The sequence below is a fragment of the Brevundimonas lutea genome (genome assembly GCF_003704105.1).
In the GTDB taxonomy this organism is placed as follows: domain Bacteria; phylum Pseudomonadota; class Alphaproteobacteria; order Caulobacterales; family Caulobacteraceae; genus Brevundimonas; species Brevundimonas lutea.
In genome coordinates this window covers 113,816-168,456 of sequence record NZ_QUOQ01000005.1, presented here as the reverse complement: position 1 = coordinate 168,456, position 54,641 = coordinate 113,816, and the positions used below count along the sequence as shown (strand labels likewise).

The following is a 54,641-nucleotide window of genomic DNA, read 5'->3' as shown; positions in this document are numbered from 1 at the left end:
ACGAGGCACTGACCCGGGAGTTCGGTCGCCGCGATCCGTCGCATCCGCTGCTGTTGGCCGGGGACTTCAACATCGCCCCCGGCGAAAACGACGTGTGGAACCACCGGCACATGTCCAAGATCGTCAGCCATACGCCGGTCGAGGTGGAGACGCTGAAGCGGCTTCAGGCCTCCCTGGGTTTCGTCGATGTCGTGCGCGAAGCCATCCCCGAGCCGGAGAAGCTCTTCTCCTGGTGGAGCTATCGGGCGCTCGATTTCCGAAAGTCCAACAGGGGTCTGCGCCTGGATCACCTGTGGGCCTCGCCGGGTCTCCACCCGGCCGTAGCCAAGAAGACCGCCCGCGTTCATGACGACGTGCGCGAATGGGAGCGTCCGTCCGATCACGCGCCCGTCACGGTCGATCTGGCCGTCTGACGCCGCTCAGGGCCGGGTCTGACCCCGACCCCGAATGGCGTATTTGAAGCTGGTCAGCTGTTCGGCGCCGACCGGTCCGCGCGCGTGCAGTCGGTCGGTGGAGATGCCGATTTCGCCGCCGAAGCCGAACTCGCCGCCGTCGGCGAACTGGGTCGAGGCGTTGGCCAGCACGATCCCGGCGTCCACCTGGGCCAGGAACCGCTCGATGGCGGCTTCGTCCGAGGCCAAGATGCATTCTGTGTGACCCGAGCCATAGCGGGCAATGTGGTCCAGGGCCTGATCCATGTCGTCGACCACGCGCACGGCGATCACAGCCGCGAGGAATTCGGTGGCCCAGTCCGCGTCGGTGGCCGGCTTGGCCTGGGGCGCCAGAGCGCAGGTCGCCTCGTCTCCCCGCATCTCGCAATCCAGCGCCGTCAACGCCTCGGCGATCGGCGGCAGAAGGCGCTCGGCCGCCGCGCGATCGACCAGCAGGGTTTCGGCGGCCCCGCACACCGACACGCGGCGCATCTTGGCGTTGACGGCGACGTCGCGGGCGGTGTCGGCGTCGGCGCTCTCGTGGACATAGACGTGATTGACGCCTTCCAGATGGCCCAGCACGGCGACCCGCGCCTCGGTCTGAACCCGCTCGACAAGGGAACGGCCGCCGCGCGGGATCACCAGGTCGATCGACTTATCCAGGCCGGTCAGGATTTCGCCGACGGCCGCGCGATCCCGCGTCGTCACGATCTGCACCGTGTCGGGGCTGAGCCCCGCACTCTCCAGTCCCTCGACCAGGGCCGCGTGGATGGCCAGATTGGAACGCAGGCACTCCGACCCGCCACGCAGGATCACGGCGTTGCCAGCGCGCACGGCCAGGGCGGCGGCGTCGGCGGTGACGTTGGGGCGGCTCTCATAGATGATGGCCAGCACGCCGATCGGGGTGCGGACCCGGGCGATGTCCAGGCCGTTGTCCGGCGTCCAGCGCGCGGTCTCGGCGCCGACGGGATCGGGGATGGCGGCGATCTTCTCCAGCGCGCCGATGACTCCGTCCAGGCGTTTTTCGTCGAGCGCCAGCCGGTCCATCATCGCCGAGGCCATGCCCTTGGCTTTGGCGGCTTCCAAGTCGGCTTCATTGGCCTCCAGCACCTCGGCGGACCGGCGCTTCAGCGCCTCGGCCATGCCGGCGATGGCCTGGGTGCGGGTCTCGGCTGAGGCCAGGGCCAGGGCTCGAGACGCGGCGCGGGTGCGGCGGCCCATGTCCAGCATCTGAGCCTTGAGGTCGGTGTCGGACTGGGTGTGGGCGGGGCTCTCCGGAGCGGTCTGGGTCATGCTCATCTCCTTAAACCTTGCCCCTGGCGGCGAGATTTCAACCCCGTGAGGGGTTCGGGGCCGATCACCTCATCGACAGATCGTCGGCGTGGACCACGACCGGACCACCCGCGTAGCCCAGCGCCGCCTTGAGTTGGCTGGACCTCAGCCCGGCGATCTTGGACACGTCGCCGACATCGTAACGGACCAGCCCGCGGGCGATCTCGGCGCCGGTCTGGTCGAAGATTTCCACCGGATCGCCTTTGCCGAACCCGCCGTCGGCCGAAATCACGCCCGCCGCCAGCAGCGACTTGCCCTTGCCGAGCGCGGTGGCGCAGCCGGCGTCGACCACCAACTGTCCGCGCGTCGCCAGCGAGCCGCCGATCCACTGCTTGTAGGCGGCCTTGACCGTGGTCGAGGCGGCGATGACGGTGCAGCGGCGTCCCTCCTCTAGATGCTGGGCTCCGCGCTTCTTGGCTCGGCCGGCGGCGATCAGGGTGGTGCAGCCCGCCTCGCCGGCGATGCGCGCCGCCATCAACTTGGTGGCCATGCCGCCCGTCCCGACCCCGGCGGCGGCGTTGGCGCCGGTGGCCATGGCCTCGATCTCCGGCGTCAGTTCCTCAATGTGCGGAATATGCTTGGCGTCCGGATCCACGCGGGGGTCGGCGGTATAGACCCCATCCACGTCCGACAGCAGGATCAACAGGTCGGCGCTGATCAGCTGTGCGACGCGCGCGGCCAGCCGGTCGTTGTCGCCATAGCGGATCTGTTCGGTGACGATGGTGTCGTTCTCGTTGACGATGGGCAGAGCGCCCATGTCGAGCAGGGCGCCGACCGTGGCCCGTGCGTTCAGCCAGCGGCGCCTGACCTCGGTGTCGTCGCGGGTCAGCAGGATCTGGGCGGTGACGATGTCATAGGGATCGAACACGGATTCCCAGGCGTGCATCAGCATCGATTGCCCGGCCGCCGCCGAGGCCTGCTTCCGCTCCAGCCCGCCGCCCCGCGCCTTGGCTCCCAGCCGCCGTCGGCCCAGCGCCACCGCGCCCGACGAGACCACCAGCACCTGTTTGCCCTGCGCCTTCCACTGGGCGATGTCGGCGGCCAGACCCTTCAGTCGGACCATGTCGACAGCGTTGGTCTTGCGGTCGACCAGCAGGGCCGAACCAATCTTCAGCACGATGCGGTCGGCGGCGCCGATGACCTTGGCGGCCATCGGCTTGCGAGAAGTCATGGGGTCCATGCCTGGGGAGTCGTCTCCGTGTTGTTGTCATCGATCAGATCGCCCCGGGTGCGGCGCACCTCGGCCCAGGCGGCGCGGAGCAGTTCCTTCACCCCTTCGCCCGAGACCCCGGAGACGAGATAAGGCTTACGTCCGGCGGCCGCTTCCAGTTCCGCCGCCTTATCCGCGCGCGCCTCGTCCGTCAGGGCGTCGATCTTGTTCAGCGCCAGGATTTCGGCCTTTTCGCCCAGACCCTCGCCATAGGCTTCCAACTCGTTGCGGATGGTGCGCCAGGCCGCCACGACATCGTCCTGGGTCCCGTCGATCAGGTGGATCAGGCTGGCCGAGCGCTCGACATGGCCGAGGAACCGGGTGCCCAGGCCCGCGCCCTCGGACGCCCCCTCGATCAGGCCGGGGATATCGGCGATGACGAACCGCTCGGTCGAGGACAGGTCCACCACCCCCAGGTTCGGCGCCAGGGTGGTGAAGGGATAGTCGGCGATCTTGGGCCGCGCGGCCGAGGCCGCGGCAAGGAAGGTCGACTTGCCGGCGTTGGGCAGCCCCGCCAGGCCGATGTCAGCGATCAGCTTGAGACGTAGCCAGATCCACTTTTCCTGACCTTCCTGGCCGGGATTGGCGTGTTTCGGGGCCTGATTTACCGGACCCTTGAAGCGGGTGTTTCCCCAGCCGCCGTTGCCGCCCGAGAGCAGCAGTTCACGCTTGCCCACCGTGTCCATGTCGAGGATCACGGTCTCCTTGTCCTCATCCAGCACCTGGGTACCGACGGGAACCTTGAGCAGCACGTCCTCGCCCTTGCCGCCGTGCATGTTGCGGCCCTGGCCGTGGTGGCCGGTCTGGGCCTTGAAATGCTGCTGGTAGCGATAGTCGATCAGGGTGTTCAGCCCCTCGACCGCCTCGATCCAGACGTCGCCGCCCCGGCCGCCGTCGCCGCCGTCGGGACCGCCGTTGGGAATGAATTTCTCGCGCCGGAACGAGACGGCGCCGCCGCCGCCGTTGCCCGAGCGAATGTAGATCTTGGCCTGGTCGAGGAATTTCATCGCCGCCTTATGCCGCAGCGCGGCCCCGCGAGCGAGGGGCCTCAGAAGTAGGCGATTAACCGCCCCAGGGTCACCACGCCGAGCCAGAAGACCAGCGACAGGGCCGCCATGACCTTGAGCGTGGGAGACGCAGCGTCGCCGCGCCCGACCCGGTGGAAGGCCAGGGCGTTCAGTCCCGCGAGGACGATCACGATCAGCTTGGCGCCGAACAGCCGGGACCCGGCCAGGGCGACGGCATCGGCCGCGAACAGCACCGCGCCGCTCGCGACCATGACGACGAACCCGATCAGGGCGACCGGTACGCTGGCTCTCTGCAGCGCCAGACGGTCAATGCCGCGCCCGTAGCCCAGGACCCGAAGGTCAAGCAGACCGATCGCCCCGACCACCATGATGGCGCCGATGACATGGGCGGTGTTGGCGATCGGATAGGCCCAGGCCGACCCTCCGGCCCAGTCGGCCAGGGGCGAGGCGGCGACGGTCTCGGCGAAACCCGGGATCAGCGCAGTTCGACCGTCTTGCCGTCGGCGATGATCCGTTCGGCGCGCAGCTCGCGCGTGCCGTCGCGGTGCGGATAGGCATGGACGGTGACCGTCTGTCCCACGGCGATGTCGGCCTCGGCCAGGCCGCGCGCGCTCATCCGCGACACCGGCGCCAGCACCACGTCCCAGCGCTGGCCCTCGACCTCGATCACGATTGAGCCGTGGGGGCTGCCCCAATGGCTGTCGACCACGGCGGCGGTCGGTCGCATCGGGTTGTCGGCGTCATAGGAACTCCAGCCGTGGTGGGCGTAGGCGGCCGTGGCGGCCGCCATGACAGCGGCGGCGGGAGCGGCGAACAACAGACGGCGGGACATGGCGACCTCCAGGACGTTCGGACCGTAAACCGGAGCGCCAGTTTACCGGTTCCCGGCCGCCTGCGGACGTGACGTGGCGTCGCGGTCAGTAGGGCGCCAGCAGGTCCAGCAGGCTGGTCTGACGCAGCTGAGCCAGAACCTGGGCGGAAGCCTGGATCGAGATCTGCGACAGCTCCAGCTCCGTGACCGCCTCGGCCATATCGACATCGGTCTTCTTGCCGATCAGCTGCTGCATGGCGACACGCTGGTTGTCGAGCGAGGCTAGGTTGTCGTCGACCTGGGTCTGGATGGCGCCCGAGCGGGCGGCGAAGCCAACGACGCCGGTGTGGGCGTCCTTCAGTCGGGTCAGCTGGCCTTCCAGGAACGCACGGACGTCCTCGGTCATGACACCGTCGATGGGCCCCTGGGCGCCCTCGTGGAACAGCTGGATGTCGCGCAGGATCGCGAACAGCGGCTCGCCCACCTCGTCGGCCAGGAAGCCCGTCTCGACCGTTGTCGATTCGTCCAGGCGCGAGGCGGTCCGCAGCGTGTCGTTGACGAACACCGAGGCGGCGTCCGGGGCATCGGCGAGATCGGCCATGGACTTGGCCGTCACCGGCGGCTGATCGGTTACCGCGCCGCCGAACAGCGGGCGTCCGTTATGCTCCAGGTTCAGGCCGCTGCGTGCGGTGGCGAACTGTCCTTCCAGCGCCTGCATCAGCCCCTCGACCCGGCCCGACGCCAGGGCCTCGGCGATGGCCTGGCGCGCGCCGTCGGCGCCCTCGGCCACCCGGTCGAAGGCCAGGGCCTGGGTGGTCAGGCGCGAGGCCACGGCCTCGCCGGCCGAGATGAAGCCGTCGATACGGTTCTGGGCCGACTTCAGGGCGGTCAGGGTCTCCGACCCCCGACCGAACCCGGCCAGATCGGTGGCGATCTTCTCGGTCGAGACCTTCTTCTGCGCCTCCAGTCCGCGCGCCTGGGCGGCCATCAGGTTGAGCAGGGCGGATTCATAGTTTCCGGCGGTCGAGACGCGGGTCATCAGGTCATCCCCAGAAGCGTGTCGTACATTTCGCTGGCGGCCTGGATCAGCCGCGCGGAGGCGTTGAAGGCCTGCTGATAGGTGGTCAGCAGCACCAGTTCCTCGTCCAGATTGACGCCCTCATAGGCGCTCTGGCGGGCCCGGGCCTCCTGCGACAGGGCCCCGGCGGCGTCGGCGCGGGTCTTGGCGGCCGAAGCGCGGGCGCCGATATCTCCGGACAGGTCGGAGGCGTAGCGGCTGAGGCTCATCGACGCGCCGGCCGAGCTGGAAGTCCCGTCGAAGCTGACGGTGGTGGTTGCGGCGTCGGCCAACAGTCGCGCGCCCCGGCCGTCGCCGCTGGACAAGGCCGAAGAGCCGGGCGCGGCGCCAAGGTTCAGCTGGGCCAGGGCCAGCCGGCCCGGATTGCTGCGGATGTCGGTGCGAATGGAGAAGTCGTCGGCGCGGCTGGCCCGCACTCCGCCGCCCAGGCCGAACAGCTCGGTCATCGACACGCCCGACTGGGCCTGGACCGTGGTGTCGTCCAGCACCGAAAGGGTCGCCGGCGGCGAGCCCGAGCCGGCGAAACTCAGGGCTCCCTGGGCGTCCAGACTGAAGGTCCCGTAGCGGCCCAGGCCCGTGGCCGGATTGTTCAGGGCCGTGACCAGATCGGCCATCGAGCCCCCGGCGGGCACGGCGAAGCCGATGTCGCGCATCCGGCCGCCGCCCTCGGCGCCCAGGCGGAAGGTGATGGTCTCGCCCGCCCCGAAGCCATGCGGGCTGGCCGGCGTCAGGCCGGTGTCATAGGTCGCCGGCCGGCCCGACGCGATCATGTCGTTCAGCCCGAACCAGTGCGAGAAGCCCTTGTCGTTCTTGCGCGCCGGATCGGCCGGATCGTCGGCGATGGCCACGCCGTTGGAGCCCGTGGCGGTGATCGACAGGCGTCCGTCGGTGAAGCTGGCCGTGGCCTGGCCGCCCAGCTGGGCGTTCAGCGTGGCCAGGAAGGTCGCGGGGTCCGCGGCCACGCCGTTGACGGTCATGGTGCCGCCCGAGAACACCACCTCAGCCCGGGTCTGGATCGCCCCGGCCGCATTGGTGACGGCGATGGTGGTCGTGCCCTGGAAGCCGGCCAAGGCGGCCTCGAACCCCTGACCCATGTTGCGGCCGGCCAAGGTGGTGGGGGCGGGCACCGAGGAATTCTGGTTGTGAGCGCGGTTCAGCTCGTCGGCCACCCGGGCCATGAGCTCACCCAGCCGTTCCGCCGCCGCCGGCGCCTCGACGTCGCGCAGTTCCAGCAGCCCCTTGATTTCGCCGCTGATGAGATTGTCGGTCAGGGACCGCTTCTGGCCGCCCGGCTCGGTGACGAAGACATCGGCGAAGGCGGTCTCGCCATTGACCGATCCCGCGCGCGTGTACTCCAGGGTGGCATGGCCGGCGCCGGCCAGCAGCACGCCGGTGCCGGTGCGGATGCTGACACCGCCCTGAGGGCGCTGGGCGACATTGATGTCCATCAGCGACGACAGCTGGTCGATCAGCTGGGTCTGGGCGCCCAGGGTTCCCGTGGCGTCGCCGCCATTGATGGTGGCCCGGGCGATCTCGACGTTCAGCGCCTCGATCTGGCTGAGCAGCATGTTGCCCTGTTCAACGGCGGTCTTGATGCGGCTGTCGGCGTCCTCGCGCACGGACTGGATCTGGCCGGCGATGCGGGCGGATTCGTCGAACAGGCTCTGGGCCCGCTGCAGCGCGTCGCTGCGCAGGGGGGTCGAGCCGGCGTCTTCGGCGGAGGCGGCGAAGGCGGAGAACAGGCCGTCGATGCGGCTGAAGAAGCCTGAGTCGCCACCGGGATCGCCGAACAGAGACTGGATTCGATCGTACAGTTCATAGCGCACGCCCTGGCGCGCCGCGTCGGCGTCGGCCTGCAGGCTGGCGGCCTGGAGAAAGCGGTCGGTGGCCAACCGGACCCGGCCAATCTCGACGCCCGAGCCGACGCCGCCGGTGCTCATCGCCACCTGATCGGCGACCTTGCGGACATAGCCGGGGGTGTTGACGTTGGCGACGTTGTCCGAGCTGACGCGGATCTGCGCCTGGGCCGTCATCAGGCCGGAGTTGGCGATATTGATGATGCTGTTCAGCGACACGGGACGACGTCTCCTTCACGCGGGGATCCGACGGCGCCCGGCAGAAGCTGCTCACGCACGGGCGAGATTTGCCCGGCGCGGCGCGCTGTCTGGAATGCCAAGTCGCTGATTCGCATGATCTTCCCTTGGATAGGTCTTCTGACCCCCGCTCCCTGGCGCAAATGGCGGGCCATCTCCGGCCGCACCGTCGAAGCCTTAGATCCAGGGCGGCAAAAGGCGACCGTCGGCGCGGCAAGTTTGGCCCTCGGGGGATGAACGGCGAGACCGAAGCTGCTGCTTTTCCATTCGAAAACATGGGCTTGGCTAAATCGAGCGGTGTGGCCCAGCGGTTGCTTCCCACCAACCGAATGTTTCCGGCGCAGCAGGCGCTCCCGATTTCCTTTCAGTGCGAGCCTGCCCCGCCCCATGTCCGCCGCCGCTTTCCTGTCCGCCCTCGTCGCCGCTCCCCAGCGGTCGGGCGCCGCCGCGTCCGGCGTTGGTCAGGGCAAGGGCGCGCCGACGTTCAGCGGCCTGCTCGCGACGGCCGAGACCCTCGTTACGCCCGGGCCCGACACAGGTGTCTCCACTTCCAAGGCAGCAAAGACGAGCCCCTTAGCCCGGCCCGCACCAGCAGTGCCCGAGACCGAAGCGACCGACCCTGCTTCGTCGATCCCGGCCGACAACCTGACGCCGCCAGTGAGCGCGCCCGCGGGACCGGCCGTTGGGCCGATGGATTTCAGCGCAGGCGCCTTGACGTTTGAAGCCAGGAAACCTTCGGACGCCGTCTCGGCGATCGCAGCTCCGACGCAGGATCAGATGTCTTCGGCGGCAGTCGCGCCTGGATCGAACGCTGCGGCCATCCCGCACCGATCTGTGACGGGCTCCACATCCGGGAAGCCCACCGACCCCGGCGGCGCCTCGTCCTTGACCCTGCCTGTCCAAGGCCAACTCGCCGCAAGCCCCGCCGCCGCCAGCGACGGGTCGCGCGCTACCTCTTCTGCTGCGGCGCCGCACGCTTCGGACCCGCTTCCGATCGTCAACACCACCGCCACCCTCGCCGGACCCCCCAAGGACTCTGCCCGGAATGGCGCAACGGGCAAGGCGAGCTCCGGATCGGGCTCCCCGGGACCGACCGCGCCCGCCGCGACGTCCGCGCCGACAGAAGCCGGCGCGCCGCCCAGCCGCTCCGCCGAGCGTCCCATGCCTCTATCCTCGGCTACCCTCGCGTCCTCAGAAGGACCGGCTGGCGCGGCTGCGCCGGCCACCGCCCAGCCGCTGGCCAACGCCGCAGCGGCCGCGTCCGTCCAGCGCGGCGAGACCAATCCGACCGTGTCGACCGGGATCGTCGCCGCTCGCGGCAGCGGCAGCGGCGTCAGCCACGCGGTCGCCGACCCGTCCGGTCTCACCGACACCCCTGCTGACGCCTCCTCCAAGGACGGAGATGCGGTGAAGCTCTCCGCGTCGGGATTCCACACAACCGCTGAGCCTGGTGCTCACGGCGGTCGTGCGGAGGCGCGCACGGGATCGAGCGCAACGCCTGCATTCGCCCCGTCGTCGGGCGCGGCAGCCGGCGCCGACACGGCCGGCCCGTCCACAAGCTCGCCCAGCGCGGGCTCGACGTCGGCGGCGCCAGCGTCCTCCGCCCTGCACGCATCAGCCGCCCAGCCCCCGCCGGTCTTCGATCCCGGCGCCGTCGAGACCCCCGACGTGCCCGCTCCGGTGATGCATGACATGGCCGAGGGCGTCACCGACGCGCCCCAGCTGGATCGCGCCGTCGCGTCATCGGCAAGCGGCGGCCACGGCCTTTCCTTCCTGTCGCGCGCCTCCGTCGAGACCACGGCGCTGCTGGCCGCGCGGATGCTCAATCGCCTGGACCAGAAGGTGACGCGCTTTGACATGGCCCTGACGCCCGAAGGGCTGGGTCAGGTCGAGGTGTCTATGGACATCGAGGCCGACGGCCAGCTGACGGCGCGCCTGGCCTTCGACAATCCGGCGGCCGCCGCGGAGATGCGCGGTCGCGTCGATGAGCTGCGTCGCCAGCTGGAGCAGGCCGGATTCACCCTGGGCGACGACGCCCTGGAATTTTCCAGTCCGGATCAGGGCGGATCCAACGCCTCGCTGTTCGATGACGGCCGGCGCTCCGGCGCGGGACGCGCTTTCCGCGCCGGCGACCGGCTGGCGCTCGACGCCGATCAGCCGCCCCCGGTCTGGATGTCCCTCAAAACGGCGCCCGACGGCGTCGATGTGAAGGTCTGAACCATGGTTGACGCCATTTCCACAGCCGACTCGTCGGGGCGCATCAACGCCGGCGGCGCGATGCTGGCCTCGAACTTCGAGACCTTCCTGACGCTGCTGACAGCCCAGCTCAAGAATCAGGATCCGCTGTCGCCGCTGGATTCCAATGAGTTCACCGCCCAGCTGACCCAGATGGCCGGGGTCGAGCAGCAGCTGCTGACCAACGATCTCTTGACCAGCCTCCTGGCCCAGAATGGCGGCGCCAGCTTGTCCGACGCCACAAACTACATCGGCAAGGAGGCCACCGCAGCCTGGTCGGCCGTCAAGTTCGAGGACGGCCAGGCGACCTGGAGCTACGAACTGGCCAAGGACGCCACCTCGGCCAAGGTCGAAATTCTGGACGCCACCGGCAAGGTGGTTTTCACCGGCGAGGCCGAAGACCTGACCACCGGGGTCCACGACTTCTCCTGGGACGGTCAGACGACCGGCGGCGGCCAGGCCCAGGACGGCTCCGTCTACACCATGAAGATCACGGCCACGGGTCCCAACGGGACCGGCGTCGACTCCCAGGTCCTGACCCGCGGCCGCGTCACCGGCGTCGAGATGTACGACGGCGAACCCTACCTCACCGTTGGCGGGGCCATCCTGCCGCTTTCCTCCGTCATCGCGCTTGAAGAATTCGAGCCGGATACCGGCGGGCTCAGCCTGCCCGGCGCAGGGGCGATCTCAAGGGTCGCCTCCGCCCTGAACCCGCTCAACCTCTTCTGATCAAGGACACCAGACCATGAGCATCAACAGCGCACTGCTGGCCGGGGTCTCCGGCCTGACCGCGAATTCCGCCGCCCTGGCGGCGATTTCCCAGAACATCGCGAACGTGAATACGGTCGGCTACAAGCGCAGCCAGGCTGAGTTCCAGACCGTGATCAACGGTCAGAACTCGGGCGCCGGCTATTCCGCCGGCGGCGTGACCGCTTCGGCCCGTCACTATGTCTCCGACAATGGCCAACTCCAGCGGACCACCTCCTCGACCGATCTGGGCATTTCGGGCCGCGGCTTCTTCGTGGTCACCGACAAGGCCGAGGGGGTCGAGATCACCGACACCCGCCTTTTCACTCGCGCCGGCGCCTTCCGCGTCGACGAGATGGGCTATCTGAAGAACTCTGCGGGCCTGTATCTGCAGGGCTGGCCAGCAGACGGCGACGGCAATGTCGCCACCGACCCCTCGGACCTCAGCCGCCTGCAGTCGATAAACGTCGGCACTGTCGGCGGCACGGCCGAGCCGACCACCCGCGTCGGCATCAACGCCAATCTCCGCTCGGGCCAGGCGGTCAATCCCGACATCGCCACCTACGACCCGGCCACCAACAACATGGCCATGTGGACCCCCGACGGCACGGGCGGCATCAAGCCCGACTTCCTGATGTCGGTGCCGGTGTCGGACTCCAAGGGCGGCCAACGTTCGGTGTCGATGGCCTTCCTCAAGGGCGAGAACCCCAACGAATGGCACGTCGAGATTTACGGCGCTCCCGGCGACCTGGAAGGCGGCGACATGATCCGCTCGGGTCGCGTTGTCTTCACCCAGGACGGACGCCTCGACGCGGCCGCCACCGCCGCTCTCCCGGACGCCCTGTTCACCGACCCGGCCGACGCCGTGCTGACGCTGGGTGCTTCGGGGTCGGCGGCGGCGCCCGGCGTCGACGCCATCTGGGCCACCGATCTTGGCATCGCCTCCCAGACCATCCAGTTCGACCTGATGACCGCGGCCGGCGGCCTGACCCAGTACGACAGCCAGTCGGTGGTTCAGGCGGTCACCACCAACGGCACCCCGTTCGGCAATCTGTCGAACATCGAGATCGACGAGGAGGGCTATGTCTCGGCCATCTTCGATAACGGCGTGACCCGCCGGATCGGTCAGGTCGCCCTGGCCACCTTCCCCAGCCCGGATAGCCTCAAGCCGGTCAACGGCAACGCCTATGCGGTCAGCCAGGGGTCAGGCACCTACAACCTCAAAGCCCCCGGCTCGGGCGGCGCGGGCCTGATCGGTGCGTCTCAGCTGGAAGCGTCCACCGTGGACCTTTCGGCCGAATTCACCGGCCTGATCACCACCCAGCGGGCCTATTCCGCTTCATCCAAGATCATCACCACCGCCGACGAAATGTTGGAAGAATTGATCCGCATCAAGCGGTGACGATGACTCGGGGGATCATTAACACTTCTCGCTAACCCATGGATCGTTGCTCGAAAATTGGCGTCGAACGTTGGTTCGGGAAGGCTCGCGTTAGAGTCTTCCTAACCACGGCGCTTAAGCGGCCTTTAGCGGCCGATCGGTATGGTCACGCTCACGATGGTGGTGGTGACAGAGGCTTAAGCCCATGCTGACCGAGCGACGCCTTAACAGCAAAGGCGAACAATACGTGGTGGGACCGAACGGGACTCCGCTGACCTTGGCGGACCTGCCTCCGCCCAATACCGACCGCTGGGTGATCCGGCGCAAGGCCGAGGTGGTGGCCGCCGTGCGCGGCGGACTGCTGGAGCTGGATGAGGCGCTAGCGCGCTATCGCCTTACGGCCGAGGAGTTCGTGGCCTGGCAGGCGGCGATCGACAAATGGGGCATGCAGGGCCTCCGGACCACGCGCATTCAGCACTATCGCGCCTGATCCCGATCGACCGAAGACGATCAGGGCCGTTCCGGCGACGGGGCGGCCCTTCTTCGTGCGCGGCGCTCAGGCCAGCGCCCGCACAGCCTCCAGGTCATCGAAATTGTCGACCGACAGCGGCGCGGCCTCGATCACCGCGGCGTCGATGATCATGCCCAGTTCCAGCGCTCTCAGCTGCTCCAGTTTCTCGCGCCGCTCCAGCGCGCTCGGCGGCGCCGCGCAGAACCGCTCCAGCGCTGCGCGACGGTAGCCGTAGACACCGACATGCCGCCAGACCGGTCCCTCGCCGTAGAGGGTCGAGCGAGTGAAATAGAGGGCCCTTCCGGAACGGCCGTCGGCGGCGAGCGCCAGAACAGCCTTAACCACGTCCGGATTGGTGCGATCGGCGAACGAAGCTTCCTTAGCCACCAGGGTTGCGATGTCGCAGTCGGGCCGCGCCGCCAGGGTTTCGGCGCAAAGGCGCGCGATGGCCGGATCGGCCAGGGGCATATCCCCCTGCAGGTTGATCACCGCATCATGACGCCGCTCCGGGTCAACGGCGTGGAGGGCCGCACGCACCCTGTCAGACCCGGATGGCAGGGCGGGATCGGTCAGCACCGCCCGGCCGCCGTGGGCCTCGACCACCTCGACGATCTCGGCGTCGCCGGCGGCGACCAGGACAGGCAGTTCGGAGCGCTCCGCCTGCTGGAAGGCGCGCACGATCATCGGAAGCCCGCCGATGTCGGCCAGAGGCTTTCCGGGCAGTCGGGTCGCGGCCATGCGCGCCGGGATGACGATCAGCGGGTTCATCGTTGCGATCCGGGCGCTAGCGTGTAAGACAGCCGCACGCAAGGCGAGGCCCCGGTCGCGCCTGTTCGACTGTGGCTGAATACGGGACCGACGACGCGCATGAGCGGCGACCTCAAGTGGAACAAGATTCTCGGCGCGGGCCTGGCCACCGCCTTCACCATCCTGGTGGTGCAGCAAGCCTCCGGCTTCATCTACTCCAGCCATGAGCCGGAGAAGATGGGCTATTTCATCGACGCCCCTGAGGAAGCGGCGGGCGGCGCGGCCGAGCCCGAGTTGCCGCCGGATTGGGGCACGGTGCTGCCGATCGCCGACGTCGCTGCCGGCGAGCGCGCCTTCGCCCGTTGCGCGGCCTGCCACACGATCAATCAGGGCGGCGCGGCCGGTATCGGCCCGAACCTGTACGGCGTCGTCGGCGGACCGGTGATGCACGCGGCCGGCTTCGCCTATTCGCCCGCCATGACAGAGCATGCGGCGGCGCGCCCGACCTGGGATTATGATCACCTCGACGAATTCATCACCGCTCCCGCGCGCGTCGTGCCGGGCACCAAGATGTCTTTCGCGGGCCTGCGCAACACCGAGGAGCGCGTGGCGCTGATCGCCTATCTGCGTTCACAGGGGTCCGGCGGTTACGCCATTCCGGCTCCCGACCCGTCGCGCCAGCCGGGCGCCGCGGCCGGAGCCGAGGGCGAGGCGGCCACGACGGAGGGCGAGGCTCCGGTCCCGGCCGATCCCGCCGCCGTCGACGGCGCGCCCGTCACCGGCGCCGCCGGCCAGCCGACCACGACCGCCACCACGCCGGGTCAGCCTTCGGAAGAAAGCTCGCCCCAGGCCGGCGCCACCGGCGGCTGACATTTAGTCGATCAGGCCGGCGATTCCATCGCGCCAGTCGGCGTGGTGCGGTCGCCAGGCCAGTTCGGCCTTGGCGAGCGCGTTCGAGACACGCTTGGAATCCAGATAGAAACGGCGCATGCCGTCCGACACTTCGGCGTCGGTCCAGTCGATCTCCGTTGGCCGCGACAGGCCCAGGCGCTCGGCCGTCCAGGCCATGACGACATCCGCAGCCTCGGGCGTGTCGTCGGTGAGATTGTAGATGGCGCCCGGCCGAGGTCGCCTCATCGAGGCCAACAGGCCATCCACGGCATCCTCGACATGGATGCGGTTGAACACCTGCCCGGGCTTACGGATCAGGCGCGCGTCGCCACGCTTCAGCTTGTCGATCGGCGAGCGTGCGGGACCATAGATGGCCGGCAGACGGAAGACCTGCACCGTCAGTCCCATGCCTTGCCCGGCGTCCAGCCATTCCCGCTCCGCCTTGACCCGTCGCGCGCCCTCCAGGCTGGCGGCGTTTAGCGCATCTCCCTCGAAAGCCCAGCCCCCGGCGCGATCGCCATAGACGGCGGTCGAGGACACATAGCCGATCCAGTCGGGATAGGCGCCGGACGCGGACAGGGCCGGAAGGAGAGCCCGTGCGCCGGGACAACCCCCCGCTTCCGGCGGCGCGGTGACGAGGATGGCTGCGGCTTCGGCGACAGCGTCGCGCAAGGTCTCGGCGTCACCGGGATCGATGGCTTTGGCGCCACGCGCTTCCATCTCGCCGCGACGCTGTTGGTCCCGAGAAGTGGCGGAGACGGCCCGGCCCTGTGCGATCAGGCGGCGCAGCAAGGCCTCGCCCAGATATCCGGCGCCGAAGATCAGCACCCGTCCGCCCTTGCCCTCCTCGCTCATCCGCTCAGACGACGCGCAGCCGCTCGGGCGGGGGCGGCGGGGTCAAGGCCTCGGCCCGGGCCGAGTTCCAGGCCGAAACGCACGGCACCTTGGCCAGGTCGGCGCGGTCGGCGTAGCGGCGGGCGATCTGGGTCACCTCGTCAAGCAGCCCATCCTCAAGCGTGATCGGACTGAGGCCCAGGTCCTTGAAGCCCTGGTTCTCGACGACCAGTTCATTCTCGTCCGCCTCTTGGCGCGGGTTGGCGACGAATTCGACGGCGGCGCCGGTCATGTCGGCGACCTTCTGGGCCAGGTCGCGCACACGGCGGCTCTCGGTCATCTGGTTGAGAATGCGGACCCGCTCTCCCCGGGCCGGCGGATTGCCCAGCGCCAGGGCCACGCAACGCACCGTATCCTGAATGTGGATGAAGGCTCGGGTCTGGCCGCCGGTGCCGTGCACGGTCAGCGGATAGCCCACCGCCGCCTGCATCAGGAAACGGTTCAGCACCGTGCCGTAGTCACCGTCGTAATCGAAGCGGTTGATCAGGCGCTCATCCTGCCGGGTCTCGTCGGTCTGGGTGCCCCACACGATGCCCTGATGCAGGTCGGTTATCCGGAGGCCGTCGTTCTTGGCGTAGAACTGGAACAGCAGGGCATCCTGCGTCTTGGTCATGTGATAGATCGAGCCCGGGTTCGGCGGGAACAGGATCTCTTGCTCCACGGGCCCGTTCGCGGTCTGGACCGTGACCGGCAGATAACCCTCGGGGATGGTCAGGCCGGCGGTCGCATAGCCGTAGACGCCCATGGTGCCCAGATGCGCCAGGTGGATGTCCAGGCCGCTCTCGACCATGGCCGCCAGCACATGATTGGTGGCGTTCAGATTGTTGTCGACGGTGTAGAGCTTGTGCCGGGCCGACTTCATCGAATAGGGCGCGGCCCGCTGTTCGGCGAAATGGACGATGGCGTCCGGCCGTTCGCGCTTCAGCAGCTCAACGAACCGGTCGAAATCCTTGCCGAGGGTAATGGTCTCGATCCCGATCGTCTTGCCCGACACCTCTCGCCAGGCCGCGACCCGCTCCCCCAGCGGCCGAATCGGAGTGAGGCTCTGGACCTCGAGTTCGTTGTCGATGTTCCGCCGGCTGAGGTTGTCGACGATGGTCACGTCCCAGCCTTCGGCCGAGAGATGCAGCGCCGTCGGCCAGCCGCAGAAGCCGTCGCCGCCCAGAACCAGAACGCGTTTCGTCATCGGGAACTCCTTCAGGCCCGAACGCCTAGCCCAGCCGGCGGCTCCGCGAAAGGCTACAGAAGGTCGCTCACCGCCTTGCGAGCTGCCTCTCCCAGGTCGGGCCGTTTCAGCGCCAAGGCGACATTGGCCCTCAGCAGCCCGATCTTGTCGCCGCAGTCATGGGTGACGCCTTCGTACTCCACCGCCGTGAAGTCCTGCTCCGTCATTAGCCGCGCCATGGCGTCGGTCAGCTGGATCTCGCCGCCCGCGCCCTTGCCCTGGTCCGCCAGCAAGTCGAACAGGCGCGGTTGCAGGATGTAGCGGCCCGAAATCGACAGGTTGGACGGCGCCGTCCCCTGGGCCGGCTTTTCGACCATGCCCTTCATGGCGATGCGGCGGCCGGAGCTGTCGCCCTCGGGATCGACGATGCCGTATTTGTGGGTTTCGCTCTCGGCCACCCGTTCGACGCCGATGACATTGCCGCCGGTCTCGTTAAACACCGCGACGAGCTGTTTCAGCGCGCCCGGTTCGGCGTCGACGATGACGTCGGGCAGGATCACCGCGAAAGGCTCGTCTCCCACCACGTCGCGGGCGCACCATACGGCGTGGCCCAGGCCCTTGGGCGCCATCTGGCGCACGAAGCTCATCTCGCCGGGTTTGGGCAGTTCGGCCAGCAGCTGGTCGAGGATCTCGGTCTTGCCCTTGGCCTCCAGCTGGGCCTCCAGCTCCACCTGGTGGTCGAAATAGTCCTCGATGGCCTGTTTGAACCGGCCGGTGACGAAGACGATGTGCTCGATCCCCGCCGCGCGCGCCTCCTCGACGATATAGCTGAGGATCGGTCGGTCGACGACGTTCAGCAGTTCCTTGGGCGTGGTCTTGGTGCCGGGCAGCACCCGGGTGCCGAGGCCCGCCACGGGCAGCACGGCCTTGCGCAGGCGAGGAGAGGTCTGGGTCATGGGATCCTGATATCAGCCGGTCGCCATCAACGCACGACGGACGGGTCGGTGGCCAAGGAAAAGGGCGGGCCCATCTCTGGACCCGCCCTATCCGTATCAGTGTGAACTGAGCTTCGGACTTAGAAGTCCATGTCGCCCATGCCGCCCATGCCGCCGCCGGGCATGCCGCCGCCGCCGCCCGAGGACTTCTTCGGAGCGTCGGCCACGGCCGCTTCGGTGGTGATCAGGATGCCGGCCACGGAGGCGGCGTCCTGCAGGGCGGTGCGGACCACCTTGGCGGGGTCGATGACGCCGGCCTGGATCATGTCCACATACTCTTCGGTCTGGGCGTTGAAGCCGTAGGTGGGCGAAGAATTCTCCAGCACCTTGCCGACCACGATCGAGCCTTCCACGCCGGCGTTCTCGACGATCTGCCGGATCGGGGCCTGGATGGCGCGACGGATGATGGCGATGCCGGCGGTCTGGTCGGCGTTGTCGCCGGTCAGGCCCTCGAGGGCCTTGGTCGCCTTCAGCAGGGCGATACCGCCGCCCGGGACGATGCCTTCTTCCACCGCGGCGCGGGTGGCGTTCAGGGCGTCGTCGACCCGGTCCTTCTTCTCCTTGACCTCAACCTCGGTCGAGCCGCCGACGCGGATGACCGCGACGCCGCCGGCCAGCTTGGCCAGACGCTCCTGCAGCTTCTCCTTGTCGTAGTCCGAGGTGGTGTCCTCGATCTGCTTCTTGATCTGGGAGACGCGGCCCTCGATGGCGTCCTTCTCACCAGAGCCGTCCACGATGGTGGTGTCGTCCTTGGTGATGGTGACCTTCTTGGCCTTGCCGAGCATGTCGATCGTGACGTTCTCGAGCTTGATGCCCAGGTCTTCAGAGATGACCTGGCCGCCGGTCAGGACGGCGATGTCCTCTAGCATGGCCTTGCGGCGGTCGCCGAAGCCCGGAGCCTTGACGGCCGCGACGCGCAGGCCGCCGCGCAGCTTGTTGACCACCAGGGTGGCCAGGGCCTCGCCCTCGATGTCCTCGGCGATGATGATCAGCGGACGACCCGACTGGACCACGGATTCCAGGATCGGCAGCAGGGCCTGCAGCGACGACAGCTTCTTCTCGTGCAGCAGGATCAGGGGCTCTTCGAGTTCGGCCACCATCTTGTCGGCATTGGTGATGAAGTAGGGCGACAGGTAGCCGCGGTCGAACTGCATGCCTTCGACGACGTCCAGCTCGGTCTCGGCGGTCTTGGCTTCCTCGACGGTGATGACACCCTCGTTGCCGACCTTTTCCATGGCCTTGGCGATCATCTCGCCGACCTCGGTGTCGCCGTTGGCCGAGATGGTGCCGACCTGGGCGATCTCGGAGTTGGCCGAGACCTTCTTGGACGACGCCTTAACGTCGGCGATGACGGCCTGAACGGCCTTGTCGATGCCGCGCTTAAGATCCATCGGGTTCATGCCGGCGGCGACCGACTTGAGGCCTTCCTGGACGATCGACTGGGCCAGCACCGTGGCGGTGGTGGTGCCGTCACCGGCCTTGTCGTTGGTCTTGGAGGCGACCTCGCGGATCATCTGGGCGCCCATGTTCTCGAAGGCGTCTTCCAGCTCGATTTCCTTGGCCACCGAAACGCCGTCCTTGGTCGAGCGCGGAGCGCCGAAGGACTTCTGGATCACGACGTTGCGGCCCTTGGGGCCCAGGGTCACCTTGACGGCGTTGGCGAGGACGTTGACGCCCTTCAGCATCTTGTCGCGCGCGTCGGTGTTGAAGTTTACGATTTTAGCGGCCATTACGGGCAGCTCCTATCTCTATGAATTCGTGGGGTGAAAGTTTCGACGCGGGTGCTTAGGAAAGCACGCCCAGGACGTCGGATTCCTTCATGATGATCAGGTCTTCACCGTCGATCTTGACCTCGGTGCCCGACCATTTGCCGAACAGGATGCGGTCGCCGGCCTTCAGCTCCAGGGCGTTGACCACGCCCTTGTCGTCGCGGGCGCCGGGCCCGACGGAGACGACTTCGCCTTCCTGCGGCTTTTCCTTGGCGGTGTCGGGGATGATGATCCCGCCCTTGGTCTTGGATTCTTCTTCGACGCGCTTGACCAGCACGCGGTCGCCGAGAGGACGAAACGCCATCTGATTGCTCTCCCTGAGGGGTTGGTAGGCTGTGAGTTCGAGGTCCCCGCCGGCGCGACTGTTGGCAGTCGCGGCCGGTGAGTGCCAACGCGCCGTCGAGGTAGGGGGGGGATGTGTCAGGGTCAAGGCCGCGGCCAGATTCACATGAAGCGAAAATGAACGACGGGCTCGAAGGGCGTTCAGACGCGGGCGTCTAAGGTCGATGTCATGCCGGGCGGTCCGTCCGGCGGAAGATGTGAAAGGGCAGACGATGACCAAGTTTAAAACCCTGATCAGTGGTGCGGCCGGCGCCCTGGCCCTGACCCTCGCCGCCGCCCAGCCGGCCGCGGCCCAGGACGACAAGGCCAAAGACGCCCTGATCGGCGCGGCCATCGGCGCCGTGGGCGGCGCCCTGGTCGGCAACGGCGACCGAAACTATGTGCTGGGCGGCGCGGCCGCCGGCGCCGCAGTCGGCTACGCCCAGGCCGCCAACGACGACGACTGCGACTATTACCGCGGCGGCCGTTGCTACCGGAACCAGGGGCACTGGGAGCGGGAGCACGGCATCAACAGCCGCGACCCGCGCTGGGAACAGCGCCGCGACTATCGCGAACATCGCCGCGAAAACCGTCGTGACCGCCGCGATTGGCGCCAGGACCGTCGCTGGTAATTCGAGATCGACGTGAAGACCGAGGCCCGGGAGTTCGCTCCCGGGCCTTCTTCGTGCGCGGCGGTCACAGGGTCACGACCAGCTTGCCCATCGCCCGACGATCGCCCAGGGCCGTGATGGCCTCGCCGGCCTGGTGCAGCGGCCACGTTTCCGAGATGCGCGGGCGGATGCGGCCCTCGGCGTGGAGACGCATCAGTTCGCTGACGTTCTCGGCGTGGGCCTGGGGCTCGCGGGCGATATGGGCGCCCCAGAAGACGCCCATGATCTGCACCGACTTGAGCAGCGCCAGATTGAGCGGGATCGACGGGATCCCGGCCGGAAACCCGACGACCAGATAGCGCCCCTCCCAGCCCAGCGCCCTGAGCGCCGGCTCTGCATAGGCGCCGCCGACCGCGTCGTAGACCACGTCGAAGCCGTCGCCGCCGGACAGGCGCTTGAAGTCCTCCGACAGCGTCTTCTGGGCCGCGCGGTCGAGGTCGCCGGCCGGATAGATCAGACCGTCGTTGGCCCCGAGCTCTCTGGCGAAGGCCAACTTGTCTTCACTGGACACCGCCGCGATCACCCGCGCGCCCGACGCCTTGCCCAGTTCGACCGCCGCCGCCCCGACGCCGCCGGCCGCACCCAGCACCAGCAGGCTCTCGCCCGCCTTCAGCCCCGCACGGTTCTTCAGGGCATAGTAGCTGGTGCCATAGGTCATCAACAAAGCCGCGCCTTCCTCGAAGCTCATGCTGCCAGGCAAGGGCAGGGTCTGATCGGCGCGGATGATCACCTGCTCGGCCAAGGCGCCCCAGCCGGGCACGGCGATAACCCGGTCGCCGACGGCCGGACTCGTCACGCCTTCCCCGACCGCCTCGACCACCCCCGCCAGTTCGGCGCCCGGTGCGAAGGGACGGGGCGGCCGGAACTGATAGCGGTCCTCGATGATCAGGGTGTCGGGATAGTTGATACCCACCGCCTTGACCGCCACGCGCACCTCGCCCCGCCCGGGCTCGGGCGTCGGCAGGTCGGTCAGGGCCAGGGTCTCGGGTCCGCCGGGCGCGGTGGACAGAAGGGCTTTCATCGCAGGCCTCCGTGAATGCGCCCTGAGGCTACAGGGGGTCAGGCGCGGAGCAAGGCCTGTTGCAGGCACGGCGTTCGCGCACCACCTGTCTCTGATCGCCGATCACGGAGCCCGACCATGCCCATTCCCGTCCGCGCCTATGCCGCCGAAGCCTCCGACAAACCCTTGGCGCCCTACGCTTTCGACCGTCGCGACCCCGGCCCCGGCGACGTCGCCATCGACATCCAGTACGCGGGCGTCTGCCACTCCGATCTGCACATCGTCCAGAACGACCTGGGCAACACCACCTATCCCATCGTCCCCGGTCACGAGATCGCGGGCGTGGTCACCGCGGTCGGTTCGGACGTGGAACGTTTCAAGGTGGGGGACCGCGTCGGCGTCGGCTGCATGGTCGACAGCTGTCGCCAGTGCGCGCCGTGTCGTGAGGGCGAGGAGCAGTTCTGCGTGCCGGGCATGACCCAGACCTATGGTTCGCCCGATCCCAAGGGCGGCGCGGTCGGCCAGACGATCACCCAGGGCGGCTATTCGACCGCCATCGTGGTGGACCAGGATTTCGTGGTCCGCATTCCCGACAGCCTGTCCCTGGACGCGGCCGCGCCGCTGTTGTGCGCGGGCATCACCACCTATTCGCCGCTGCGGACCTGGGGGGTTGGGCCCGACTCGAAGGTCGCCGTCATCGGCCTGGGCGGCCTGGGACACATGGCGGTCAAACAGGCCGCGGCGATGGGGGCCGAGGTCACGGTCCTGTCCACCTCGGACCGTAAGAAGGCCGACGCCGAGCGGATGGGCGCCAAACACTTCCTGATCAATTCCGACAAGGACGCCATGAAGGCGGCGGCTGAAAAGTTCGACCTCATCATCAACACCGTCTCGGCCACCCACGAGATCGCCGACCACATCCAGCTGCTGGCCAAGGACGGCACGATGGTGATGCTGGGCCTGACCACCGAAGGCATGCCGGTTTACGCCATGCCTTTGCTGTGGCGCCGTCGCCGGATCGCCGGATCGCTCATCGGCGGCATCCGCGAAACCCAGGAGATGCTGGATTTCTGCGCGGAGCACGACATCGCGTGCGACATCGAACTGATCGCCCCGTCGGAGATCAACACCGCCTATGAGCGGATGAAGAAGTCTGATGTCCGCTATCGCTTCGTGCTGGACATGGCGCGGATTTGACGCACGTCCGCCGGCACGCCGGCCTCGTAGCTTCAGCCAACTGGAACACGCGCCTTCAGCCCCCGTTCATGGACTGGGCGCTTTAATGGCGCGAAGGAGAATTCTGCCATGAAACACGTACTTATGGCGGCAGCGGCGACCTTGGCCCTGGCGGCCTGCGCCACCGCCACGCCCTATCAGCCGGCGGGCTATGACGGTCAGCGCGGCGGCTTCGCTGAGCAGCGCATCGAGTCCAACCGCTTCCGCGTCGGCTTCGCCGGCAACAGCCTGACCTCACGCGAGACGGTGGAGACCTATCTGCTTTTCCGCGCCGCCGAACTGACGGTCCAGAATGGCTATGACTGGTTCGCCATGGTCGACCGCGACACCGATCGCGACACCCGCTTCATCGGCCGCCAGGATCCCTTCGGATCGCGCTATGGCTTCTCTTCGCCCTATTGGGGACCGTCGTGGCGCTATTATCGCGGCGGCTTCTGGGGCCCGTGGCGTGATCCGTTCTATGACGACATCGATGTGCGCCAGTACGACCGGTACGAGGCCAACGCCGAGATCGTGATGGGCAACGGTCCGAAGCCCGCCAACGATCCCGCCGCGTTCGACGCGCGCGAGGTGATGGCCAACCTGGGTCCGCGCATCCAGGGGCCGCCGCCGCGCTGATCGCGCCGATCGAGCCGACAAGACGCCGGACGAGTGATCGTCCGGCGTTTTTTCTTGATCGTCAGAGACCGGGGTCAGGGCTTTCGGGCGCGGGTTCGTCCTCGTCCTTGATCAGGTGCTTCATGATGAAGAACACCTGCCAGATGCCGAAGGCGGCAGAGGCCATCCACAGTCCGCCTCGGAAGGTCATCCAGGCGTCGTTGCCGACCGCGTGGCGCACGATCTCGTTGGTGATCGCCACCGCCGCGAAGAACAGGCCATAGCGGAGGGTTAGACCGCGCCAGCCCTCGTCGGTGATCTGGATGGCCGAGCCCAGCAGATATTTGAATGGATATTTCCGCAGCGGCAGCGAACCCAGCAGAACCGTGGCCAGCAGCGCGTTCTGCACGGTGATCTTGATCTTCAGCAGCTCGTCGTTCTGAAAGATCAGGGTCATGGCCCCGAAGATCAGGGCGAACAGGCCGGCCAGCAAAGGCAGGGGCGCGATGCGCCGTTCGACCGCATAGCCAACGATCAGGGCGATCACCGAGGCTCCGACCAGAACCCAGGTCGCCTGGATCAGCGCCTCCTGGCCATCCAGGCCGCGCCCGATCCGGTTGATCAGATAGGCCAGCATGAAGGCCAGGAGCGCGCCGAAATCGACGGCCTGGCGCACCCATTGGCGCGAATTCGAGCCTGCGGCGACGCTCATGCGGCGGGTCCTTCGGGATCCAGCCCTACCAGGGATCGGGAAAAGGCGCGGGCGTCGAACGGCTGGAGATCCTCGATCCCCTCGCCCACGCCGATCAGCTTGATGGGGGCGTCCGAGGCCTGGGCCACGGGCACCAGCACTCCGCCGCGCGCCGTGCCGTCCAGCTTGGTCATGACGATGCCCGAGACATAGGCGGTGCGGCCGAAAATCTGCTCCTGGGCCAAGGCGTTGCGGCCCACCGTGGCGTCCAGCACCAGCAGCGTCTCGTGCGGCGCGTCCGGGTCGATCTTCTTGAGCACCCGGACGATCTTGAGCAGTTCATCCATCAGGGCCTGCTTGTTCTGCAGCCGCCCGGCGGTGTCGATCAGCACGACGTCATGACCTTCCGCCCGGGCGCGGGTGAAGGCGTCGAAGGCCAGGCCCGCCGGGTCCGCGCCGTCGCGGCGACTCTCGAAATCAGCGCCGGCCCGCTCCGACCAGATTCGCAGCTGATCACGCGCGGCGGCGCGGAAGGTGTCGCAGGCCACCACCATCACCTTGGCGCCCTTGCCCGTCAGATCCGAGGCGATCTTGCCCAACGTCGTGGTTTTGCCCGACCCGTTGACGCCGACGAACAGCACCACGAACGGCCGGGGACCGGACAGGGGATCGAACGTATCCTGGCGCGGCGTCAGCTCGGCGGCCACGGCCTCGGCCAGGGCCTCCTTCACCTCGGTCTCGTCGCTGGTCTTGCCGAAGCGAAGCTGGCGGAACCGCTCGACGATCCGCGCCGATGCGGCGGGCCCGAGATCGCTCTCCAGCAGATGCTCTTCCAACTGGTCGAGCGCGGCTTCGGAGAGCGGCTCCTTGACGAAGGTGGCCACCACCTGATCGGTCATCTGCCGCGACGAGCGTGACAGGCCGTCGCTCAGCCGCTGGAACCAGCCTTTCTTGGGCGTATCGGTCATGATCCGCCTTTAGCGGCGGGAAGCGGCGCGGTCACGGGCTTTGCGCGGGCGGGATCAGAAATCGACCGCCATGCCCTTCTTCTCCCAGTCGCCATAGCGGGTCGGCTCCTGTCCACGCGGGCCGCCCTGTTCCGGCGGCAGCGCCAGCGGCGGCGCGGACAGGCGGCGGGCCTCGGCCTCCTCCAGCGCGCGTCGGGCCGCGGCAGTTATCGGGCGCTCGGGCGTGGCGTTCGGCACGTCCGGATTGGCGTGCGGCGTCTCGGGGAGAGGCGGAGAATCTGTCACAGGCGACCTGACTTTCAGCGGCGCGTTTCTGATCCCAGATAGGGACGAACGTCGTCCTCTGGAACCCGCGACCCGACCATGAACCACCTCAAGACCTTCATCCTCCTGGCCGCCATGACCGCGCTGTTCATGGGTATCGGCTATCTGATCGGGGGCAGCGGCGGCATGCTGATCGCCCTGGTGTTCGCGGGCGGCATGAACCTGTTCAGCTACTGGAACGCCGACAAGATCGTGCTGAAGATGTACAAGGCCCAGCCGGTCGACGAAACCCATCCCGACCCGGTGGTTCGCAACTACGTGCTGGACACCAAGCAGATGGCGGCCGACGCGGGCATGCCAATCCCCAACATCACCATCATCCCCAACGACCAGCCGAACGCCTTCGCCACCGGCCGCAACCCTCAAAACGCGGCGGTCGCGGCGACCTCGGGCCTGCTCAAGATGCTGACCCGCGAGGAGATTCGGGGCGTGATGGCGCATGAGCTGGCGCATGTGAAGAACCGCGACACCCTGACCATGACGGTGACCGCGACCCTGGCCGGCGCCATCGCGGCTCTGGCCAATTTCGCGCTTTTCTTTGGCGACCGCGATCGGCCGGGCGGCATCATTGGGACGATCGCCCTGATGCTGCTGGCCCCAATGGCCGCGGGCCTGGTGCAGATGGCCATCAGCCGCAGCCGCGAATACGAGGCCGATCGGGTCGGCGCCGAGATCGCCAAGGATCCCCACGCCCTGGCCTCGGCGCTGCAGAAGATCGAGGCCTATGCCCACCGCATCCACAACCCGACCGCCGAGCGCAATCCGGCCTCGGGCCAGCTGTTCATCATCAATCCGCTGTCGGGCGAGCGGGCCGACAAGCTGTTCTCGACCCACCCGAACACCGGCAACCGGGTTCGCGCCCTGATGGAGCTGGCGACGAAGATGGGCATGAGCGGCCCGGCTCGGGCTTCTGCCGACGCCCCGCGGTCCGTGCCATCGCGCACCGCCTCGACCGGCGTGCCGACGACACCCCGAGGGCCCTGGGGCTGAGCGCCTTCAGCCTTCGCCGAGCACGCCCATGCGCGGCCGTACGGCGGGCGGCCGTTTCTCGAAGGCGATGAAGGCCACGCACAACCCGGCCCACAGGGCGTGGCTGATGCCGACCAGCAGAGCGAAGGGCAGGCCGGCTACGCCATAGATCAGCACGGTCGTCTCGATCGAACCGAGGGCGTTGCCGATGCTCTGGGAGGCCACGGCGTTCATCAGGATCATGACCGTCGCGATCAGCAGCTGCAGCCCGGCGGCCAGCACACCGCCCATGACCAGAAAGCGCCAGACCACGCCCAGACGGGTGGCGGGCTTGCCGGTCTTGTCATGTTCGCGGCCCAGGATGCGCACGCCCACAGGCACGGCGATCAGGGCGACGACGATGGCCAGAATGCGCCAGTCAACGCCGCCGGCGTGCGGCAGCCAGCGGGTCGGGGGCAGGATCGCCAAGCTGACGAACAGGGGCGGCCACAACGCGCCCGCGAGGCACGCCAGCGGCACGGCGGTCGAGCGGTTGCGGCGCCACATGATCGGCGTGCGGCCGGGCAGTTCGCCCCTGGCCAGCGCGGCGGCGGAGGGGCCCCCGCTCATCGGGTCGGCACCGGCGTGTCGCCGGTATAGTCATAGAAGCCCCGGCCGGATTTCTTGCCCAGCCAGCCGGCCTCGACATATTTCACCAGCAGCGGGCAAGGCCGGTATTTGGAATCCGCCAGACCGTCGTAGAGCATGTTCATGATGGCCAGCACGACGTCCAGCCCCATGAAGTCGGCAAGTTCCAGCGGCCCCATGGGATGGTTGGCCCCCAGCTTCAGCGCCGTGTCGATCGAGGTCACCGTGCCGACCCCCTCGTACAGGGTATAGATCGCCTCATTAATCATCGGCACCAGCACGCGGTTGACGATGAAGGCCGGAAAGTCCTCGGCGTCGGTGGTGGTCTTGCCGAGCGACCGGGCGAAGGCGGCGGCCTGATCGTAGGTTTCCTGCGACGTGGCAATGCCGCGCACGATCTCAACCAACTGCATCACCGGCGCCGGCTTCATGAAATGCATGCCGACGAACCGCTCAGGCCGGTCGGTCACCGACGCCAGGCGCGTAATCGAGATGGAGGAGGTGTTGGAGGCCAGCAACGTGTGGGGAGCCAGGTGAGGGGCCAGGTCGCGATAGACGCCCTTCTTGACCGCCTCGTCCTCGGTCGCCGCCTCGATGATGAGGTCGCAGGCGCCGACGGCGGCCAGGTCTCCGGCGCTAACCCGCGCCCGCGCGGCGGCGCGGTCGGCTGCGGACAATCCACCCTTGGCGACGTGACGGTCCAGGCTCTTGTCCAACGCGGCCAGGGCCCGTTGCGTCTTGGCGCTCTCAACGTCGGTCAACCGGACCTCGCGGCCGCTCAGGGCCACGACATGAGCGATGCCGACGCCCATCTGGCCGGCGCCCACGATGCCCACGGTGCGGATGTCGGTCATGTCGTCCTGGTGGCCGGCGAAAGGGAGGCGCACCTTACGGCCCGCCACGTCCGGCGCAAGCGCAGCCGGGGGTGAGACATGCGAAAGCGCCCGCCGGATGACCGACGGGCGCTGAACTGTGCGTTTCGAGTGACGCTTCGCTTACGGGTTGCGAGCGGTATCCTCGATGGCTTCGCCGGCCGCCTGGGTATCTTCGCCGACACCAGCAACGGTATTGCAGGCGGCGGCGACGAGGGCTGAGGCGGCGGCGACGAGCACGAAAATCTTGCGCATTGGAAACTCCTGCGGCTGAAGCGGCCGGAGCCGCGAGAGGGACGCCGAGTCAACGCTGCGCCACGGCCCCGGTTCCGTAGGGCGTCACTCAGGCGGATTCTTCCGGCGGCAGAGGGAAGGTGAGCCGCGCCAGCGTCCCGCCGCCGGCGCCCGAAACCACTTCCGCGGTTCCCCTCAGTTGCTTGGCGAAGGCGTTCATCAGGGTCAGGCCGACGCCGCTGCGTCCCGGCTCCGGCGCGCCCGGTCCATCGTCCTCGACCTCCAGCACGCAGCCGTCGCCGGTGCGCTTGAACCTGACCTGCAGCACACCGCCGCGCCCGGCGAAGGCGTGCTTCTGCGCATTCGATATCGCCTCGACCGCCCACAGGGCGATGGGCGCCAGTCGGTCGGGATCGATGATCAGGGAGTCGGCTTCCACAGAAGAGGTCACCAGGGGGCCGCGTCCGCTGTCGGCGGCCACCAGTTGCCCGGTCAGTTCGCCGAGGAAGTCGCCCAGGTCCGCCTGCCGGATATCGGCGCTCTGGTAGAGGGTGCGATAGATCAGGGCCAGGGCCGAAATGCGCTGGCGCGTGTCGCCGATCGCCGCTCGCGCCGCCGGGTCGGTCAAGGCGCGCTGCTGGAGGTTCAGCAGCGAGGAAATGATTTGGAGGTTGTTTTTCACCCGGTGGTGGATTTCCCGAAGCAGGGCGTCCTTCTCCGCCAGGGAGGCGGTGAGGGACCGGTCACGCGCTTCGATGTTCTCGGCCAGTTCGTCGAGTGTCTTGCCCAGGACCTGAATTTCTGAAGGCGCGTTCAGGGATTGGACCGGCCGCACGCTGAAGCGACCCTTGGCGTAGATGGCGGCGATCCGCTCGAGATAATCCAGCCAGCGCACCACGATGCGGTCGGAAGCCCACATCACCGCCAGCAGCGCGGCCAACCAGGCTGCCAGCGGCATGGCGAAGACACCGACCGGGTTCAGGCGCGCCCACGACAGCCAGCCGGGATCAGGCGCCGAAAGCACCACATGCACTTCGCTTTCATACAACGGCGCGGACGCCATCACCCGATCACGACCCTCGACATCTTCGACCTCCGCCAGCCGAGCGGCGTCGTCGACGGGTTGAACCGCGCGGGCCATGACCGCCGGATCATCGGAGAAGGCCGCGCGGTCGGTGGCGGTCAGGATGGCCCCGCGCGCGTCCACAAGGGCGACCTCGGACCCTTCCGGCAGGGCGACAGGGTCCAGCCGTGGACGCAGCGAGGAAAGCGGAATGACCGCCGCCATGGCTCCATCGAAGCGACCCAGCGGGCGCTGAACCCTCACCGCGGCCAGCAATGACGGACGATCAGCCAGGTCGTCGGGCGCCTGGGTCAGCACCACGCGCTCGCCCGCAACCAGACGGCGGAACCAGTCCGATTGCCGGTCCTGCTGGCCATCCACCGTCCTGGAGGCGCACACGACGCGGCCGCTGGCGGAATACCGGTAGAGCGCATCCAGCCCCTCTGAACGCTGAGTAAGGCTCTGGAGCCGTGGCGCACATGACAGGCCCACCGTATCCGGCCGAATGCTGTCGAGAAGGATGACCGCAGACTCCAGTCGAGCCCTTGCGGTAGCGGCCGAAAGTTCGGCCGCCAGGGTCAGGTCATCGCGCCGCTCTTCCGCCTCGGCCCGGAAACCGCTGATAGCCTGCACAGCGCCGAGCAGAAGAATCGGCAGCAACGCCACGGCCATGGCGGCCGCCAAACGGAAGCGGATGCCTTTGGGCGCCGACCGACGCCGGCCCAGCACCGTCAGCCTCCGCGCGGGCCGCTCAGCCGGTCCGCGTCCGCCAGGATGGAGCGCATGGCGTCGCCCGCCGCACGCCCGTCACGCTCATAGCCGCCCCGCTCAAGAACGCCGAGCAGAGCCCGGCGAGCCCGGCTGACCCGGCTCTTCACCGTGCCGACGGCGCAGTTGCAGATTTCCGCCGCCTCCTCATAGGCGAAGCCGCCCGCCCCCACGAGGATCAGCGCCTCGCGTTGCTCCTCCGGCAGGGTTGCCAGCGCCAGACGCAGCTCGTCCAGCGCTACCGGCGACTCCGGATCGTCTACGGCGACCAGCGTCCGCTCGGCAGCCTCCTGGTCGAGCTGCGACTGACGCCAGGAGCGGCGCTTTTCCGAATAAAACTGGTTGCGAAGGATCATGAAGGTCCAGGCCTTCATGTTGGTGCCCATCTGATAGCTGGCGCGGGCGTCCCAGGCCTTCATCATGGCGTCCTGCGCCAGATCGTCGGCGGCCGTCGGATCTCCAGCCAGGGTGCGAGCGAAGGCGCGCAGGTGCGGGATCAGGGCGACGAGTTGGGTCTTGAACGCCGCATCGTCGCTCGAGGGCGGCTTGGGGGCCGCGGTTCTGGACTGACTCATTCGCGCTCGCCGCCGCCGTTGACAGGCTTGGAGGATGGGCCGGCATTGCGCAGGATGTCGAGGAATTCGTCGGGCACAGGCTCGTTGATCACCTGATCGAACATGTGGCGCAGCTTGACCCCTATGGCCTGTTGGCGAAGGCGAGCTTCTTCCAGGTCCGCGCCTGACGCCGTGGGCGTCTTCGCGGAGTCTGAGGGTTGAGTCATGGTTTGGGCTGTTCCCGACTGTACGTCGTTGACCGACGTTGACGTGAGTGTTGGCTTAAGCCGCAACCAAACGCGGCGCCAAGGGTCGGGTTCCCGATTTAGCGCGCCAAAGTTGGGGTCTTGCGGAACCGTTGCCGCGAGCCGACGTTTCGGCTCCTTAGCGAAGGCTTCTACCTTAGCCTTTACCTATCGGGGATATCCATGAGTCTTCTGGCCAGGCTGGCGCCGCACCTGCCCTATGTGCGTCGTTACGCTCGTGCGCTTACCGGCGATCAGGGCACTGGCGACAACTATGTGCGCGTCGCGTTGGAAGCTCTCGCCGCGGGAGAGCGGCAGCTTCCCGCCACCATGACGCCGCGCGTCGCGCTCTATCATGTGTTTCACGCCATCTGGGTGTCGACCGGCGCCCAGCTGGAGGACGGCAGCGGTCTGGAGGCGAGCGACGATCCGTCTCAGCGGCTGATGCGCATCGCGCCGCGCTCGCGGCAGGCTTTTCTGCTGACCGCGCTGGAGGGCTTCACGCCGTCCGAAGCCGCCCAGATCCTGGACGCCGATGTCCACTCGATCGAACAGCTGATCGCCTCGGCCCAGCGCGAGATCGACGCCGAACTGGCCACCGATGTGCTGATCATCGAGGACGAGCCGATCATTTCGGCCGATATCGAAAGCCTGGTCCGCGATTTGGGCCATCGGGTCACCTCCGTCGCCACCACCCACGACGAGGCGGTCGACGCCGTCTCGCGCCAGAAGCCGGGCCTGGTCCTGGCCGACATCCAGCTGGCCGACGGCTCGTCGGGCATCGACGCGGTCAAGGACATCTTGAAGAGCGTGGACGTGCCGGTGATCTTCATCACGGCCTTCCCGGAACGGCTGCTGACCGGCGAGCGGCCGGAGCCGACCTTCCTGATCACCAAGCCGTTCCAGCCGGAAACCGTGAAGGCGGCGATCAGCCAGGCGCTGTTCTTCCACCCCAGCCGGGCCAAACAGGCCGCGTGACCCATCCCAAGCGGTGAAGGCGCTTGCCGCGTCTTCACCGCTCGGCCACTCTCCCCTCCGCTTTCAGGGGGCGAGCACATGAGTGAAGCGGGAACCACAACCTCGATCGGCGGATCGGTTGGGCCGGTCCAGACCAAGGACCGCATCTTCAATCTGGACATGCTGCGCGGTTTCGCCGTGCTGGGCATCCTGGCCGTCAACGCGGTCACCTTCGCCTGGCCGGTCGAAGTGATGATGTCCGAGGCGCCCCCGCCGGTCGATCTGGGTCAGGCGGATTGGGTCGGCTTCTGGGCCGTCGACGTCTTCTTCTCCGACAAGATGCGCACCCTGTTCACCCTTCTGTTCGGGGTGTCGGTGTTTCTCGTGGGCGGCGAGACTCGCGATCGCGATCGGGGGTCGGTGCTGACAAGGCGATTGCTGTGGCTGGGCCTGTTCGGCCTGCTGCACGGCATGATCTGGTACGGCGATATCCTGCTGCACTATGCCTATTGCGGTCTGCTGTTCATGCTGTGTCGGTCGTGGTCGGCGAAGCGGCTGCTGAGTTGGGGCGGCGGGCTGACCCTGCTCTGGGGCGTGATCGCGACGCTCGGCTATCTGGCGATCGCCAACGCCCCCGCTGAGCTGGCCGAGCAGATGCGGGCCGGACAACCCGCCAGTGATCCAGAGAGCATCGCCGCCGTGATTCAGGCCTATGGCACTGGCGCATTCGGCTGGTTCACCCAGAATGTCGCCGACTGGGCGATGTTCCAGCTGGCGTTTAGCCCCTTCCTGATCCCGATCACCGTGCCTCTGATGATGCTGGGTCTTGGCCTCTACAAGATCGGCTTCTTCTCCGGAAAGGCGCCGATGGCGCTCTATCTCGCCTTGCTCGTTCTCGGCGGCCTCAACCTCGCGGCCTTCGCCGTGTTCCGTTGGCAGGACATCATGGCGGGGCCTGAGGTCGATCCGACCCGGGGCCTGGCGGCGGCCATGGGCGGGCTCGCCCCGCTGATCAGCCTGTTCTACGCCTCGGCCCTGATCCTGCTGACGCGGTATGGCCTCAAGCCGGTGCTGGGCCTGCTGGCGCCCGTCGGACGGATGGCCTTCACCAACTATCTGACCCAGACCCTGATCATGGCCAGCCTCTACTATCTGCCCTGGGGTCCGTTCTGGTTCGGGCAGCAGGGGCCGGCGGCGATCTGGATGTCGGTCGGGGCCATCTGGCTGCTGCAGATCGTGTGGTCGCCGCTATGGCTGTCGCGCTTCACCATGGGGCCGTTCGAATGGCTGTGGCGGCGGGTGACCTACAAGGGCCCCGTGCCGCTGAGGCGTGTCGCGGTCGCCTGAGCCGCCGCCTTGTCGCGGGCACGGCGATCCCCTAGGTCGGCGCCATGACCGACAGCGCCCCCATCCGCCCCGAGGCCCGCGCCCCGCGAGGCTTCGCCGACCGGCGCGGCCGCGACCTGATGGCCGAGCGCCGCATCGTCGAAGCCGTGGCGCCCGTCTATGAGCGCTGGGGCTTCGAACCACTGGAGACGCCGGCTTTCGAATACGCCGACGCGCTCGGCAAATTCCTGCCCGACGCCGACAGGCCCAACGCCGGCGTCTTCGCCCTTCAGGACGACGACGAGCAGTGGATGGCGCTGCGCTATGACCTGACGGCGCCCCTGGCCCGCTATGCCGCCGAAAACTGGGAGACGCTGCCCAAACCCTTCCGACGCTATGCCTTCGGCCCCGTTTGGCGCAATGAAAAGCCGGGTCCTGGGCGTTTCCGCCAGTTCGTTCAGTGCGATGCCGACACCGTGGGGTCCGATCGGCCCGAGGCCGACGCCGAGATCATCGCCATGGCGGCGGAGGGCCTCGCGGCCGCAGGCCTCGAGCCCGGCCAGGCGATCGTGCGGGTTTCCAGCCGTCAGCTGGTCAATGGGGTGTTGGAGGCGGCGGGTGTCTCCGACCCGAGCCAGACCCTCGCGGTGCTGCGCGCCGTCGACAAGCTGGACCGGCTGGGACTGGAGGGCGTGCGTCTGCTGCTGGGTGAGGGCCGACTGGACGAGTCCGGCGACTTCACCAAGGGCGCGGGACTGTCCGCCCCGGGAGCGCAGGCGGTGCTCGATTTCCTGGCGGTGGGTGCCGAGGGCGGGGACGATGTCCTGGGCGCGCTCGACGCCGTGGTCGGGGCGACCGCCTCGGGCCGCGCCGGGCTGGAGAGCCTGATGCGCATCCAGTCGGCGCTGAAGGCCATGGGCGTGGGCCCCGACCGCGCCGTGATCGATCCCTCGATCGTGCGCGGGCTGGAGTATTACACCGGCGCCGTGTTCGAGGCCGAACTGACCCTCCCTGTAACCGACGACAAGGGCCGGCCGGTCCGCTTCGGGTCGATCGGAGGCGGCGGGCGCTATGACGATCTGGTGGCCCGCTTCACTGGCGAGCGCGTGCCGGCCACCGGCTTTTCCTTCGGCGTGTCGCGCCTCGCGGCGGCGCTGGCGGCCTCGGGTCGGACAGCTTCCGTCGCGCGCGGGCCGGTTGTGGTGATCGCCTTTTCCGAGGATGACATGGCCCACTATTTCGCGGCGGCGGCCGAGCTGCGCGCCGCGGGCGTGCCGGCCGAGGTCTATCTGGGCCGAGCCGGAATGAAGGCCCAGATGAAATACGCCGACCGTCGTGACGCCCCCGCGGTGATCCTGCTGGGCGGCGACGAGATCGCGGCGGGCCAGGTGACGATCAAGGATCTGGACGCCGGGCGGGCCGCGGCTCAGGGCCTGTCCGACAACGCCGCCTGGAAGGCCGAGCGGCCGGGTCAGGTCACCGTTTCGCGCGATCAGATGGCTGGCCTAATTCGCGCCATCCTCTCTGCAGGTTAACGCCGATCACCTTGAATCCGGTGCCTTTTCGCCACGGGACCGATCTTGACTTGGACCGGATTGTGACGTTTTGTCCCCCCACGTGAGGCGCGCGCGTTCCTGAAGGGTCGCCGTCCGTCTCGCAGGCGTTTCGGGGAGGAAACGCCGCTCGAAGAGAGCGAGAAAGCCCGCCGAGGTCAGACCTCGGCGGGCTTTTTGCTGTCTGGCCGGCCGGCTCGCGGACATGAAAAAGGCCGCTCCGGAGAGCGGCCTCTTCAGAACCGTTCGAAACGCGCGGTGTTACCGGCCGGGACGCGGCTTGGGCGCGGGCAGCAGGCCTTCGCGCTGGGCGCGCTTGCGAGCCAGCTTGCGGGCGCGGCGCACGGCCTCGGCCTTCTGGCGAGCGCGCTTCTCCGAGGGCTTCTCGTAATGCACGTGGCGCTTCATTTCACGGAAGCTGCCTTCGCGCTGCATCTTCTTTTTCAGGGCCTTGAGGGCCTGATCGACGTTGTTGTCGCGGACGAAAATCTGAACCAGGTGAAACTCTCCTTTGGCCGCCCGCCGCGTCCTGTGAGGGAGACGGGCAGACAAATGATCTAGGCAAATCGAACGGTTTCCGTCGGACAGGGCCCGCGGATGAGGGCGCGCTGATACACGACGAGGCCCGGCCTGTCCAGCCGAAGGGCCGCGTTCTATAAGGACGTCATGACCGAGCCAAGCCCCGGCGCCGAGGCCCCCGACTGGGCCGACCAGATGGAACAGAGCGTGCTCGACGCGGCGATCGCGCGCGCCGATGAGCTGGGCTGGAACAGCCGCCTGGTGCGAGCCGCCTGCGCCGCCGAGGGATTGTCGCTGGGCGATCAGGAACTGCTGCTGCCGAACGGGCCGCGCGACTTGGCCGCGCTGCTGTCGCGCCGTCATGACGCCCGGACGATGGCGGCTTTGGGCGAGATCGACGCCGGGTCTCTGAAAATTCGCGAGCGCATCGCGCATGCCGTGTCGGCGCGGATGGAGGCTGGCGCCGAGACCTTACCGGCCACGCGGCGTTGCGCTGGCTTTCTCGGCCTGCCGCCCAACGCCGACCTGGGCCTGTCGCTGGCGTGGGAGACGGCGGACAATCTGTGGCGTTGGGCCGGAGACACCGCCACCGACTGGAACCACTATTCCAAACGCGTCATCCTGTCGGGCATCCTGATCCCGGCCCTGACAATGCGCTGGTTCGACGGGCGCGAGCCGGCCGAAGCCTTCGTGGCGCGGCGCATCGATAACGTCATGGCCTTCGAAAAATGGAAGGCGGGCAAGGACTTCCATGCTCCGGGCCGCAAGCTGACCGAGGCGCTGGCGCGCATGCGCTATGGCCAGCGGGTCTGACCGCCGATGTGCGCCTCCTATGAGGCCCGGTTTTCGGTCAAGGAACTGGTCGACGCCTTCGCCGCCGCAGACGCCGCGCTGAAGCTGACGCGGGGCCTGCCCAATCTGGAGCCGCGCGAGCGGGTGCGGCCGACCGACCCAGCCCCGGCGATCCGGGTCGGCGACGACGGCCAGCCCGACCTGTTCGACATGCGTTTCGGCTTTCCGCCGCCGCGCCCCAAGGCCGGACCCGTGATCAATTTCCGAAGCGAGGGCCGGACCCTGCGCAACGGCGACAACGGCGGCCGCTGTCTGGTCCCGGTGTCCGGCTTCTACGAATTCACCGGCGACACATACCCCAAGACACGCTGGATCTTCCGCGATCCCGAGCGTCCGTTTCTGGCGCTGGCCGGCGTCTGGCGCCGGACGGACTGGGGGGAGGCCTTCTCTCTGCTGACCGCAGAGCCGGGGCCGGACGTGGCGCCCTATCACTCGCGCGGCGTGCTCCCGCTCCAGCCGGACCTGTGGGCGGACTGGCTGCACGACCGGCGACCGGCCCGGGATATCCTCTCTCCGCCGCCCGCCGGCGCCCTGGTTGTCGCCCGCGCGTGATCGTCTCCATCGCCCTGACCGATTTCCGCTCCTATGCGGCCGCCCGACTAGATCTGGCCGAAGGGATCACCGTGCTGCATGGCCCAAACGGCGCGGGCAAGACCAATGGGCTGGAGGCGATCAGCCTGCTCAGCCCCGGCCGGGGGTTGCGCGGAGCGACGACCGCTGAGCTGGGCCGTCGCGAGCCGGGCGAGGCGCGCGGCCGGCCGTGGGCGGTCAGCGCCGTGCTGGCCGAGATCGACGACGAGGTACGCATCGGTACAGGCGTTCAGGGCGCCGGGTCATCCCGCCGGATCGTGCGCATCGACGGCGAGCCTGCCCCCCCCGGCCGCATGCTGGATCACCTGCGACCGCTGTGGGCCACGCCGGAGCACGACCGCCTGTTCGCCGGGCCGCGCGCGGAGCGCTTACGCTTCTTCGACCGGCTGGTGTTCGCCGCCGATCCGGACCACGCCGCCCACGTCGCCGCCTATGAGAAGGCGCTGAAGGAGCGGCTGCGACTGCTCACCGAGGGGGCGGAGGGGCGCCCGGCCGATCCCCTGTGGCTCGACGCGCTGGAGGATCGGCTGGCCGCGGCGGGATCGCGCGCGGTGCTCGGTCGCGCCGCCGCCCTGACCGCGCTGCAGTCCGGCATCGACGCGCGGGGCGATCGACCCTTTCCGCAGGCTTCCCTGGCGCTTTCGGGCGACGCGGAGGAACGGGGGCTGGCTGGAAAGGGCGATGAGCCGGCTCTGGTCGCCTTCCTGCGCGAAGGCTTCTCGCGGGCCCGGAGCCGCGACGCCGCCGCCGGACGCTCGCTGTTCGGGCCGCATCGGGCCGACCTGACAGCGATCCATCGCGAGAAGAACCGCCCCGCCGCCGAGGGGTCCTCCGGGGAGCAGAAGGCGCTGGTGCTGAACCTGATCCTGGCCCAGGTCGGGCGGCTCAAGGACGAGTCGGCCCGGCCCATCCTGCTGCTGGACGAAGCGGCGGCCCACCTCGACGCCAACCGGCGCGCGGCGCTCTATGACGAGATCGAGGCGCTTGGGCTGCAGGCTGTGCTGACCGGAGCGGAGCGGGATTTCTTCGCTACGCTGGAGGGCCGGGCCCGCTTCGTGGCGGTGTCGCCCGACGGCTTCGTCGCCGATTGAGGTGAAGTCGGGTGGGGGGCTGCGTCAACCCGGAGAACCGCAGCCCCGCCCCCAAAGCCGACCACCAGCGGAGCGGGGTCGGTTCGGACGGGCGCCCCTCTCGGGGACATTCTTGGCGACCTTATGGCCGCGACGTTCAAGCAGCGAACGACCGCATCGTGAGCGGTAGCGTCAGGTTGGAGCCGCTCAAGCAGTGAGCGACCGCGTCGCGAGCGCTAGCGCCCCTTAGATGTATCGGCGCAGGGAGCGGGCCAGCTCTGTGCCGCCGTCCTTGCCGCCCTTTCGCGTCTGGGGCTGGTAGGCGACCTTGGCGTGCTCGACGCAGTAGACGCCTTCCGAGGCGCGGCGGCCGCAGAAAGAGAAGCCCGAGGACGACGGGTCGCCGATCGGCCATTTGCACATGTGGGCGCCCAGGGTGAGGACGGTCGCGGTGCCCTCCAGCTCCGGCATCGGCGCGGGAGCCGCGACCGGTTCGGGCCGGGGCTCCGCGGCCTCGATGCGGCGCGGAGCGCTGGGCGCGCGCGTCGGCTGGGCGGCGGGCTTGGGCCGCTGGGTGCGGAAGGTGGTGGCGGTGCGGGTCGGCTGCGACGGGGCCGCGCGGCCCGAAAGGCCCAGGCGGTGCACCTTGCCGATCACGGCGTTGCGGGTGACGCCGCCGCCCAGAGCCTTGGCGATCTGGCTGGCCGACTGGCCCTCCAGCCACAGCTTCTTGAGGGCGCCGACCCGTTCCTCGGTCCAGCTCTGCGTCATGACTGCCTCCCACCGCCAGGATTCAATATCTTGATCCGGAGCGCCTCGATCAGCGCCTCGACCACAACCAATCGTAACCGAGGCATTAATGAGCGCAATATGTGGCGCCTGATCCGTCCACAACAAACCAGATATTGAATCAATCTGGGACAGGGGCGGGGCGGGCCTAGACTGACGTCCGGCCGACAAAAAAGGAGTCCAATGAGTCCAGGTTGGCAGGCGATTGTCTTTTTTATCAGACGTGTAGCGGTGTCCAAAAGTGGACTCCTAGAGTCCAATCGCCCGCCGGGCTTGCGGGCGCCGGTGCGACCGCGCATTTCGGGGCCATGAGCGATCTGATCTCGACCCGGCCCGCCGGTCTGCCGACACCCCGCGCCTATGGCGGGGTCAACTGGATCGGGGTCTGGACCCTGTACAAGCGCGAGGTCCGACGTTTCCTGAAGGTGGGCGCCCAGACGGTGGCGGCGCCGGTGGTCACCACCCTGTTGTATATGATGGTGTTCGTGGTCGCGATGTCGACTTCGCGGCCGCCGCTGCACGGCACGCCCTTCGCCGAGTTCGTGGCCCCGGGCCTGGTGATGATGGCCATCCTGAACAACGCCTTCGCCAACGCCTCCTCCAGTCTGATCCAGGCCAAGATCATGGGCACGGCGACGGATTTCCTGACTCCGCCGCTGAGCCCGCTGGAGCTGACCATCGGCTTTTCCCTGGGCGCGGCGACGCGCGGCATCCTGGTCGGGCTGGTGACGGCTGTGTGCGTCCTGCCGTTCGCGCGGCTGGGGCTGGCGAACCTCGGCCTGATCCTGTGGTTCGGGATCACGGCCTCGCTGCTGATGGGTCTGGTCGGGGTCCTGGCCGGCTTGTGGTCCGAGAAGTTCGACCAGCTGGCGGCGGTGCAGAACTTCCTGGTCATGCCGCTGACCTTCCTGTCGGGCACCTTCTATCTGGTCGAGAGGCTGCCGGAGCCTTTCGCCACCATCAGCCACTGGAACCCGATGTTCTATCTGATCGACGGCTTCCGCGCCGGCTTCATCGGCCAGGCCGAGGGCAGCCTGGCGATCGGGATCGTGGTCAGCGGCGTGCTGACCGTGGCCCTGGCCGTAATCTGCTGGCTGGTGTTCCGGTCAGGGTGGCGGCTGAAGAGCTAACTAACCGATGGGGCTGTGGTTAGAAACTTCGCGTCAGCCTATTGACCCAGAATCCAGCGCGCTTCAGCTTAGAAAAAGGAAGGGGCCGCTCCCTTAGGAACGACCCCTACCCAGCTTCTGCCGACTGCTTTGCGGCTGCGCCCCCTACCCACCATGCCCGGTGAGTAGGGGCCTCCGGACGAATCTCGTCCCGCAGACTGATTCAGCGCAGATGGGTTCTTGGTGGTCAATGCCGAACCTCGGCCGCCCCACGCATGTCATCCACATATTCCGGCGAGGCCGGTGGAAATCGTTCTCGATCTGCGCTCAAGCAGCGAGCGAGCGCGTCGCTCGCGTTAGCGCCCAAACATCAGTGAGCCGCGGCGCGGCTCACTGACAAGCCAGACATTCCTCGTAGTCGGTCTTGGCGGCCGCGAAGAGATCCGGCTGGTTGAGGTCGGGCTCGGCCTTGTCCTCGGCGCCGGCGAAGGACGCCCGCTGCACCGACTTGGAGCGCAGGTAGTAGAGCGACTTGATGCCCCGCTCCCACGCCTGCCAGTGCAGCATGTGCAGGTCCCACTTGTTGACGTCGCCGGGGATGAACAGGTTGATCGACTGGGCCTGGCAGATTTCCGGCGAGCGGTCGGCGGCCAGTTCGACGATCCAGCGCTGGTCCAGTTCGAAGGCGGTCTTGAACACGCCCTTCTCGTCCTCGGTCAGGGCGTCGAGATGGGCGACAGAGCCCTCGTTCTCGAGGATGGTCGACCACACCGCGTCGGTGTTCAGCCCCTTGGTCTCGAGCAGGTCTTCCAGATAGGGGTTCTTGACCGCGAAGGAGCCGGACAAGGTCTTGTGGGTGTAGATGTTGGCCGGGATCGGCTCGATGCCCGCCGAGGTCCCGCCGCAGATGATCGAGATCGAGGCCGTGGGGGCGATGGCCAGCTTGTGGCTGAACCGCTCCATGACACCGCGCTCCTTGGCGTCCTCGCAGGGGCCCTTCTCCTCGGCCAGCAGGCGGCTGGCCTTGTCGGCCTCGCGACGCAGGTGCTTGAACAGCCGCATGTTCCACGACTTGGCCATGGCGCTCTCGAAGGCCACGCCCTGGGCCTGGAGGAAGGAGTGGAAGCCCATCAGGCCCAGGCCCACCGAACGTTCGCGGCGCGCGGAATAGACGGCCGCCTTCATTTCCGGCGGGGCGCGGCGGATGAAGTCCTCCAGCACATTGTCGAGGAAGCGCATGACGTCCTCGATGAACTGCGGCTCTTCGCGCCACTCCAGGAAGGTCTCGGCGTTGACCGACGACAGGCAGCAGACGGCGGTGCGGTCGATGCCAAGGTGGTCGCGGCCGGTGTGGAGCATGATCTCCGAGCACAGGTTCGACTGTTTGACCGACAGGCCCAGATCGCGCTGATGCTGCGGCATCAGGCGGTTCACCGTGTCGGAGAAGATCAGATAGGGCTCCCCGGTCTGCAGGCGGATCTCGAGGATCTTCTGCCACAGGCTGCGGGCGTCGACGGTCTTCATCACCTCGCCGGACTTGGGCGACTTCAGGTCGAAGGTCGCGCCGTCTCGCACCGCCTCCATGAAGGCGTCGGTGATGTTGATGCCGTGATGCAGGTTCAGCGACTTCCTGTTGAAGTCGCCCGAGGGTTTGCGGATTTCGAGGAACTCCTCGATCTCCGGGTGATGGACGTCGAGATAGACGGCGGCCGAACCACGACGCAGCGAGCCTTGCGAGATCGCCAGGGTCAGGGAATCCATCACGCGGATGAAGGGGATGATCCCCGAGGTCTGGCCCGCGCCCTTGACCTTCTCGCCGATGGAGCGGACGCCGCCCCAATAGGTGCCGATACCGCCGCCGTTGGAGGCCAGGGCGACGTTCTCGTTCCAGACGCTCTGAATGCCGTCCAGCGAATCGCCCACGGCGTTGAGGAAGCAGCTGATCGGCAGGCCGCGATCGGCGCCGCCATTCGACAGCACCGGCGTGGCCGGCATGAACCACAGACGGCTCATATAGTCATAGACGCGCTGGGCGTGGTCGGCGTCGTCGGCGAAGGCCGTGGCGACGCGAGCGAACATGTCCTGGTAGCTCTCGCCCGCCAGCAGGTAGCGATCCTCCAGCGTCTTCTTGCCGAACTCGGTCAGCAGGGCGTCGCGCGAGCGATCGACCTCGACCTTGCGCACCAGCGACAGGGCCGGACGTTCACCCGTGGGGGCCTGGGCGAGACCGCCCTCGATCACCCCGAATTCCGCCTTCAACGCTTCTCCAGCCGCCATTTCGCGCTCCAAGCCCCTGAACAATCTCGACGATCCCCGAGGATCGAACACTAAATCTGGTGTGTCCGCATCCCTGCCCGCCCACATATGGGGCGCAGATGGCTAACGACCCGTCAACGGCTTGACGGCCCGGATTCCGATGATTCGTCGGGACAACCCCGTCAGGCCTGTGCAAATCCGGTTACGGACGGCGGATCACGAACGCGTGATCGGAACGGGAGACAAGCGGCGCCGTTAGTCGGAGCCATGCCAACCAAAGCCGAACTTCGCGACGACGCCATGACGGCCCTGAAGCGCTCCGTGGCGTTCGCGCGCGCCGAGCTGGCGGCCTTGGCGGCCCTGGCGGTGGTCGCTCTGGGGCTGATGGCTTTCGTCGAACTGGCCGACGACATGACCGAGGCCGACGGCCAGGCCTTTGATCAGACCGTGCTGATGGCCATGCGCCCCTTCGCCGACGACCCGCACCGCGCCTGGGGGCCCTGGTGGCTGGAAGAGGCGGCGGCCGACCTCACCTCCCTGGGCGGCATTTCGGTGCTGACCCTGTTCGCGGTGATGGTGATCGGCTTTCTATGGTTTCAGCGCAAATGGCTGTCGTCGGTCCTGCTGCTGGCCGGACTGGCCGGAGGTGTGGCGCTGAGCGAGGGGACCAAGGCCCTGTTCGAGCGCGAGCGGCCGCCGGAAATCTATCAGGCGGTGGAAACCATCAACGCCAGCTTCCCCTCGGGCCACGCCCTGCTGTCGACGGTCTTCTATCTGTCGATCGGGGTGATGCTGACCCGCGCCTTTCCGCGCCGGCGGTTCAAGACCTATGTGCTGGGCTGCGCCATCCTGATCGCCCTGCTGGTCGGGGTGACGCGGGTCTATCTCGGCGCCCACTGGGCCACCGACGTGCTGGCGGGATGGAGCCTGGGCGCCGCCTGGGCCATGGCGCTGTGGCTGGTGGCCTGGGCCGTGCAGCGGCTGCAGAGGCGCCATGCGACAGGCCTCCAGGACGCGCCCGATCCGGTGGAGCCGAGCGCCTAGTCGCCCAGCGCCAACACGTCGGGCGGCAGGCGGTCGGCGTAGCGGCGCCAGCGGCCGGAGCTGCGGGTATAGAGCGGCTCTCGCACCTGCCAGACGCTGGCGGTGCGCACGGCGCCCGGACGATCGGCGAAATCCAGCACCTCGGCCCGCCAGCTCAGACCGGCGAAGGTCAGGAGACGGCGGGTGTGGGTCTCGGGATCGCGAACCAGAGCGTCGTAATCGAGCACCAGGATGTCGTCGGGCCAGAGGCGCCGCCAGTGGGCGATCAGCCGGTCGATCTGCCGCACCCAATGGGCCATGGCTTCGAGGGTCAGCGCCTGGGATGCGGCAGGGCCGAGCTGGAGCATCCAGTTGGACAGCACGACGTCTCGCGGATCGCGGCGGGTCAGCACGATGCGGGCGGCGGGGAACAGCCGCTTGGCGAGGCCCAGGCGAAGAACGTTGTCGGGCCGCTTGTCGATCAGGAGGCCCGGGCCAGGACGCGTGCGCGCGACCTCGGCGCGATAGGTCGAGGCCGCCTCGACAATGCGGCCCTGCGGCGCGCGCGCGGCCGCGACCGGCCCGCCCAGCTGGTGTTCGAGGGCCGGGAGCGTGTCCAGTTCGCCCCCGGGCGTGACCTGCGGATGGCCGGCGAGAAGGCGCTCCGCCAGGGTCGAGCCGGAGCGGAAGTGACCGCAGATGAACAGCGGCGCTGGGCTCGCGTCCGCCGGATCAGCGGACGGAGCGGGTTTGGCGTATACGGCGATCAGGTCGTCGATCAGCCGCTCGGCGACCGAGGGGTCGTAGCGGACGCCCCACCCCAGGGCCTGGGCGTGATTGGCGCGGGCGTAGGCATCGAAGGCGGCGTCGTAGGCGCCGACGGAATCGAGCGCGCGACCGAGGGCGAACTCTAGATCGGCGCGGTTCTCCGGATCGAGACGTGCGTCGGCGCGCCGGGCCGTCATGCGGGCGATCAGGGCATCGTCGGGAGCGTCGAAGCGCGTGACGCCGGCGAGACGCGCGAGGCCGAGAGGATGATCGGGAGCGATGAGCAGCGCCTGCTCATAGGCCAGGCGGGCCGCGTCGCGCTCGCCACGGTCCTCATGAAGATTGCCGAGATTGAGCCAGGCCGGAAGGTAGTCGGAATCGAGCGCCACGGCTCGTTCGAGTTCGGCCAGGGCGGCGTCGGGTTGATCGAGATCCTCGCTGAGGATCACCGCGCGATTCAAATGGACCTCGGCCGGCCCGGAGACGCCGTGGATCAGCGCCTGGGCGTAGGCGTCGAGCGCCGCCTCGAAGCGGCGGGCGCGGCGGCGGCAGAGCGCCAGATTGAACCAACTGTCGGCCAGGCCCGGATCGGCGGCCAGCACCTCTTCATAGGCGGCGCAGGCCTCAACCCAGCGACCCGCCTGTCTCAGCGCCGAGGCCTCGGCCAGCCGGCGCGCGAGGTCGCCGGGCGCGAACGGCGAGCCCGGCGGCACGGCTCAGTCCTCCCCGATCATCGCCAGCCAGGGATCGGCGGATCCCGCCTCAACCTCGGCCACCTTGACCGCCGGCCAGCCAACCGACACCTCGGCCGAGGCGCGCCAGGCCAGGATGGTCAGATCACGGAGCTCGGCCGCGCCGGCCGCCAGCCGCTCGGTGGCGAAGGCCGCGCCTCGGGGATCGTCGTCACGAAAGCCGCCGCTCTTCTCCAGCCGGTAGAAGGGCGTGACCTGACCGAGCGTGGCCAGGAGGTAGTCGGCGGTCCGGGCGCGGAGGTCGAAGCCCTCCAGGCGCGATGCAGGCATGGCCGCCTCGATGGCGTCCAGGCGCTGGGTCCGCTGGACGAAGGCGCCCTCGAACATGCCGTGGGTCTGGCGCGAGGTGGTGAAGCCCTCCGGGTTCGGCGTATCCCGGTCCCAGCCATTGTAGTGGATGGTGGTGTGGTGCGGCTGGGCGGCGTCGCCGACATAATGGCTGAGCACCCCGAGGTCGCGCAGGGTCAGGGCTTCGCGGCGCTTCAGGTCTTCCCGGTACCAGGCGGCCCGTTCAGGATCGGTTTCGCGCGCGGCGGCGGCGTTCAGGACGCGGATATAGGCGAAGTCGCGCACCAGCTGCTGCCAGGCGTCCATGATGGCGTAGGGCAGATAACCGGCGGCGTTGACGTCGGTGCCGGCCTGGATCAGCGCCGCGTCATATTGCCATTTCAGCTCTGGCAGCTCGCGAATATGCGGCCCGGCCGCGACCATGACCCGGCCGTCGTCGGTCATGTCGACGAAGTGGGCCGTGTCGCGCTCGCGGTCGTGCGGCTGACCGGCGCCCTTCCAGCGATCCGGTTCGCGCGACAGTTCGCCGACTTCGGCGGCCGCCTGGGGCGTGCGCACAAAAGCGGGAAGCTCGTCCGGCAGGGACCGGACGGCGGCGGCGCCAACCAGTCGGTGGCCGGTCGAGCCCCAGGACAGAGCGTGGACGGCCGGGAACAGGACGACCGCGGACACGGCGGCGGCGAGGATCAGATGGGCGCGCTTCATGACGTCCGCGATAGCCCAGCCGCGCGCTCGCCTCCAGAGGCCTCAGCGTCGCTTGAACACTCTCGATGCGCCCAGGCCGGTGGCCGAGGCCAGCATCACGCACAGGATACCGTAAAGCCAGGGACGCTGGTGCGCGAAGTCGTAGATGGCGCGCTCGAACCCGACCTTTTCGACGCGCAGGGTGAGGTTGGAGACGCCCACCGGCTCGCCCTCCTGAAAGACCCAGACCTCGGCGTGGTAGCGGCCGGTCGGCGCCGTGGTCGGCAGTTCCAGCTCGGCGCGGAACAGGCCGCGGTCGACGAAGGTCACGCCGTCGTCGTCGCTGGAATAGAGGTTGGCGGTCTGTTTCAGCCGGATCACGGCGCGCCGCCAGTCGAGGTAATCCTCGCCCAGACGGCTGATGACCACGTCGCGCACGCCGTAACGGGTGACGCTGCGCGCCTCCGCCGGGGCGTCGATCTGGAGGTGGTCCACGCCGACGCCCAGACGACGCAGGGAGCCGAAATCGGCGACATCGCTCAGCGGCCGGGTCGAGGCCGTCATGTAGAAGCCGGGCGCGCCCTCGAACAGCACCGGACGACTGTTCAGCCAGACGCCCAGCACGCGCTGCTTGCGGATAAGACGCACCGGCTGGTCGGGGCCGCGCACAACGACCACGACGTCGGCGGGGGCGTCGGTCGGATTGAACACCGCCCCATAGATGATCATCGAGGCGCCGGAAAAGCCGGTGTCGATCCGGACCTCGGCGTCGGTCAGGGCGGCGGCGACCCGCACCTCCCGCTCGGTCGCGGCCGACCGCTCGGGCGCTTCCGACACAGCGGCAGGCGGATCGGGAGGCGGCGGGACGGCGGGGATCATCGCACGTCCTCATCGTCCGGGACGGCGACTTCGGCGATGGGCTCGGGCTGATCGACGCCCGGGGCCAGCTGGAACATCTCATCCGGGCGCACGAACAGCTCCAGCCCCATCTGGATTCCGACCAGCAGCACCAGCAGCCCCAGGACCGCCCGCAGCTCCTCGGCGCGGAAGCGGCCCGACAGCTTGGCGCCGTACTGGGCTCCGATCACTCCGCCGACTAGCAGCAGGGTCGACAGCACGATGTCGACCGTCTGGTTGCGGCCGGCCTGCAGCACGGTGGTGACGCCGGTCGTGATAATGATCTGCAGCAGGCTGGTGCCGACCACCACCGAGGCCTTCATGCGCAGCACATAGAGCATGGCCGGCACCAGGATGAAGCCGCCGCCCACACCCATGATGGCCGACAGGATGCCCACGCAGACGCCGAGGCCCAGCGGCGGAATGGCAGAGATATAGAGGCCCGAGCGCGGGAACCGCATGCGCCATGGCAGGCCGTACAGCCACATCGGCCGGCGCTGGGTCCGGGGCGGATTGGGCAGGCCCTGTCGCCGACGGATGATCTGACCCAAAGACTCGTTCAGCATCAGGGCCCCGATGGTCCCCAGCAGCAGTAGATACGCCACCGCGACCACCAGGTCGGCCTGGCCCAGGAGGCGCAGGTAACGGAAGATCTCGACGCCGACGAAGGCGCCGGCGACCCCGCCGATCGCCATGACCCCACCCATCTTGTAGTCGACCGCCTTCTGGGCGCCGTAGCTGACCACGCCGGAGGTGGAGGAGGCGACGACGTGGCTGGCCTGGCTGGCGACCGCCACGGTCGGCGGAATGCCCATGAACACCAGCACCGGGGCCATCAGGAAGCCGCCGCCGATGCCGAAAAGGCCCGAGATGAAGCCCACCGCCGCGCCCAACAGGATCAACAGCGGCGCGTTCACCGAAACCTCGGCGATCGGCAGGTAGATGTCCAAAGGGCGGGCCTTCGGCTGGAGGATGGACCGGATGTCGTCGGCCGGAGAGAGGGAGGCCGACGAACTTCACGAACCCGTGTCTTATCGAGGCGCCGAAACGATGACCACCCGTCGGCTGGCGTTTGGCTTCCCGCAGATCAGCCGGCGGCGACGAAGCTCTGGGCGGCCTGTTCGATTTCGGAGCGGCGCGCGGCCGGCAGGGCGGCGGCGATGCGCTCGGCTTCGGCCCGGGCCTCCAGGTCGCCCGACTGCCCGGCGATGAGATACCAACGCAGCGCCTCTGCCGGATCGCGCGCCACGCCTTCGGCGCCGTCGGCATAGAGCTTGGCCAGGTTGAACTGGCTGTCGGTCAGGCCGCGCTCAGCCGCCTGCCGGAACCAGCTGGCCGCCTCCGCCTGATCAACGGCGCCCCCCTGCCCCGCGTAGAGCATCAGCGCAAGATTATGCATGGCGCGCTCCGAACCGTTCTCGGCCGCGCGCTGGCTCCAGATCCGCGCCTCGGCCGGGTCGACGGTCACGCCCTGATCGCCGGTTTCGTACAGGCGCGCCAGGTGCAGCTGCGCCGGGGCGTAGCCCAGTTCGGCGGCGCGGGTCAGGGCCGTCACGGCGCCCGGCTCTCCGGCGTCCAGCGCCGTCAGGGCGGCCTGATAGGCGCGCTCACCTTCGCTCGGGGCCGCGGGCGCGTCGGTCGGCACGGTCAGACTGGCGGCGATCAGATCGGGCTCGCCGCCGCTGGAGGGCAGCAGCGGACTTTCGGTCAGGCGCATATAGCCATAGACGCCGCCGGTGAGGGCCACGGCGGTGACCGAGGCCAGGAACGCTTTCTTGACCGTGCCGCCGTCCTTGCGGGCCTGGCGATCCAGCCTCAGCTGAAGCTTGCTCTTGCCGCCTTTGCGCAGCAGGCCGCCGGTCGTGGCCGGCTGTTCAGGCTCCGGCGCGGTCATGGCGGCGCGGGCCGCGGCGATGGTGGACTGGGTCGAGGCGGCGCGTTCGCGACGGGCCTGGCGCGGATCGACGAAGTCGTGCTCGCCGTGATCCTCGTGCCCATCGGGATCGAGATGATCAGCCGGCGGCGCGGTGGCGGCGAAGACGTCCGACACATCGGCGCCGCCGAAGGCGTCGAGATCGTCGCCGTTCAGTGACGGCTCCTCGACGCGCTCGACCGGCGGTGTCGCCGGCTCGGCCGGGGTTGGGGCCGCCATGGCGGCCACGGCTTCGGGCGCGAGACTGGCGAAGCCGAAGGGCGCGTCCAGCGCCGCGGGCGTCTCGGGGCCGGCGGCGGGCGCCGGCTCCGGAGCGGCGGCCTTGGGCGCCTGCGCCTCCAGATCGTCGATTAGCGGATCATCCGACCAACCGCCGGCCGGGGTGCTGTCGCTCGACTCGAAGGTTTCGCCGGGGAAGGCCGCGACACGCCAGTCGGGCGACGGGTCAGCGGCGGGCGGCGGGCTCACGGGCTCGGCGCGACGCTCCATAGCCTCGCGCGCCTCGGCAAGGAGCCTGGCCGTGCGCTCCTCGCTCTGCCGCATGCGATCCGCGAGGTCTCCGGATGCGCGGGCATACAGCTGGTCGTTCTTCTCGGCCGACGTGGCGAGGCGCTCGGTGATGTCCTCGATCGCCGAGGCCGACCTGCGCTCGGATTGGGCGATGCGCTCGCCGAGACGTTCCGAGATGCGGGCGATCTCGCCACCCAGTTTCTCGAGGGCCAGCACCTGCTGATCGCCGGCGCGGGTCAGGCGCTGGTCGACCGCTTCCGCGAGACGTCGGGCATCGGCGTCCTGACGGCGGCCGGCGGCGGCGATCTCGCCGTCCACGCGGTCCGAAAGGGTCTTCAGGTCGGTGTCCAGCCGTTCGCCAAGGTTTTCGACGGCGCGGGCGAATTTGCGGGTGACTCCTTCCCCGGCGTCGCGCATCTCGTCTCGGATACGGGTGCCGACCTCGGCGTCGGCCTGTTTCAGCCGCTGATCCAGATTCTCGGCGATCCGGACGATCTCGCGGCCCATAGCCTCGACCGCCTGGGCCGAGCGGCGTTCGGAAGCCGCCAGCTGGTCGGTCAGGCCCGAGACCGCGCGCTCGATGCGGTCCAGGCGGTTCTCCGTCGCGGCCACATCCAGCCGACGGAACATCTCTTCGCGGTTCTGTTCGACCTGACGCGTCAGGCTCTCGGCCAGCTTCTCGAACCGCGCCGCCTCGCGGGCGCCGTCGGGCTCGATTCGGCCCTCGGCCGCCTTCAGTCGCTGGTCCAGCTGGGCGAAGGATTGCTCCAGGCCCCTGAGGGCATCTGACGTGCGCGACTGGGCGGCGTCGAGCCGAGCGCTGACCTGGGCGCCGACCTTTTCCAGAATGTCCTGCCCCGCCTCGGGGCGGGCCTTGGCCGCCTGGGATTCGACCTGATCGACACGCTGACGGATTTCGCCCAGCGCCAGGCGCTGGCGCTCCTCGATGTCGTAGAGGCGGCCCGTGACCGAGCCGATGGCGGTCTCGACCTTCTTGAAACCGGCCTCGGTCTCGGGCCCGACCCGGTCCTCCATCTGGCGCAGGCGACGGTGGCCCGCGCGCAGTTCGTCGGCGATCTCGTCCAGCCGCGCCTTCTGCTCCGTCGCGGCCTCCTCCTCGCCGTCCAGGCGACGGACGATGCCGGTGACGGCCTGATCGACGCCGGCGATGGCCAGGGTCGAGCGGTGCTCGGCGCCCTCCAGCCGGGCGGCGAGGGCGTCCAATTGGGCGGTCAGGCGGTGATAGGCGTCCTCACGCTCGTCGTTCAGGCGCGGATAGGCGTCATCGAGCCTGCGCGAACGGCCCCGGCGCTCGTGACCCGGATCCATCGCGCCACGACGCGGCAGCGGGATGACCTCATCGTCGCCGTCCTCGAGAATGACCTGATTCAGCCAGTCGCCCAAGGTCATGCCGGAGCGACGAGCCAGGTCCTTGGCGATCTCGCGCGCCTTGGGATCGATTCCCTTGACGCTCCAAGGCGACGCTGCGCTCACCGATTCGCCTCCCGACCCATGGCGTGGACGCTAGCGGTCCAAATCTGGGGTGTAAACACGTGGTTAACCGCAAGATGTAGCCAGGTTCGGTGAACCTGTGGACAGCCGCGCCTCCCCTTGCATCGATGTCGTCCTGCTTTGGTTAATGCGACGTAAAGGCTTAACCGTTCGGCAAGATTTCAACCCGCCCTTGCCGTCGGAGCTTGGGCGCGCCACCTCGGCCGGGCCATGAGCCTGACCGCCACTCTGATCGCCCTCGCCCTCGTCGCCTGCCTGGGCCTGTTTTCCGCCTGGCGCGGAGCGCGGCCGCTGGACGTGCATCGGGGTCCCCGGATGATGCCCTGGCGCTTCCTGATGCTGCTGTCGGTGGTGGCGGCCATCTTTCTGCTCGTGCACCTGTTGAACCTGGCCGGGGCGACGACGGGGCCCGAGGTGATGGCGCGCCGGTGACCTTCGGAACAGCGTGGGGGGCGAGCGGGTTGAGCTCTCTACATCCCGTAAGCCGAGCCAGGAGCCGCCCATGTCCGACACCCTCGATTCCGACAAGGCCGAAAAGGCGCTTTGGAAAGCGCTGAAAGACGAAAAGATCGGCATGCTGGGCGTGTCGGGCGGCGCGCCGCGCCACATGCAGCCGATGACCGCCTATGCGGAGCCGGACAGCCGTGAGCTGTGGTTCTTCACCTATCGCGACACCGATCTGGTCAAGGATGTCGGCGCCGGCCACACCGCCATGTTCTGTCTGGTCACCGACGACGTCTACGCCTGTCTGGGCGGACGGCTGCAAGAGCAGTTCGATCGCGAACGGATGGACCGATACTGGAACCCGGTGGTCGCCGCCTGGTATCCGGACGGCAAGGACGATCCGCGCCTGACCCTGCTGCGCCTGTCGCTCGATGACGCCGAGGTCTGGGTGTCCAAGGCCGGGCCGGTGAAGTTCGCCTGGGAGATCGCCAAGGCCAACGCCACCCATGACACGCCCGATCTCGGCGGCAAGGCCGAGGTTCGTTTCACCTGATCATCGACGGGAAGTAGTTCGCCGCAATCCGCGCCACACGCGGATCGCGGCGGATGCGGTCGCGGTCGCGGTCGGGCAGCGCCGCCGGCGGAGCGCCGAACTTGGCCTCGGCGGAATTGCGGTTGCCCAAGGCGTCGAACGGCTGACGAAAAGACTCAGATGAGAGATCGAGCGGATCAAACAGCGCCGCGCGAACATGGGTCTCCGCATCGGTCGCGATCAGCATGGCGTCGAGGTTGAACAGCAGGACGCGATCCGGGGCCGCCCGCCGCATGGCCTCGAATGTCTCGACGGAGCGGGCCCAGGACTTGAGGAAGGCGCGGACATCGCGAAAGCCGTTCCAAGGCATGGCGCGATAGGACCGCCACACCGCCTCCGGATTGCGCAGGCAATAGACGTAGCGCGGGCGGCGCTCGGGATCGTCGAACAGCCGCTCATTGGCATCGAACCAGCGCTCGTGGTGGGGGGTCTTGTGTCCAAACCAGCGGGCGGCGGGGCGATTGATCGGACGAGCCTTGCCCACATTACGGTAGGCGTCGCGGGCCAGAACGTAATGCCGGCCATCTCCCGCGCCGGCCGCCTTGGCCGCGGCAAGCCAGTCCATCGTCTGGCCGACGATGTCTTGAGGAATCTCGCCCTGCAGCTCCACGGCGTTCGAATTGGCAAGATAGCTGGCGCAGCTGCGCGTGCCTGATCGGCCAAAGCCGCAAACGATCAGGGGCGACGGGGTGGGAGTCATGAGTGGGGAGGCAGCAGCGCCGTCGAACCGGCCTCGATCCGCGCCTCGACCTCGCGCATGAAGTCGATCCGCTTCAGCCCGGCCGGAATGGGCGGGAGGAATTCGAACACGGCCGTCCCTGCACGCCGGGTGAGGCCTGAGGCGGGCCAGACCCCACCGCTGTAAACGGCCATTGGCGTGCAGCTCTCGCCCAGGTCCCGATAGATGGCGGCGACGCCGGGCTTGTAGACGCCGGGCTCACCGGGCCGGGTGCGGGTGCCTTCGGGGAAGATGACGATCTGTCGACCCTCCGCCAGCCGCGCCCGGGCTTGGGTCGCCATATCCCTCAGCGCCGCCGCGTGTGCGGAGCGATCCACCGGGATCATCTTGGTCTTACGCGCGAACCAGCCGATGAAGGGCAGACCCATCAGCTCCTTCTTCATCACGAAGCATGGGTCCGGCAGGAAGGTGAAGGGAGCGACGATGTCCAGCATGCCCTGGTGCTTGGCCGCGACCAGAGCCGCCCCCGTGGGACGATGGTCCAGCCCCCGCACCTCCACGCGCGCTCCGACGATCCAGCGCAAGCCGAGCAACACGCAACTGGCCCACCAGCGGATCACCGACATGGCCGCATTGTGAGACATCAGCAAGGCTGGAGACAGCAGCACCGCGAACAGGGCCATCGATCCATAGAGCCAAGCGCTGAACAGCGCCGAGCGAAGCGCGGTCAAGAGGTCACCTCGGCCACGGTTTCGGCCGGCGCGGCGCGTTCATCCTGCGTTCCCCGATCGCCGATCAGGCGCAGGACCCCCTCACGCACGAGCACCGCCAGATATTTGTTGTATTCCAGCATCATGCGTCGCCCGCTGGCCTCCTCGCGCCACCAGCGGGCGGTGTCGAGTTGGGGCGTGGAGACGGCGTAGCCGTAGAGCCGCAGCGAGCGGTCGGCGCCGCGAATTTCCAGCAGACTGCGCGGCAGATGATAGTCGGACGTGACCACGATCAGGCTGTCGAAGCCCTTGGCGCGGCTCCAGGCGGCGATCTCCTGGGCGTTACCCATCGTGTCCTGGGCATCAAAGCCCAGATCGACGCAGCAATCGTATAGCCGGTTCGATCCCGGCAGCAGGGCGCGCAGCTCCTCGCGCCGCACGTCGGGATTCACGCCGGACACCAGCAGCCGGTCGCCTTTGTCCTGCTCCATCAGGCGCATGGCTGCATACAGGCGCTCGGACGAGGGGCCGGTCAGGGCCACCACGCCGTCGGCGCGCGCCGGCTCGTCGGGCGGCGTCAGCCCCCGCACACGGTCGGCGAAGGCGAACAAGCCGACCAGCCACACCAGGGCGGCGATGACCACAGCCGTGACGAACTTCATGGCCGCTGGCCCAGGCTCCTCAGCGCCGCCCCCCGGGCGGCCAGAACCGCGACCGTAGCGGCCAGCAGCGGACATGGCGAGAGGATCAGCAGATCACTCCATGCCAAAGGCAGGACCGCGCCGAAGCCCTGGTCGCCTCCGCCGAAACGGAAGACGGCGAGCACCAGCGCGGCGCCGATCGCGCCCGCGGCGCCGGCGATGGCCGCCAACACGGCGAAGCGTCGCTGAAACAGCCAGGCGATGCGTCGATCCGTAGCGCCGTTCAGGCTGAGAATATCGATGATCTGACGCCGGGCCGCCATGCCCGCGCGGGTGGCGTAGGCCACGGCCGTTGCGGCCGCCACCGCCGACAGGAGGAAAACCCCGACCGCCAGGCCCGACACCAGCAACGCCGCCCGCTCGACCTCACGCCGCCACAGGCCATGGTCATCGACGGCAGCGTCCAGCCCGGCTTCGGCCAGGGCCCGCGACAGCGCCTCAGGCGACGCCGGCCGCACGGGGTCGAGGCGAACGGTGACCAGATGCGGCAGGGCGATGTCCCCCAACACCGCCTCGCCCAGCCACGGGCGCAACAGCGCCTCGGCTTCGTCGCGCGCCAGGGCCTGGGCCTCATCCACCCCCGCGACCCCGGCCAGGGTCTCGGCGGCCCGGGCGGCCGCGACGGCGCCGGTCTCATCGATCCCGGGTCGAACCTGCACGGTCGCCTCGGACCTCAGCCGTCCAGCCCAGCCGTGGGCGGCGCGATCGGCGGCCGAGGCGGCGACGGCGGCCAAGCAGGCGATGAAGCACAGGACCGCGACCACCGCCGCCAACTGGCGCTCCCCGCCCACGTCGCGCGGCACCAACGGACCAGAGGTTCGTCTGACGGAGCGGCTCACGCGCCCGCCTCGATAATGCGACCATCCGCCAGATGCAGCACCCCCGCGCCCGAGGCCTGAGCCAGGTCCTCGTCGTGGCTGGCGATCAGCACGGTCGCGCCCAGCCGGTTGAGCGACTGAAACAGGGTCAGCAGTCGCTCGGCCATACGCGCATCGACATTGCCGGTGGGCTCGTCGGCCAGGATCAGTTCCGGCCGGCCGATCACGGCCCGGGCGATGGCCAGTCGCTGCTTCTCGCCGCCCGAGAGAGCGGGCGGCAGGGCGTCGGCGCGACGGCCCAGACCGACCCAGGCCAGCATCTCGTCGACATCGGCGGCATAGTCGGCCGGCTTTCGCCCCGCCAGGCGCAGCGGCAGGGCGGCATTGTCGAAGGCGTCGAGATGATCCAGCAGGCGGAAATCCTGAAACACCACGCCCATGCGGCGGCGATAGGCGGGGATGGCCGAACGCCCGATTGCGGTCACTTCGTCGCCGAACAGACGCACCCGACCTGCGCCTGGTCGCAGCGACAGTTCGATCAGTTTCAGGAGGGTCGATTTTCCCGCGCCCGAGGCCCCCGTTAGGAAGTGGAAAGAACCGCGAAGCAGTCTAAGGTCGAGGCCCCGAAGCACCGGCGGTCCGCCGCCGTAGCCGACGTCGACCCCCTCCAGGGCCACGACCTCGGCTCGGTCGGGCCGGGCGTGCCCGGGCTCGGTGGTGTCTCGGGCGTCCCGATCGGGGCGCGGGGTGAAAGAGGGCATTCGATGGTCGACAGTCGGGACACGCGTCTGAAGGGCGCGCGGCCATGGGGAGGGAGGTCCGGTCCGCCGGCCCTTCGCGGACGCCCATG

General features: G+C 68.5%; 57 protein-coding genes (2 of these 57 running past the window's edge). 21 read left to right on the top strand and 36 right to left on the bottom strand.

Annotated features, from left to right (window positions below):
* A protein-coding gene (gene xth / locus EES48_RS10655) for an exodeoxyribonuclease III (RefSeq protein WP_122466598.1) crosses the window boundary here: on the top strand, positions 1–413 show its 3' portion. Its footprint begins 385 nt before the window's first position; only the last 413 of its 798 coding nucleotides appear in the window; its start codon lies off the left edge, out of view; it ends in the stop codon at positions 411–413.
* 6 nt (positions 414–419) lie between these two features.
* On the opposite strand, the gene EES48_RS10650 is transcribed toward xth, so the two are convergent.
* The 7 genes from EES48_RS10650 to flgK all read right to left on the bottom strand — a co-directional run bounded on the left by EES48_RS10650 (position 420) and on the right by flgK (position 7,965).
* A complete protein-coding gene (locus tag EES48_RS10650) occupies positions 420–1,724 on the bottom strand; it encodes a glutamate-5-semialdehyde dehydrogenase (RefSeq protein ID WP_420807949.1) in 1,305 nt (434 codons plus the stop codon).
* A 64-nt stretch (positions 1,725–1,788) separates the two neighbouring features.
* The gene (gene proB / locus EES48_RS10645; protein ID WP_420807948.1) at positions 1,789–2,934 is read right to left on the bottom strand and encodes a glutamate 5-kinase; all 1,146 of its coding nucleotides are present in this window, start codon (positions 2,932–2,934) and stop codon (positions 1,789–1,791) included.
* Complete coding sequence (gene obgE / locus EES48_RS10640) at positions 2,931–3,980, bottom strand: GTPase ObgE (protein WP_122466596.1); 1,050 nt, start codon at positions 3,978–3,980, stop codon at positions 2,931–2,933. Before obgE ends, proB begins: the two co-directional genes overlap by 4 nt.
* A 41-nt stretch (positions 3,981–4,021) precedes the next feature.
* A complete protein-coding gene (locus EES48_RS10635; RefSeq protein WP_122466595.1) occupies positions 4,022–4,369 on the bottom strand; it encodes a hypothetical protein in 348 nt (115 codons plus the stop codon).
* A 107-nt stretch (positions 4,370–4,476) separates the two neighbouring features.
* Positions 4,477–4,833 (bottom strand): DUF6152 family protein, encoded by a 357-nt coding sequence (locus EES48_RS10630; RefSeq protein WP_122466592.1) that lies wholly within the window; start codon positions 4,831–4,833, stop codon positions 4,477–4,479.
* An 85-nt stretch (positions 4,834–4,918) separates the two neighbouring features.
* Positions 4,919–5,851: a flagellin gene (locus EES48_RS10625; RefSeq protein WP_122466590.1), complete on the bottom strand. Its 933-nt coding sequence runs from the start codon at positions 5,849–5,851 to the stop codon at positions 4,919–4,921.
* Complete coding sequence (flgK, locus tag EES48_RS10620; RefSeq protein WP_122466588.1) at positions 5,851–7,965, bottom strand: flagellar hook-associated protein FlgK; 2,115 nt, start codon at positions 7,963–7,965, stop codon at positions 5,851–5,853. The genes EES48_RS10625 and flgK overlap by 1 nt, the downstream gene beginning before the upstream one ends.
* A gap of 1,179 nt (positions 7,966–9,144) precedes the next feature.
* Between flgK and EES48_RS15165 the strand changes: the two genes are divergently transcribed.
* The 4 genes from EES48_RS15165 (at position 9,145) to sciP (ending at position 12,836) form a co-directional block, all read left to right on the top strand.
* Positions 9,145–10,200, top strand: coding sequence for a flagellar hook-length control protein FliK (locus EES48_RS15165; protein ID WP_240623319.1), 1,056 nt, complete (start codon positions 9,145–9,147; stop codon positions 10,198–10,200).
* A gap of 3 nt (positions 10,201–10,203) precedes the next feature.
* Positions 10,204–10,947 carry a flagellar hook assembly protein FlgD gene (locus EES48_RS10605; RefSeq protein WP_122466584.1) on the top strand — a complete coding sequence of 248 codons (744 nt, stop codon included), beginning with the start codon at positions 10,204–10,206 and terminating at the stop codon, positions 10,945–10,947.
* Positions 10,948–10,963: 16 nt separating this feature from the next.
* Positions 10,964–12,367, top strand: a complete 1,404-nt coding sequence (locus EES48_RS10600) for a flagellar hook protein FlgE (protein ID WP_122466582.1) — start codon at positions 10,964–10,966, stop codon at positions 12,365–12,367.
* A 184-nt stretch (positions 12,368–12,551) separates the two neighbouring features.
* Complete coding sequence (gene sciP / locus EES48_RS10595) at positions 12,552–12,836, top strand: CtrA inhibitor SciP (protein ID WP_122466580.1); 285 nt, start codon at positions 12,552–12,554, stop codon at positions 12,834–12,836.
* A gap of 66 nt (positions 12,837–12,902) precedes the next feature.
* Here the strand turns inward: sciP and EES48_RS10590 are convergent, their stop codons facing one another.
* A complete protein-coding gene (locus EES48_RS10590; protein ID WP_122466578.1) occupies positions 12,903–13,625 on the bottom strand; it encodes a 3-deoxy-manno-octulosonate cytidylyltransferase in 723 nt (240 codons plus the stop codon).
* Between the two features lie 99 nt (positions 13,626–13,724).
* Between EES48_RS10590 and EES48_RS10585 the strand changes: the two genes are divergently transcribed.
* Positions 13,725–14,474, top strand: coding sequence for a c-type cytochrome (locus tag EES48_RS10585; RefSeq protein WP_122466576.1), 750 nt, complete (start codon positions 13,725–13,727; stop codon positions 14,472–14,474).
* 3 nt (positions 14,475–14,477) lie between these two features.
* Here the strand turns inward: EES48_RS10585 and EES48_RS10580 are convergent, their stop codons facing one another.
* The 5 genes from EES48_RS10580 to EES48_RS10560 all read right to left on the bottom strand — a co-directional run bounded on the left by EES48_RS10580 (position 14,478) and on the right by EES48_RS10560 (position 19,622).
* Positions 14,478–15,350, bottom strand: a complete 873-nt coding sequence (locus EES48_RS10580) for an NAD-dependent epimerase/dehydratase family protein (protein WP_122466574.1) — start codon at positions 15,348–15,350, stop codon at positions 14,478–14,480.
* Positions 15,351–15,354: 4 nt separating this feature from the next.
* Positions 15,355–16,575 carry an NAD-dependent epimerase/dehydratase family protein gene (locus EES48_RS10575; protein WP_122466572.1) on the bottom strand — a complete coding sequence of 407 codons (1,221 nt, stop codon included), beginning with the start codon at positions 16,573–16,575 and terminating at the stop codon, positions 15,355–15,357.
* Between the two features lie 53 nt (positions 16,576–16,628).
* Positions 16,629–17,510 carry a UTP--glucose-1-phosphate uridylyltransferase GalU gene (gene galU / locus EES48_RS10570; RefSeq protein ID WP_122466569.1) on the bottom strand — a complete coding sequence of 294 codons (882 nt, stop codon included), beginning with the start codon at positions 17,508–17,510 and terminating at the stop codon, positions 16,629–16,631.
* A gap of 119 nt (positions 17,511–17,629) precedes the next feature.
* Entirely contained in the window at positions 17,630–19,279 is a 1,650-nt protein-coding gene (gene groL, locus EES48_RS10565) for a chaperonin GroEL (RefSeq protein ID WP_122466567.1), read from the bottom strand.
* A 55-nt stretch (positions 19,280–19,334) separates the two neighbouring features.
* On the bottom strand, positions 19,335–19,622 hold the full coding sequence (locus tag EES48_RS10560) for a co-chaperone GroES (RefSeq protein ID WP_122466564.1): 288 nt from the start codon (positions 19,620–19,622) through the stop codon (positions 19,335–19,337).
* Positions 19,623–19,872: 250 nt separating this feature from the next.
* On the opposite strand from EES48_RS10560, the gene EES48_RS10555 reads away from it, so the two are divergent.
* Positions 19,873–20,271, top strand: coding sequence for a YMGG-like glycine zipper-containing protein (locus EES48_RS10555; RefSeq protein ID WP_122466562.1), 399 nt, complete (start codon positions 19,873–19,875; stop codon positions 20,269–20,271).
* Between the two features lie 64 nt (positions 20,272–20,335).
* Here EES48_RS10555 and EES48_RS10550 read toward each other — a convergent pair whose 3' ends face one another.
* Positions 20,336–21,331 (bottom strand): NADPH:quinone oxidoreductase family protein, encoded by a 996-nt coding sequence (locus EES48_RS10550; protein WP_122466559.1) that lies wholly within the window; start codon positions 21,329–21,331, stop codon positions 20,336–20,338.
* Positions 21,332–21,448: 117 nt separating this feature from the next.
* Between EES48_RS10550 and EES48_RS10545 the strand changes: the two genes are divergently transcribed.
* Both EES48_RS10545 and EES48_RS10540 read left to right on the top strand, forming a co-directional pair.
* Positions 21,449–22,507, top strand: a complete 1,059-nt coding sequence (locus EES48_RS10545; protein ID WP_122466556.1) for an NAD(P)-dependent alcohol dehydrogenase — start codon at positions 21,449–21,451, stop codon at positions 22,505–22,507.
* 108 nt (positions 22,508–22,615) lie between these two features.
* Positions 22,616–23,164 (top strand): CC0125/CC1285 family lipoprotein, encoded by a 549-nt coding sequence (locus EES48_RS10540; protein WP_122466553.1) that lies wholly within the window; start codon positions 22,616–22,618, stop codon positions 23,162–23,164.
* Between the two features lie 61 nt (positions 23,165–23,225).
* On the opposite strand, the gene EES48_RS10535 is transcribed toward EES48_RS10540, so the two are convergent.
* From EES48_RS10535 to EES48_RS10525, 3 genes are read right to left on the bottom strand one after another with little or no spacing between them, the layout of a single operon-like run.
* The gene (locus tag EES48_RS10535; RefSeq protein ID WP_122466551.1) at positions 23,226–23,855 is read right to left on the bottom strand and encodes an inner membrane-spanning protein YciB; all 630 of its coding nucleotides are present in this window, start codon (positions 23,853–23,855) and stop codon (positions 23,226–23,228) included.
* Positions 23,852–24,802: a signal recognition particle-docking protein FtsY gene (gene ftsY, locus EES48_RS10530; protein ID WP_122466549.1), complete on the bottom strand. Its 951-nt coding sequence runs from the start codon at positions 24,800–24,802 to the stop codon at positions 23,852–23,854. Before ftsY ends, EES48_RS10535 begins: the two co-directional genes overlap by 4 nt.
* 54 nt (positions 24,803–24,856) lie before the next feature.
* Positions 24,857–25,087: a DUF1674 domain-containing protein gene (locus tag EES48_RS10525; protein WP_122466547.1), complete on the bottom strand. Its 231-nt coding sequence runs from the start codon at positions 25,085–25,087 to the stop codon at positions 24,857–24,859.
* 78 nt (positions 25,088–25,165) lie between these two features.
* Between EES48_RS10525 and htpX the strand changes: the two genes are divergently transcribed.
* A complete protein-coding gene (gene htpX / locus EES48_RS10520; protein ID WP_122466544.1) occupies positions 25,166–26,116 on the top strand; it encodes a zinc metalloprotease HtpX in 951 nt (316 codons plus the stop codon).
* Between the two features lie 6 nt (positions 26,117–26,122).
* Here htpX and EES48_RS10515 read toward each other — a convergent pair whose 3' ends face one another.
* The 6 genes from EES48_RS10515 to EES48_RS10490 form a co-directional block, all read right to left on the bottom strand.
* The gene (locus tag EES48_RS10515; RefSeq protein WP_240623318.1) at positions 26,123–26,704 is read right to left on the bottom strand and encodes a phthalate transporter; all 582 of its coding nucleotides are present in this window, start codon (positions 26,702–26,704) and stop codon (positions 26,123–26,125) included.
* A complete protein-coding gene (locus EES48_RS10510) occupies positions 26,701–27,576 on the bottom strand; it encodes a 3-hydroxybutyryl-CoA dehydrogenase (RefSeq protein ID WP_122466542.1) in 876 nt (291 codons plus the stop codon). Before EES48_RS10510 ends, EES48_RS10515 begins: the two co-directional genes overlap by 4 nt.
* Positions 27,577–27,717: 141 nt before the next feature.
* Positions 27,718–27,849 (bottom strand): entericidin A/B family lipoprotein, encoded by a 132-nt coding sequence (locus EES48_RS10505; RefSeq protein WP_122466540.1) that lies wholly within the window; start codon positions 27,847–27,849, stop codon positions 27,718–27,720.
* A gap of 88 nt (positions 27,850–27,937) precedes the next feature.
* Entirely contained in the window at positions 27,938–29,563 is a 1,626-nt protein-coding gene (gene phyK / locus EES48_RS10500) for a sensor histidine kinase PhyK (protein ID WP_162998121.1), read from the bottom strand.
* A 59-nt stretch (positions 29,564–29,622) separates the two neighbouring features.
* A complete protein-coding gene (locus EES48_RS10495) occupies positions 29,623–30,234 on the bottom strand; it encodes a sigma-70 family RNA polymerase sigma factor (protein WP_122466536.1) in 612 nt (203 codons plus the stop codon).
* Positions 30,231–30,440 carry a NepR family anti-sigma factor gene (locus tag EES48_RS10490; protein WP_122466534.1) on the bottom strand — a complete coding sequence of 70 codons (210 nt, stop codon included), beginning with the start codon at positions 30,438–30,440 and terminating at the stop codon, positions 30,231–30,233. Before EES48_RS10490 ends, EES48_RS10495 begins: the two co-directional genes overlap by 4 nt.
* A 201-nt stretch (positions 30,441–30,641) precedes the next feature.
* Here EES48_RS10490 and phyR point away from each other — a divergent pair, with 201 nt between their 5' ends.
* The 3 genes from phyR (at position 30,642) to hisS (ending at position 34,276) form a co-directional block, all read left to right on the top strand.
* Positions 30,642–31,436: an anti-anti sigma factor/receiver protein PhyR gene (gene phyR / locus EES48_RS10485; RefSeq protein ID WP_122466532.1), complete on the top strand. Its 795-nt coding sequence runs from the start codon at positions 30,642–30,644 to the stop codon at positions 31,434–31,436.
* Between the two features lie 78 nt (positions 31,437–31,514).
* Positions 31,515–32,762, top strand: coding sequence for a DUF418 domain-containing protein (locus tag EES48_RS10480; protein ID WP_122466530.1), 1,248 nt, complete (start codon positions 31,515–31,517; stop codon positions 32,760–32,762).
* A gap of 44 nt (positions 32,763–32,806) precedes the next feature.
* Positions 32,807–34,276 (top strand): histidine--tRNA ligase, encoded by a 1,470-nt coding sequence (hisS, locus tag EES48_RS10475; RefSeq protein WP_122466528.1) that lies wholly within the window; start codon positions 32,807–32,809, stop codon positions 34,274–34,276.
* Positions 34,277–34,555: 279 nt separating this feature from the next.
* Here the strand turns inward: hisS and rpsU are convergent, their stop codons facing one another.
* Positions 34,556–34,792 (bottom strand): 30S ribosomal protein S21, encoded by a 237-nt coding sequence (rpsU, locus tag EES48_RS10470; protein ID WP_092312110.1) that lies wholly within the window; start codon positions 34,790–34,792, stop codon positions 34,556–34,558.
* Between the two features lie 168 nt (positions 34,793–34,960).
* Here rpsU and EES48_RS10465 point away from each other — a divergent pair, with 168 nt between their 5' ends.
* Genes EES48_RS10465 through recF form a run of 3 tightly spaced genes read left to right on the top strand, consistent with a single transcriptional unit; the run spans position 34,961 to position 37,347 of the window.
* On the top strand, positions 34,961–35,626 hold the full coding sequence (locus EES48_RS10465; RefSeq protein WP_122466526.1) for a COQ9 family protein: 666 nt from the start codon (positions 34,961–34,963) through the stop codon (positions 35,624–35,626).
* A gap of 6 nt (positions 35,627–35,632) precedes the next feature.
* Entirely contained in the window at positions 35,633–36,217 is a 585-nt protein-coding gene (locus EES48_RS10460; RefSeq protein WP_122466523.1) for an SOS response-associated peptidase, read from the top strand.
* On the top strand, positions 36,214–37,347 hold the full coding sequence (recF, locus tag EES48_RS10455; RefSeq protein ID WP_122466522.1) for a DNA replication/repair protein RecF: 1,134 nt from the start codon (positions 36,214–36,216) through the stop codon (positions 37,345–37,347). Before EES48_RS10460 ends, recF begins: the two co-directional genes overlap by 4 nt.
* Before the next feature lie 225 nt (positions 37,348–37,572).
* Here recF and gcrA read toward each other — a convergent pair whose 3' ends face one another.
* Positions 37,573–38,097 (bottom strand): cell cycle sigma 70 cofactor GcrA, encoded by a 525-nt coding sequence (gcrA, locus tag EES48_RS10450; RefSeq protein ID WP_122466520.1) that lies wholly within the window; start codon positions 38,095–38,097, stop codon positions 37,573–37,575.
* 326 nt (positions 38,098–38,423) lie between these two features.
* Here gcrA and EES48_RS10445 point away from each other — a divergent pair, with 326 nt between their 5' ends.
* Positions 38,424–39,245 (top strand): ABC transporter permease, encoded by an 822-nt coding sequence (locus tag EES48_RS10445; protein ID WP_122466517.1) that lies wholly within the window; start codon positions 38,424–38,426, stop codon positions 39,243–39,245.
* Between the two features lie 369 nt (positions 39,246–39,614).
* On the opposite strand, the gene EES48_RS10440 is transcribed toward EES48_RS10445, so the two are convergent.
* A complete protein-coding gene (locus tag EES48_RS10440; protein ID WP_122466515.1) occupies positions 39,615–41,501 on the bottom strand; it encodes a ribonucleoside-diphosphate reductase subunit alpha in 1,887 nt (628 codons plus the stop codon).
* Between the two features lie 246 nt (positions 41,502–41,747).
* Between EES48_RS10440 and EES48_RS10435 the strand changes: the two genes are divergently transcribed.
* Positions 41,748–42,524 (top strand): phosphatase PAP2 family protein, encoded by a 777-nt coding sequence (locus tag EES48_RS10435; protein ID WP_122466512.1) that lies wholly within the window; start codon positions 41,748–41,750, stop codon positions 42,522–42,524.
* Here EES48_RS10435 and EES48_RS10430 read toward each other — a convergent pair.
* From EES48_RS10430 to EES48_RS10410, 5 genes are all read right to left on the bottom strand, one after another.
* Entirely contained in the window at positions 42,521–43,984 is a 1,464-nt protein-coding gene (locus EES48_RS10430; protein ID WP_122466509.1) for a tetratricopeptide repeat-containing sulfotransferase family protein, read from the bottom strand. The two genes, EES48_RS10435 and EES48_RS10430, sit on opposite strands and share 4 nt — an antisense overlap.
* A gap of 3 nt (positions 43,985–43,987) precedes the next feature.
* A complete protein-coding gene (locus tag EES48_RS10425) occupies positions 43,988–45,016 on the bottom strand; it encodes a phospholipase C/P1 nuclease family protein (protein WP_122466506.1) in 1,029 nt (342 codons plus the stop codon).
* Between the two features lie 42 nt (positions 45,017–45,058).
* Entirely contained in the window at positions 45,059–45,874 is an 816-nt protein-coding gene (locus EES48_RS10420; protein ID WP_122466503.1) for a TIGR02186 family protein, read from the bottom strand.
* On the bottom strand, positions 45,871–46,842 hold the full coding sequence (locus EES48_RS10415) for a sulfite exporter TauE/SafE family protein (protein WP_122466501.1): 972 nt from the start codon (positions 46,840–46,842) through the stop codon (positions 45,871–45,873). The genes EES48_RS10420 and EES48_RS10415 overlap by 4 nt, the downstream gene beginning before the upstream one ends.
* A gap of 137 nt (positions 46,843–46,979) precedes the next feature.
* Positions 46,980–49,829, bottom strand: coding sequence for an SEL1-like repeat protein (locus EES48_RS10410; protein ID WP_240623317.1), 2,850 nt, complete (start codon positions 49,827–49,829; stop codon positions 46,980–46,982).
* 228 nt (positions 49,830–50,057) lie between these two features.
* Between EES48_RS10410 and EES48_RS10405 the strand changes: the two genes are divergently transcribed.
* Both EES48_RS10405 and EES48_RS10400 read left to right on the top strand, forming a co-directional pair.
* Positions 50,058–50,279, top strand: coding sequence for a hypothetical protein (locus EES48_RS10405; RefSeq protein WP_122466499.1), 222 nt, complete (start codon positions 50,058–50,060; stop codon positions 50,277–50,279).
* A 70-nt stretch (positions 50,280–50,349) separates the two neighbouring features.
* Complete coding sequence (locus EES48_RS10400) at positions 50,350–50,844, top strand: pyridoxamine 5'-phosphate oxidase family protein (protein ID WP_122466496.1); 495 nt, start codon at positions 50,350–50,352, stop codon at positions 50,842–50,844.
* On the opposite strand, the gene EES48_RS10395 is transcribed toward EES48_RS10400, so the two are convergent.
* The 5 genes from EES48_RS10395 to EES48_RS10375 are packed head-to-tail and all read right to left on the bottom strand — an operon-like array spanning position 50,837 to position 54,552.
* Positions 50,837–51,583 (bottom strand): sulfotransferase, encoded by a 747-nt coding sequence (locus EES48_RS10395; protein WP_122466494.1) that lies wholly within the window; start codon positions 51,581–51,583, stop codon positions 50,837–50,839. The genes EES48_RS10400 and EES48_RS10395 overlap by 8 nt on opposite strands.
* Positions 51,580–52,293 carry a lysophospholipid acyltransferase family protein gene (locus EES48_RS10390; RefSeq protein ID WP_122466491.1) on the bottom strand — a complete coding sequence of 238 codons (714 nt, stop codon included), beginning with the start codon at positions 52,291–52,293 and terminating at the stop codon, positions 51,580–51,582. Before EES48_RS10390 ends, EES48_RS10395 begins: the two co-directional genes overlap by 4 nt.
* Positions 52,290–52,934, bottom strand: a complete 645-nt coding sequence (locus tag EES48_RS10385) for a YdcF family protein (protein ID WP_122466489.1) — start codon at positions 52,932–52,934, stop codon at positions 52,290–52,292. Before EES48_RS10385 ends, EES48_RS10390 begins: the two co-directional genes overlap by 4 nt.
* On the bottom strand, positions 52,931–53,776 hold the full coding sequence (locus EES48_RS10380) for a cell division protein FtsX (RefSeq protein WP_240623316.1): 846 nt from the start codon (positions 53,774–53,776) through the stop codon (positions 52,931–52,933). Before EES48_RS10380 ends, EES48_RS10385 begins: the two co-directional genes overlap by 4 nt.
* A 32-nt stretch (positions 53,777–53,808) precedes the next feature.
* Entirely contained in the window at positions 53,809–54,552 is a 744-nt protein-coding gene (locus tag EES48_RS10375) for a cell division ATP-binding protein FtsE (protein ID WP_122466484.1), read from the bottom strand.
* Positions 54,553–54,638: 86 nt separating this feature from the next.
* Here EES48_RS10375 and EES48_RS10370 point away from each other — a divergent pair, with 86 nt between their 5' ends.
* Positions 54,639–54,641 carry the 5' portion of an MJ0042-type zinc finger domain-containing protein gene (locus EES48_RS10370; RefSeq protein ID WP_122466482.1) on the top strand. It continues 960 nt past the right edge of the window, so only the first 3 of its 963 coding nucleotides appear in the window; it begins with the start codon at positions 54,639–54,641; the stop codon falls past the right edge of the window.

Coding starts and splice junctions, on each gene's coding strand:
- sciP (WP_122466580.1), top strand. CDS start 12,552: ATGCTGACCGAGCGACGCCTTAACAGCAAAGGCGAACAATACGTGGTG.
- EES48_RS10445 (WP_122466517.1), top strand. CDS start 38,424: ATGAGCGATCTGATCTCGACCCGGCCCGCCGGTCTGCCGACACCCCGC.
- EES48_RS10625 (WP_122466590.1), bottom strand. CDS start 5,851: ATGACCCGCGTCTCGACCGCCGGAAACTATGAATCCGCCCTGCTCAAC.
- EES48_RS10630 (WP_122466592.1), bottom strand. CDS start 4,833: ATGTCCCGCCGTCTGTTGTTCGCCGCTCCCGCCGCCGCTGTCATGGCG.
- EES48_RS10425 (WP_122466506.1), bottom strand. CDS start 45,016: ATGAAGCGCGCCCATCTGATCCTCGCCGCCGCCGTGTCCGCGGTCGTC.
- phyK (WP_162998121.1), bottom strand. CDS start 29,563: ATGGCCGTGGCGTTGCTGCCGATTCTTCTGCTCGGCGCTGTGCAGGCT.
- phyR (WP_122466532.1), top strand. CDS start 30,642: ATGAGTCTTCTGGCCAGGCTGGCGCCGCACCTGCCCTATGTGCGTCGT.
- EES48_RS10395 (WP_122466494.1), bottom strand. CDS start 51,583: ATGACTCCCACCCCGTCGCCCCTGATCGTTTGCGGCTTTGGCCGATCA.
- gcrA (WP_122466520.1), bottom strand. CDS start 38,097: ATGACGCAGAGCTGGACCGAGGAACGGGTCGGCGCCCTCAAGAAGCTG.
- EES48_RS10495 (WP_122466536.1), bottom strand. CDS start 30,234: ATGAGTCAGTCCAGAACCGCGGCCCCCAAGCCGCCCTCGAGCGACGAT.
- EES48_RS10535 (WP_122466551.1), bottom strand. CDS start 23,855: ATGAGCGTCGCCGCAGGCTCGAATTCGCGCCAATGGGTGCGCCAGGCC.
- ftsY (WP_122466549.1), bottom strand. CDS start 24,802: ATGACCGATACGCCCAAGAAAGGCTGGTTCCAGCGGCTGAGCGACGGC.
- EES48_RS10590 (WP_122466578.1), bottom strand. CDS start 13,625: ATGAACCCGCTGATCGTCATCCCGGCGCGCATGGCCGCGACCCGACTG.
- EES48_RS10635 (WP_122466595.1), bottom strand. CDS start 4,369: ATGGTGGTCGGGGCGATCGGTCTGCTTGACCTTCGGGTCCTGGGCTAC.
- EES48_RS10420 (WP_122466503.1), bottom strand. CDS start 45,874: ATGATCCCCGCCGTCCCGCCGCCTCCCGATCCGCCTGCCGCTGTGTCG.
- EES48_RS10435 (WP_122466512.1), top strand. CDS start 41,748: ATGCCAACCAAAGCCGAACTTCGCGACGACGCCATGACGGCCCTGAAG.
- EES48_RS10465 (WP_122466526.1), top strand. CDS start 34,961: ATGACCGAGCCAAGCCCCGGCGCCGAGGCCCCCGACTGGGCCGACCAG.
- EES48_RS10375 (WP_122466484.1), bottom strand. CDS start 54,552: ATGCCCTCTTTCACCCCGCGCCCCGATCGGGACGCCCGAGACACCACC.
- EES48_RS10555 (WP_122466562.1), top strand. CDS start 19,873: ATGACCAAGTTTAAAACCCTGATCAGTGGTGCGGCCGGCGCCCTGGCC.
- EES48_RS10605 (WP_122466584.1), top strand. CDS start 10,204: ATGGTTGACGCCATTTCCACAGCCGACTCGTCGGGGCGCATCAACGCC.
- EES48_RS10575 (WP_122466572.1), bottom strand. CDS start 16,575: ATGACGAAACGCGTTCTGGTTCTGGGCGGCGACGGCTTCTGCGGCTGG.
- hisS (WP_122466528.1), top strand. CDS start 32,807: ATGACCGACAGCGCCCCCATCCGCCCCGAGGCCCGCGCCCCGCGAGGC.
- EES48_RS10580 (WP_122466574.1), bottom strand. CDS start 15,350: ATGAGCGAGGAGGGCAAGGGCGGACGGGTGCTGATCTTCGGCGCCGGA.
- EES48_RS10600 (WP_122466582.1), top strand. CDS start 10,964: ATGAGCATCAACAGCGCACTGCTGGCCGGGGTCTCCGGCCTGACCGCG.
- EES48_RS10540 (WP_122466553.1), top strand. CDS start 22,616: ATGAAACACGTACTTATGGCGGCAGCGGCGACCTTGGCCCTGGCGGCC.
- EES48_RS10505 (WP_122466540.1), bottom strand. CDS start 27,849: ATGCGCAAGATTTTCGTGCTCGTCGCCGCCGCCTCAGCCCTCGTCGCC.
- EES48_RS10405 (WP_122466499.1), top strand. CDS start 50,058: ATGAGCCTGACCGCCACTCTGATCGCCCTCGCCCTCGTCGCCTGCCTG.
- EES48_RS10480 (WP_122466530.1), top strand. CDS start 31,515: ATGAGTGAAGCGGGAACCACAACCTCGATCGGCGGATCGGTTGGGCCG.
- EES48_RS10545 (WP_122466556.1), top strand. CDS start 21,449: ATGCCCATTCCCGTCCGCGCCTATGCCGCCGAAGCCTCCGACAAACCC.
- EES48_RS10510 (WP_122466542.1), bottom strand. CDS start 27,576: ATGACCGACATCCGCACCGTGGGCATCGTGGGCGCCGGCCAGATGGGC.
- EES48_RS10585 (WP_122466576.1), top strand. CDS start 13,725: ATGAGCGGCGACCTCAAGTGGAACAAGATTCTCGGCGCGGGCCTGGCC.
- obgE (WP_122466596.1), bottom strand. CDS start 3,980: ATGAAATTCCTCGACCAGGCCAAGATCTACATTCGCTCGGGCAACGGC.
- EES48_RS10400 (WP_122466496.1), top strand. CDS start 50,350: ATGTCCGACACCCTCGATTCCGACAAGGCCGAAAAGGCGCTTTGGAAA.
- EES48_RS10560 (WP_122466564.1), bottom strand. CDS start 19,622: ATGGCGTTTCGTCCTCTCGGCGACCGCGTGCTGGTCAAGCGCGTCGAA.
- htpX (WP_122466544.1), top strand. CDS start 25,166: ATGAACCACCTCAAGACCTTCATCCTCCTGGCCGCCATGACCGCGCTG.
- EES48_RS15165 (WP_240623319.1), top strand. CDS start 9,145: ATGCCTCTATCCTCGGCTACCCTCGCGTCCTCAGAAGGACCGGCTGGC.
- EES48_RS10650 (WP_420807949.1), bottom strand. CDS start 1,724: ATGACCCAGACCGCTCCGGAGAGCCCCGCCCACACCCAGTCCGACACC.
- EES48_RS10440 (WP_122466515.1), bottom strand. CDS start 41,501: ATGGCGGCTGGAGAAGCGTTGAAGGCGGAATTCGGGGTGATCGAGGGC.
- groL (WP_122466567.1), bottom strand. CDS start 19,279: ATGGCCGCTAAAATCGTAAACTTCAACACCGACGCGCGCGACAAGATG.
- proB (WP_420807948.1), bottom strand. CDS start 2,934: ATGACTTCTCGCAAGCCGATGGCCGCCAAGGTCATCGGCGCCGCCGAC.
- EES48_RS10515 (WP_240623318.1), bottom strand. CDS start 26,704: ATGAGCGGGGGCCCCTCCGCCGCCGCGCTGGCCAGGGGCGAACTGCCC.
- EES48_RS10550 (WP_122466559.1), bottom strand. CDS start 21,331: ATGAAAGCCCTTCTGTCCACCGCGCCCGGCGGACCCGAGACCCTGGCC.
- EES48_RS10490 (WP_122466534.1), bottom strand. CDS start 30,440: ATGACTCAACCCTCAGACTCCGCGAAGACGCCCACGGCGTCAGGCGCG.
- galU (WP_122466569.1), bottom strand. CDS start 17,510: ATGACCCAGACCTCTCCTCGCCTGCGCAAGGCCGTGCTGCCCGTGGCG.
- EES48_RS10460 (WP_122466523.1), top strand. CDS start 35,633: ATGTGCGCCTCCTATGAGGCCCGGTTTTCGGTCAAGGAACTGGTCGAC.
- EES48_RS10385 (WP_122466489.1), bottom strand. CDS start 52,934: ATGAAGTTCGTCACGGCTGTGGTCATCGCCGCCCTGGTGTGGCTGGTC.